Genomic DNA, 57,267 nt, shown 5'->3' on the forward strand with positions numbered 1-57,267 from the left:
GGATCGCGCGCCGATCGCTATGCGGCCGCCACCATATTCTCGGTCCGGTCCTCGACCATGGTCACGAACATGTGGGACTCTTCGCTGGCGCCGCCGATCTGAACCCGCCGTGCGGAGATCACGCGACGCCCGCGCGCGGGATTGTCGATGGTGTCGATGATCGGCTCGAGCTGCTGCTTCTGCCCGAGGAGCTGCTTATCGCGCCGCTCGATCAGTTCGGCCGCCTCCGCGGAGAACAACTCCCGCGCCGTCTTGCCGATGATCTCGCCGCGCGACATGCCGATCATCTTCTCGGCGGCCTTGTTGACGAAGACGTAGCGCAGATTGCGCGCATCCTTGGCGATGATGCCCTCGGCCACGTTCTCGATGATGGTGGCGAGGAAACGTTCCATCCGCTCGAGAATGCGCTCGCGCTGACGCTGCTCGGTGACGTCCTCCTGCACCGAAACCCAGCCGCCGCCGTCCATCGGACGCTCGTAGATCTTGATGGTGCGGCCGTCGTTCAAGGCGATCTCGTAGGCCGCCGGCTCGCGCCTCGCGATCCGGCCGAGAACGGCCGCGACATATTTCGCGACGTCGCCGCTGAACAGCCCGCTTCCGACCCGGTGCTGGAGGATCTCCTCGAGGCTCGATCCGGCCTGGATCGTCTCGGGCAGATTGTAGATCTGCCGGTAGTTGGCGTTCATCGCCACCACGTGGGCCTTGCCGTCGAGCATGATCAGGCCCTGCGGCATGCTGTTGATGGCGGCCGAAAGCTGCCACTTCTTGGCCTGGTACTTGTCGTTGAACTTGTCGCGCTCGGTCATCGCCGCGTCACGCGCTTGCGCGGTGCCGAGTTCGAGTTCCTGGAGCTCGAAGATACGCGCCACGGCGTCGCGGAAATTCTGCACGGCGCGCGCAAGATGCCCGATCTCGTCGTGACGGCCGAGATGCGGCACCTCGCTCTTGACGTCGCCTTGCGCGATGCGGTCGGTCGCCTGCGTGATATCGGCCAGCGCGCCGACCACCGAACCTCGCATGACGACGACGTTCAGTCCTGCGAGAATCAGCGCCGCGAGCCCGAGTGCAAACAGATAGGCCGCCGCGTAGCGGTTCTCATTGGCGAGCGCATCCGCCTCGCGGGCACGCTGCTGGTAGATGCGCTCGAGCACCTCGATATCGCTGTTGAGCTTGTTGCGCACTGTCCGGTTGGCGTCGTTGTCGCCCCATTCGCGCGCCGCGGCCGGACTGATCTCCAGACCACGCCGCACCAGCTCCCGGCGGAAATCGATGAACTGCACGATGCGCTGGCGGAACGTGGCGAGTTGTTCGGCATCGTCGTCGCCGACGGTCCGCTCCAGGCTCTTCACCGCCACCGCGAGCTCGCCGTTCCGGCGCACCAGCCCATCGGCGAACTGCTTCATCGCGCCGCGATCGGCGGACATATAGATGCCGCGCGACTCCATGACGATGGCGTAGATCAGCGCGTTGATGCGTCCGACATTGATTGCGGCCTCGGCGGAAGAGGCGTGCATGTGGCGATAGGTCGTCTGCAAGCGCACCGACTGGACCGACATCACCATGAGGAAGGTGGTGACGATCGCGAGGAAGGCGGCAATGCTGTAGACCTTCTCCGCGACCGTCAATGTGTCGGCGCCGCGCGCGAAGCGAACGAGCTTCCTCAAAAAATTGGTTCCGGCGGCGAGGCCGGATGCCGGTGCCGCAGCGCCCATGGCGCAGCTCTCCCTGGTTGAAAACACCCACGATACCGGCACGGCGCTAGCGGAGGCTTAAAGTTTCAACCGGTATTCTTACGGCATGGAACCGAAAGAGCGGGAGCGTGCCGCACACCGCAGGTGCGTCAACCGATCCGCTTCAGGCCCTTCTTGAAGCGCGGACCGTTGGCGACATAGAACCTGGCCGCGCTCCCCATTCGCTGCACCTGCGCGTCGTCGAGCGTGCGGATCACGCGCGCCGGCGAGCCGATGACCAGGGAGCGTTCGGGAAATTCCTTGCCCTCGGTGATGACGGAACCGGCTCCGACGATGCTGTTGCGGCCGATCTTCGCCCCGTTCATCACGATCGAGCCCATGCCGATCAGCGCGCCCTCCTCGATGGTGCAGCCGTGCAGGATGACATTGTGGCCGACCGTGCAGTTCCGGCCGATGTGAAGCGGAAAGCCGAGATCGGTGTGGCAGGTCGAGCCGTCCTGCACGTTGGCGCCCTCGCCGATTTCGATCCATTCATTGTCGCCGCGCAGCACCGCGCCGAACCAGACGCTCGCGCCCGGCTTCAGGCGCACGCGGCCGATCACGGTGGCGGTCTCGGCGATGAAATAATTGCCGTCGGCGGGAAGGTCGGGCGCCTGCCCGTCGAGCTCGTAGATCGCCATGGAGGTCTCCTGTCGCGTTGACCACTGGCATAGCCAAACGGCAGCCGCGACGCAAAGGCCCCGCGCCGGCAGCGCTCGATGCGCGGACGTCAGCCCAGAACGCCGGCCGCGCGCAGCGTCATCAGGAAGAAGGTGCCGCTCATCATGCTCCAGAACCCGGCGATGAGGGTCGCCATCATCACGAACTCGGCACGGCGGCTTTCCACGCGCATGCCGCGCAGCGTGTTGCGCATGATGATGAAGGGCGCGGCGAACACCAGGAACGGCACCGCAGCGAAGGTCTTCGGCGCCACGCCGTCCTGCAACAGGCCGAAGCCGGCGGGCCGCCGCGCCAGCGCCTGGTATCCGTTCACGAGCGCGCCAGCGAGCGCGAAGCCAATGCAGATCGAGAAGAAGGTGTTGAAAGCTTCAGGTGTCATCGGAACGGTCCGCCCTTACGCAACGCCGGAGCATTCCTGTGACAAATGGTGCCGGTTAACGCTACATTATCCTTAAGGGAAGGTTAACGCCGCCGTCCCTTCCACGCAGGGCCGCCCTCGCCCCCCCGCGGCCGGGAACGCTGCGCGAAATCGCCGCCCCATGGCATATTCGCCGCTGATTCGTCGGCCACCGGCCGACTTCCGGCTCTCCTTGCGCAAGCTCATGACGGTGTTTTCGGCAGCTCCCCACAGATCCCCCCGCACGCGCAGCTGGACGCATGCCGTCCCGATCGTGCTCGGCGGCATTGCTGCGGTCTGCGCGGTCGCGCTCGTCGCCTATCTGTTGTGGCCGACCTGGGGCACCCGCGGTGCGAACGCCCCGGACAAGCTGCCGGTGAGCGTGGGCGGCACGCTATTCAACCTGCCGGTGACTGCGATCCGCATGAAGATCCAGCGGCACTCCGGACCGCAGGAGCGCATCGATCTCGACTTCCTCTATCCGTCTCTCGAGCCGCCCGGCGCGCCGAAGCACGTCACCGCCGACACGGTGGAAGCGGCGGTGCAGTCGATCGACCGCATCTTCCTGTCGATCGCAGCCCATCACGATGCGCTCTCGCCCGAGCAGCGCACAGCCACGATCTATCCGCGCTATCTCGACCAGGCCGCAGCGACGCCCGTGGACGGCCTGACGATGCGGATGTTCCGCACTGAGACCCCTTACGGCAGCGAAGACTTCTATTCCGCTGCAAGCCCCGCGCTGGCCGCGCGCTGCACCCGCGATGCGGCCACCCCGGGCATGTGCCTGTCCGAGCGCCGCGTCGGCGGCGCCGACCTCACCTTCCGCTTTCCGCGCAGCTGGCTGTCGCAATGGCGCGATGCAGCGGAGGCGATGGACAGGCTGACGGCGCAGCTGCGCGGGCCGAAGGGGTAAGCGGGGCCTGTTCAGGCCAGGTCCGAAGTAAAAATTGCAAAAACAACCCCATGCACAGTAGCCAAGCGCCTGTGATTGTTCGTATTTTTCGAAGTCAAATTTTAGCGCTATGACGTCGTCATGAGGCAGTCGTGAAGCTGCTGTTCGTCATGAGAAGAGCGCGCCTGATCTTCGGTGCGTGTCCCGGACGCGCTGCAGCGTTCTTACGCTGCTGCGCAGAGCCGGGATCCAGAAGGCCCCGCGCTCCGCCGCTGCATGGGCCCCGGCTCTGCAGCGCACCGCCGAACCGGACGACGCTTCGCATCGCCGGGGAGGCGCTGCGCTGCGTCCGGGGCACGAAGCCGAACGGCCTGTGTAACTTTTATTCCTGATCGACGAGATCGTCTTCGAGGATCGCCATCTGGAACTGGAACGAGCGGTCGTCGTCCTCGTCGTCGACGAAGAGCACGCCGATGAATTCCTCGCCGATATAGACTTCGGCGGAATCGTCCTTCTTCGGCCGCGGCACGACGCGGATCTTGGGATTGCCGAATACGCGCTTCAGATACGCATCTAACTTTCTGACTTCTTTGACGTCCACGGCAAGTCTCCGATCGAAAATGGTCGGCGGGTTTTAGGACGAGACGCGACGAACCGCCAGCATGAATTGTCAAAGAATTCGGGGACCGAAAGGGCAGGAAATCCGGCCCTTTTCGCCTTCAAAGCCCCATCTCAGAGTCCCGTCTCAGAGTCCCATGGCGTTGATCATCTGATCCATGGTCCGCGACGGTTCGGCGCAGCCGGCCTCGCCGACGACCTTGGCAGGCACGCCCGCGACCGTGACGTTGTGCGGCACAGGCTTGACCACGACCGAGCCGGCGGCGATGCGCGCGCAATGGCCGATCTCGATGTTGCCGAGGATCTTTGCGCCCGCGCCGATCAGGACGCCGTGCCGGATCTTCGGATGACGATCCTCATTCTCCTTGCCGGTGCCGCCGAGCGTGACGCCGTGCAGGATCGAGACGTCGTCCTCGATCACCGCCGTCTCGCCGCAGACGAAGCCGGTGGCATGGTCGAGGAAGATGCCGCGGCCGATGCGCGCGGCAGGATTGATGTCGGTCTGGAACACCGCGGAGGCGCGGCTCTGGAGATAATACGAGAAATCCTTGCGGCCTCTCAGATAGAGCCAGTGCGCGAGGCGATGGGTCTGGATCGCGTGAAAGCCCTTGAAGTAGAGCAAGGGATCGATGAAGCGCGAGGTCGCGGGATCGCGGTCGTAGACGGCCACGAGATCGGCGCGGAAGGCGTTGCCAAGATCGGGATCGTCGCGCAGCGCGTCCATATAGGCCTGGCGCACCAAGTCGCCCGACAATGCGGAGTGATCGAGCCGCTCGGCGACGCGGTGGATCACCGAATCCTCAAGGCGGCTGTGATGCAGCACGGACGAATAGATGAAGGTCGCAAGCTCCGGCTCGCGACGGACGATGTCCTCCGCTTCGCCCCGGATCCGATCCCAGATCGGATCGAGCGATGCGAGCTTTCCTCCCGGATTGACCTGATGCACTGCCATGGATTTGCTCTTTGGGATTTGCTCTTTCGAGTGGGCTCGTTTTGCCCGCTCTATAGCATAGTTTAGGCGACGAAGTCCTGACCGGCTTGCCTGAGAGTGAACAGCGCCTTGCCCCGCGAAAGCATGCCAAGACGTTGAAACAAAAGATTTTTTTCGAAGCCCCCAAGCGGCGAGGTTGGCTCAAAGTGGTCAGAGTTTTGCCAAATTCAAGTCGGGCGGCGTCAAACTATTGGTGAATTCTCTCCCGACCGTTATTGCGAGCATGGTTCGGGGCGAGGACGGGGAGCAGATTTGAGCATCACCACCGATCAATTGCGCGCGCGCGCCGCTGATACGCTTTGGCTGCGTCTGGCGGCGGTGGCCCTGCCCCTCCTGATGATCGCGCCGGCGTTCTGGAACGGCTACCCGCTGTTGCAATGGGATACCGGCGGCTATCTGGCGCGCTGGTACGAGGGCTATCTCGTCCCCAGCCGCTCCACGGTGTTCGGCCTCTACCTGCACTATGGCGAGAGTTTTGGTTTCTGGATCAACCTCGCGGTCCAGTCGCTGGCGACGCTGTGGCTGTTGCAGCTCACCCTTCGCGTGCTCTCGATGATGCAGACTTTCCGCTTCGTCGCGATCAGCCTTGGCCTGATCCTGTCGACCGCACTGCCCTGGCTTGCGAGCATGCTGCTCACCGACATCTTCGCAGGGCTCTCGGTGCTGTCGCTGTTCCTCCTGGCCGTCGGCGCAAGCCGCACCTCGGCGCTCGAGAAAATCTCGTTGTTCGTCTTCACCGCCTTTGCCGCCGCAACCCACAGCGCCACGCTCGGCGTGCTGCTCGGCCTTTGCGTCGCGGGCTGGATCGCCCGGCCGTTTCTGAAGGAGCGCCTTCCGCTGGCGGGATTGGCGCAGGCCAGCCTCACCATCGTTGCAGGCGGCCTGATGCTGGTCTCGGCGAATTATGCGCTGTCCGGCAAGCTGGCCTGGACGCCCGGCGGTTACGGCGTCGCCTTCGGCCGCATGATGCAGGACGGCATCGTCGCGCGTTACCTCAACGACCATTGCCCGCGCGAGCGCTACAAGCTCTGTCCATATCGCAATGAGCTGCCGGCGAGCGCCGACGAGTTCCTGTGGGGCAAGAGCATGTTCAACACGCTCGGCCGCTTCGAAGGCATGAACGAGGAGATGGGTTACATCGTCGTGCAGTCGCTCAAGGATTATCCGGCCTGGCAGGCCGGCGCGGCGCTCCGGGCGATGGGCCAGCAATTGCTGCATGTCGCGACCGGCGAAGGCACCAATGGCTGGATCCCGCACACCCGCGGCATCATCGAGCGCTATATCCCCGGACAGGCCGCGCCGATGCGCGCGGCGCGGCAGCAGAATTGGGAGCTCGACTTCACCGCGATCAACTGGCTGCACGTGCCGGTGGCGCTGGCCTCAATGCTGGCGCTGCTCGCACTGCTCGGCAACGCGCTCGCAAGCCGCCGGCTCGACGATTTAACGCTGCTGGCGGCGACCGTGACGCTGGCCCTGCTCGGCAACGCCTTCATCTGCGCCGTCATCTCCGGCCCGCACGACCGCTACGGCGCGCGGATGGTGTGGGTCGCGACGTTCGTGGTGCTGATGGCGGTGGGGCGGAGGGTTGGGGAGGACGGCAAGGCGCGATGTGGTTGGAATGAAGAGTCATCGCGCTTGGTTTCGTCCGAGCAGAGAACGCTTTCATCGAAAAGCAACACCCGGAACTGACTTGGCGTTCAGCAGCCTATCCGCGTCGGCAAAGAACCAGAGTCCGATCGCACCCCTTGGCGGACTCCAGTCGCTCTCGAACGCCCCGCTTGCACGTCCGCTTGTGAGCCAAACCGGTCATTTCCCTAGACAGGCTGCCTCGCTGGGGGAATGATGGAGCTCTAGGCGAACTGGGGCCGCCGTCATGGACCTGGGAGGTTGGCTACGGAGGCTTGGCCTCGAACAATATGAGGCGGCATTCCGCGAGAATGAGATCGACGATACGGTCCTGCCGAACCTGACGGCGGAGGACTTGAAGGACCTTGGTGTCGGAATTGTCGGGCATCGCCGCAAGCTGCTCGACGCCATCGCCGCCTTGCGTGCTGAAGCGGGCGCACGGGCGCCCCTATCCGACGCTTCTTCGGCAACCTGTAAAATCGCCAAGGACACCGCCGAGCGCCGCCAAGTCACCGTGATGTTCTCGGACCTAGTCGGTTCGACGTCGCTCTCCGCACGTATGGACCCAGAGGACCTGCGCGAGATCATTTCGGCGTATCAAACGTGCATCGCCGATACGGTACGCCGCTTCGGGGGCTTCGTTGCGAAGTATATGGGCGACGGCGTGCTGATCTATTTCGGCTACCCGCAGGCTCACGAGGACGACGCTGAGCGAGCCGTTCGCGCAGGATTGGAAGCGATTGGCGCGGTTGGTGCGCTCGAGTTTTCAGTTCCGCTGCAAACCCGCATCGGTATCGCGACGGGCCTGGTCGTCGTCGGCGACTTGATCGGCACGGGATCGGCACAGGAGCAGGCGATCGTCGGCGAGACCCCAAATCTTGCTGCACGGCTTCAGAGCGTCGCCAAAGCGAACGCGGTGGTCATAGCTGAGAGCACGCGGAGACTGCTCGGGAACCTGTTCGATTTGGCGGACCTCGGATTGCAGGACCTCAAGGGCATCGATGCGCCGGCGCGAGCCTGGGCAGTGCTACAAGTGAGTTCGGTGGAAAGCCGTTTCGAGGCGTTCCACGGAAGTGGGCTGACCGAGCTAGTCGGACGGCAAGAAGAACTCGATTTGCTGCTACGGCGATGGCGGCGGGCGGCGAGCGGTGAAGGTCAGGTCGTACTGCTTGCTGGCGAGCCAGGTATCGGCAAGTCGCGATTGATAGCGGCGCTTCAGGAGCGACTTCAAATCGAGCTGCACACCAGCCTTAGGTACTTTTGCTCACCGCAGCGCGTCGACAGTGCGTTCTATCCGATCGTTACACAGCTGGAGCGCGCCGCCGGATTTTTGCGCGAACATACGCCGGAGGCGCAGCTTGACAAATTGGCGGCGCTGTTGGCGCCGGCCTCACCTCCGCAAGAGGATCAGGCCTTGCTGGCCGAGCTGCTATCGATCCCGTTCAAAGGCCGTTTTCTGCCTTTCCAGTTAACGCCTAGGGGCAGAAAGGAAAAAACTTTCGAGGCGCTGCTTCGGCAGCTCCATGGTCTAGCGCAGCAACGACCGGTGTTGATGCTCTTTGAGGACGTGCACTGGATCGATCCCAGCTCGCGCGAACTGCTCGACCTTGTAGTCGAGCGGGTCCAGCATCTACCGGTGTTGCTGGTTATTACATTCCGTCCCGAGTTCGAGCGCATCTGGGCCGGGCAGGCGCACGTCACAATGCTGTCCCTCAGCCGGCTCGACAGGCGCGAGGGCGCTGCGTTGGTTCAGCAGCTCATCGGCGAAGGGACGCTAACGAGTGATGTCGTTTCAGAGATTGTCGCGCGCACGGATGGGGTGCCGCTATTTCTCGAGGAGCTGACGAAGGCGGTGCTGGAGGCAGATGACCGCGGCGCCAAAACCGCACTCTCGCGTGTTTCAGCGACGGCGCTTGCAATTCCGGCCACTCTGCACGCCTCGCTGATGGCGCGCCTTGATCGGCTCGGATCACCCGTGAAAGAGGTGGCGCAGGTGAGTGCTGCCATCGGTCGAGAGTTCTCCTACGAACTATTACAGGCCGTAGCGGAGCGGAACTCAGCTGAACTGGATAAAGCGCTCCATCAACTGGTATCTGCCGAATTGATTTTCCGGCGCGGAATGCCACCAGACGCGGAATACAGCTTTAAGCACGCCTTAGTGCAGGATGCGGCCTATAGCACGTTGCTGCGCGGAGCCCGTCACAAGCTGCATGCACGGATTGGCAAAGCGCTCGAACAGCTCTTTCCTGAGCTTGGCAGCATCGAACCCGAGCTGTTGGCGCACCATTTCACGGAGGCCGGAGAGGCAGAGATCGCGATTTCATATTGGTTGAAGGCCGGGCGGCGTGCGGCGGGACGCTCCGCCGACGAGGAGGCCGTGCGTCATCTCAGACGGGGCCTGGAGATGTTAATGATGCTGCCGCATTCGACAGAGAAGGATCAGCAGGAACTCGAATTCCAGCTCGCCTTGGGCACGCCCTTGGCGGCTCAGCATGGCTATGGCAACCCACTCGTGGGGGCTGCACGCGATCGCGCGATCGCCTTGTGTGAAAAGTTAGGCGACACGGAGCACCTGTTGCCGAGCCTCTACGGGCAGTATGCCTATTGCATAGCGAGCGGCAGGATCCCGAAGGCACTTGAGTATTCGCAGCGCTGCCAATCGCTGGCCGCGCACACCGGTGACCGCGCGGCGCGACTGATCGCGCACCGCGCCATGGGCGCGTCGCTGCTTGAAATGGGCGAGTTCGAGGCCGCGAAAGCACAGCTGGAACAGATCCTTGCAATCGACAGGGTCGAAATGGACCAAGCTCTTTCGGTGCTTTACCTCGCGGATCCGCACTCGTCAGGTCTTGCCTATCTGGCACTGAGCCTATGGGCCTTGGGATACCCCGACCAGGCAGTCGCAGCACGCCAGAAGGCAATTAAACATGCTCTTGACGCAAACCACGCGAATACGAGCGGCATCGTTGGCATCTATGCTGGCGCACAGTTGTCGGTGTTGCTCGGCAAGATGGCCGACGTCAAGAACTACGTTGAAGACCTGAACGCACAACTTGGATCGCGCGTGCCGCTCTGGGCCATTAGTTGCGGTCAAATACTGAGCGGTTGGGCAATCGGGTGTGCAGAGCGGCTGGAAGACGGCATTGCTCTCATGAAACACGGACTACATGCCGCCGAACAACAGGTTCGGTTTCATTCTCCGCACTACTACTCACTCCTTGCGGTCCTGCAAGCACGCGCAGGAGATATGCAGGGTAGCCTGAGCGCGATCAGAAAAGCCACCGAGCTGATAGCCGACACAGGCGAATATCTCTGGCAGGCCGACGTGCTCAGAATTGAAGGCGAACTCCGATTGCTTTTCGGAGCATCCATGGAAGCGGAAGCAAGCCTTGTTCAAGCTCTCGAACTCGCCCGCAAGCAGCGGGGAAGATCGTTCGAGCTGCGCGTCGCTATGAGCATGGCGCGGCTCTGGCGCGATCGAGGCAAGCGAAACGAGGCTCGCGAGCTGCTCGCGCCGATCTACGACTGGTTCACCGAAGGCTTCGATACCCGCGATTTGAAGGAAGCGAAGGCCCTGCTCGAGGAACTCACGTGAAAGGCGAAGACCTGCGACTTCCGGTGATGGCCCCTTTGCCGACGTTCCAACCCACTTCGAGCTGAGGTCCGATAACCGCCCTTGGCGGGCTCCAGGATGCCGAAAGGCCGTCAAGCGGCTGGCGCCGGAATTCGGCCTGCTCCCAGGAACAAACTTTAATTGATTTAATTTATTTAATAGGATTTAATTTCCTTTACCCCTCCGGAGGACCTGCAATGCCAGACCAGGACGACGACCGGCGTGAGTTCTTGAAGACCTGCGGAAAGTTCGCCGCCGTGACGCCGCCGACCATCACCCTTTTGCTATCAACGTCCCTCACGTCCAACGCGATTGCACAGTCCGGCGGCAGGGCGGTCCACCACGACCATCATCACCATGGCAACAATGGCTGGGGCAACGGCGGCGGCGATGGCAGCCCCAACGGGAAGAGCGATAGAGGCCGCTGAGCCGACGTGCGACCTCCGGAAGGAGACACAATGCAGCCCAGGCGCCGCGACGTAGATTGGCACTTCGCCTCCATCATCGTCTCGCTGATATGGCTGGCGATCCTGGCTGCCGCGCTTGTAGCGGTGCTCCTCCGAGTGCAATCCTGAACGCCACAGGCCGAAGGGCCTCGCGAGAGCGAGGATCGCGGGTGCCGGAACCATAAATGGATTATTTTCCCGATCGCACGGAGGGACCGTGAGCCTGGGAGAGGCATCAGCTCGCATCCCATCGCCCGCGAACTGGTGCCTTTCCCACCGCACGTCGGTTTGAAGGTCCGCAGGTATGCGCCGCTACCTGGCCAGCAGCGTTGAACTTCAAGACCGCGCCGACCAGGCCTTCGCGCACGATGTAAGAGATCAGCGCTCCCTCTCCGGCCTGCTGCAAGTTGCCGAGCCTCGACGCGGGATATTGGATCATCCGATCGACCCAATACGCGCGACTATCTTCGGGCCCTGTCATGGTCTTCGTGCAACCGCAGCCGCAGACGATGACTGGTGTTCTCGCCAGGTTAGGACCCTATGCCGAGAGTCATAGCCCCCAACGGCAAGTGGAACGGTTGAACGGGTATCCTGTTTTCCCGGCGCCCATCCCCTAGGGCAACGCACTCGGCCCTAGCTTCATCACGCCCCAATGCCCGAAGCCGGCGCCTCCCGTGGGCCCTCAAGAGCGGCATTTGGAGCGGAAGGCGTTAATGAAGGAGTCTCGCGCGATCCTTTTGGCCCAACGGCTGAACGACCTCTCTTCCCGACTGTCAGAACTGGAAGATCTCCGCCTTCGAGTCGAAGAGGCGGAGCGACGCGCTCAGGCTGTGCATAGATTACAGTCGCCTCCCAAGACTTAACCGCGGGGCAATCTTACGTGCAAGCGTCCCTGGTTCGCGCCGACCTGAAGGGAGCGCACAGCCCCTTGGGATGGGACATTTCAGGATAGCTGGGCAACAACCGCATCGCCTCAGACATCGCCTCAGCCGCGGCGTGACAGGAAATCGAGCACGCCGTTCTTGTAGACCTTGTCGCCGACCGCGCGCATGTGGTCGCGGTTCGGAATGTCGAGCACTTCCGAGCCGGGGATGATCGCGCCGAGCGCGCTGGCGGAGCCCGCGACGTCGTCGGTCGAGCCGACCGCGATCAGCACGGGTACGCCGATCCGCGCAGCCTCGTTCCTGGTCATGAGATCTCGCGTGCCGCGCAGGCAGGCGGCAAGCGCACGGCGGTCGGAGCGGGTTTGGTCCGCAAACGCACGAAACGTGCGGCCGACGGGATCGGTGACGTCGTCGAGCCCAGGCGCCTCCAGCGCCTTCGCGACGTTCTCGCCGGGGCCGGTGCCCTCGATCAGGCCACCGATGCCGATGCCGCCGAGGATCGCCGAGCGCAGGCGTTGCGGCTCGTTGAGGGAGAGCCAGGCCGTCATGCGCCCGCCCATCGAATAGCCCATGATGTCGGCCTGCGGGATCGCGAGATGGTCCATCAGCGCGAGCACGTCGCCGGCCATGGTCGGGATCGAGTACTGCGCGGGCTCGTACAGCTTTGCACTTTCGCCATGGCCGCGATTGTCGAGCGCGATCACGCGGCGGCCGTTCTTGCGCAGCTCCGAGACCCAGGTCGGATAGACCCAGTTCACGTTCTTGCTCGAGGCAAAACCGTGCACCAGGATGATCGGATCGCCCTCGCCTTCATCGAGATAGGCAATTTCAACGGCGCCGTTGTGAAAGCTCGGCATCAGCAGTTCCGTGGTGTTGTGGGGAGTGATTGATCTTAGAGCACGATCCGGCAAAGCGTGCAGCGGTTTTCCGGCAACATCATGCTCAAACAATAGCCTGAAGCGCCGCGCGCCTCAGGCCGTGACGGCCGCGTTTGCCAGAGCAGCCTCGGCTGCGATCTGGGCACGGCGAAGCCGCCGCGCCCGCTTGCGATCGCACCAGGCCTGGGTGAGGCGCTCGGTGGTCGCCTTGATGGAGGAGAGAAGGCCGAACAGCGTTAGCGCCGCACTGAGCAGCCACAGCGCCAGATCGAACGCGCCGCCGATCAGCAGCAACGCGCCGCGGCCGAGCAGCTTCACGATCGCGCGCGTCTTGCCGCCTTGCGCTTCGGCAAGCCGCGCCGCTCGCGCGACGTCCTTGGGACCTTCGGCGATCCGCAGCGTATCCATCGCCCCGCGCGTGCCGGTCTTTTCGGCGACGCGCGTGACGTCCTTGCCGAGCCGGACCAGCGCACCGGCCTTCTCGGCCCGGAACGCGGCCTTGATGGCGCTGACGGTCTCGCCCGGCCGCAGCACCGAGCCTGATACCACCGCATTGCGCAACGCCGGCGTGTCGACGACGTCGCGCGCCGAACGGCCGGCCCAGACGGCGAGCCCCTCGCCGAGCCGCCCGACTTTGCGCGCATCCTTCACCAGCGTCAGTCCGGCGCGCACCGGCGCCGCGCCACCGACCGACACGTAAGTTGCCGCCGTCACCGCAAGGCCCGCGGCCGCAAGCCCGAGCACGAGACGATCGGTGTCCTCGCCCATGGCAAGATGCTTGCCCTCGCGCACCACGTCCCTGACGTCGCCGATCACGAAGAGGTCGCCGGCCACCGTCCCGGAGAGGCTTGCGACATCGTCGGCATTGCCGGTGACAAGGCCGGTGGCGAACCGTTTGGCGAAATGCGAGGTGGAGCTTTCGGCTTTGACCGCGTCATTGACGCGGCTCAGAAGGTCGTCGGGCAGCGCGATGTTGCGATCGCGCGCGAGCACGACGAAACTGTCGGCGAGATCGGCATCGCCGGCGGCGAGCGCGGCCTCGATGTTGTCCTGGACCAGGTGGTCGTTCTGCCGCAGCAATGCATCGAGCTTCAGCTCGGAGAGCACGGCCGGATCATCCTGGGCGGCGAGGATGGCGCCGGCCTCACGGGCATGCGGCGCTACCTGCGCGAGCAGAAAGCTGCACGCCGCGATACCGGTCAACGCTGTGCTGATTCGCAGCCACTTCATGTGGAAAACCCGGGCAGTCCCTTGGGCCGTTTGCGCCTGATGATTCGTCTTTCGTCGCAAATTCGCTCGTCCACAGACATAGTATGCCAAAATTGCGACACAACGTCCCCGACGAAAGAAGGGCTTCTCTCAGGCCTTAAGATTGTGTCGAATTTGCATGAGCAAATGAGCATGGGGCAATTGCGAACCTTTCGGTTCCGCTGGACTAGCAATCACCTGCACCCGCCAGTATGGTCCGCGGCGCCTTAAAGATGCCGCGTCAGTTCTTGATTGTGTCTGCCGCCATTGCCACTCCAGGATGAGTTACGATGTCCGACCATGTCGTCCCGCACTTCCATAACGATGCCGGTGTCCCCGTCATCGAGATCGGCTCGCAAGAGTTCATGTGCGTGGGCGCCAACCCTCCGTTCGACCATCCGCACGTCTTCCTCGACCTCGGCAACGACAACGAGATCATCTGCCCCTACTGCTCGACGCTGTACCGCTTCGCGGCCGACCTGAAGGCGGGCGAAGCCCGCCCGCCGGAATGCGTCCTGAAGGACAAGGTGGCCTGACCGCTTCCATCGGTCAGGGGTGGCGCTCTCCCGCACGATTGTCATCGCCGGTGCCGGCATCGGTGGACTGACGGCCGCGCTGGCGCTGGCGGCCCGCGGCTTCCGCATCGTCGTGCTGGAAAAGGCCGAGCGGCTCGAGGAAGTCGGCGCCGGCCTGCAACTCTCTCCCAATGCCAGCCGCGTGCTGGTCGAGCTTGGCCTTGCCGAGCGCCTCAAGCTGCGCGCCGTCACGCCGGAGGCGGTCTCGATCATGAGCGCGCGGGCCGGCGGCGAGCTGCTGCGCATGCCGCTCGGTGAAGCAGCTTCGCTGCGGGCCGGCGCCCCCTATTGGGTGGTGCACCGCGCCGACCTGCAATCCGCGCTGGCCGGTGCTGTTGCCGATCATCCCGATATCGACCTGAAGCTGGGCGCGACCTTCGAAGACGTCGCGCCGCATGCCAAGGGGCTCACGGTCGTCCATCGCAGCGGCACGATCCGCCGCAGCGATCTCGCCAGCGCGCTGATCGGCGCCGACGGGATCTGGTCGACGGTCCGCCAGCATCTGTTTCCCGAGGTGCAGCCGCGCTTCTCCGGGCTGATCGCCTGGCGCGGCACGCTGGATGCCACGCAGCTGCCGAAGGATTACACCGCGCGCCGGGTGCAGCTGTGGATGGGGCCGAATGCCCATCTCGTCGCCTATCCGATCGCGGGCGGACGCCAGATCAACGTGGTGGCGGTGCTGCCGGGCACCTGGAACAGGCCGGGCTGGAGCACGCCCGGCGATCCCCTCGAGGTGATGGACGCCTTTGCCGGCCCACGCTGGCCCGCCTCGGCGCGCATGATGCTCGCCACGGTCGACAGCTGGCGGAAATGGGCGCTGTTCGGCGTGCCCGACGGCTGCCCCTGGAGCAAAGGTCCGGTGGCGCTGCTCGGCGACGCCGTGCATGCGATGCTGCCTTTTGCAGCCCAGGGCGCCGGCATGGCGATCGAGGATGCCGCGGTGCTCGCCCGGCACCTGAGCCCTGAGGCCGCCGAGAGCACGGCGGGCGTCAGTGCGGCGCTGACGCAGTACGGCCGTGCCCGTCAGGCGCGGGTGCGGCGGGTGCAGCGGACCGCGCGGCAGCAGGGCCGCATCTATCATCTCAGCGGACCGCTTGCGGCCGCACGCGATCTTGCGATCCGCGCGCTCGGCCCGGACCGCATGCTGGCGCGGCAGGACTGGATCTACGGCTGGCGGCCCTGATGCGAAGCGCCGCCGGCGCCGCGCCTCAGCGGGCCGTTTTCCCGGATTTCGAAGCGGGCTTGGCAGTCGCCGCAGGCGACAATTGCGTGGCAGGCGGGGTCGCCTCCGGCGGCGTTTCCCGGCACTTGTTGCGGCGCCAGGCGTCCTCGGCCATTTGCGCCGACCCGCGTACGGCAACATAGTCGTTGCGATAGGCGAGCTCGGACACCACGGCGCCACCGGTCCCGGTCTCGGCCTTCTCCATCAGCCCCCGCAAATCGTCAGTGCGTTTGGCGAGCGACTTGCGCTCAGCCTCCAGCTGCTTGCAGTCGTACAATTCGTATTTGGCGGGATCGGCAAAGGCCGGCGCGACCGTCTCGCTCATGCCGGCGCAGCCGGACAGCGCGGCGCCGGTCGCAAGCAGCGCGAGGAGCGCGCCGAAGCCGCGCGGCGAAGTGGAAAACGAAGCAGCCATGCCGGATGAATAGTCCCCGTGGATTGAGAATGCCTAAAGCAACAACAGATGTCCGGATTGAGGCTTTGCCTTGTGCGCCCGGCTCGCTTAAGGAAGAACGTCCCCGGCTAACGCAAAGTCACCAATTCCAGACGCCCGGGGATGGACTTAAGTGTTTGATCTCGTTGGATCAAGCGGGCATGGCGGAATTGGTAGACGCAAGGGACTTAAAATCCCTCGGTGCGCAAGCGCTGTGCCGGTTCGACCCCGGCTGCCCGCACCACGAGATTTGATGCTCCCGCGCGGCCGCCGCCTCCGGAAAACAGGCTTGCAAGCCGCGACGCGCGCCGGGCCACTGGTCAACGCGGCCGGCCGCCCGCTTCAGCCAAACGATGATCGAACGTGTCCGGTGACGTCTCGATCTGCCCGAGAGCTTTGTTGCTCGGCTTCGGCATCTGAAGATCGCCCTCTTCCGAGTCCGAGCAGCCGCTTCGTCGAAAGCAGGCGACGATATCCGATCGATGATCGAGGCGGGATTTCAGCGCATCGGGCGCTCGTTGGAGCGCGTCACGTTCCTGTCGCAAGAGCCGTCAACTTTAAGGCGATTGTGCCTCACATGTCCTTGAGAAATGCGGCGCTCGCTGCTAACCCGGGCCAGAACAAGGCGCAGGCTCCATGGCTCAAACCTCCTTTCCCGCCCAGTCCACGACGGAAGGCCTGAAAGTCGGGGCCGATACGTATTCGAGCGCGATCGCCGACGCGCAGAACTACATGAACTGGGTCATCGACCAGTTCCGCCCCTACCTGAAAGGTGACATCGTCGAGGTCGGGTTCGGGCATGGGCTCTACAGCAGAGTGCTCGGAGAGCTTGGCGATTATTGCGGCGTGGACCACGACCGCGAAAGCGTCGAACGTGCCGCCAAGGCGATGCCCGATCGCAAGTTCGCCGTCTGCGACATTCTGGTCCGCGATCAGCTGAGTTCCCTGTTTCCCCAAGGCGTCGATGCGGTCTTCACCATCAACGTGCTCGAACATATCGAGGATGACGCCACGGCGGTTGCCAACCTGGTGCAGGTGCTCAAGCCCGGAGGCCATCTCCTGATCAGCGTTCCCGCCCTGATGCTGCTCTACAACGATCTCGATCGCCTGGCGGGACACTGCCGCCGCTACACCACGGCGCGCCTCGCCAAGCTGCTCGCCGATCAACCGGTCGAGCTGGTTCGGCTGAACTACTTCAATCCGATCGGCGGGCTTGGGTGGCTTGCCAATCGCCTGAAGCGACACCAGTCGCTGAACGATGCCGCCGTCAACGGGCAGATCGCCCTGTTCGACAAATATGCCGTGCCGCTGTCGCGGGCGCTCGATCCGCTCTCGCGAAGCTTCTTTGGGCAATCCGTCACCTGCATTGCACGCCGCTTATGATTTCAGTCGTCATTCCCGCGCTCAACGAGCGCAACGGCATCGTCGAAACCATTGATCGAGCCAAGGCGGCTCTCGACGGCGCTCAGCTCACTCCGTATGAGATCATCATCGTCGACGACGGTTCGGCCGACGGCACCGGCGAGCTCGCCGAACAGGCGGGTGCAAAGGTGCTCAGGCATCCTCACAACATCGGCTATGGCCGCTCGCTGAAGGACGGAATTCGCGCCGCATCCTACGACATGATCGTCATCAGCGATGCGGATGGCTCCTACCCGATGGAGGCGATCCCGGCCCTCGTCGCGCGCTTCAAGCAGGGTTTCGACATGGTCGTCGGCGCCAGGACCGGGCCCAACTACCGCGAGTCGAGGCTGAAGTCGCCGCTACGCGCCATCCTCAAGGCGATCGTCGAATTCACCGCAAACCGCGAGATCCCCGACATCAATTCCGGCCTGCGCGTGTTCGGCAGGCAGGTCGCGATCTCCTATTTCGAGCATGTCAGCGACCTCTTCAGCTTCACGACGTCGCTGACGCTCGCCTACATGATGAACGCGAAGTTCGTCGACTACATCGACATCGATTACAAGGAGCGCATCGGCCGCTCCAAGGTGAACCTGTTCCGCGACTCCATTCGGACCCTGCAATACGTCCTGGAGGCCTGCACCTACTACAATCCGCTGAAGATCTTCGTTCTGCTGGCGATGATGTGCATGGCGCTCGCGCTGGTCTCACTGATCGGCGGGATCATCCTGCAGCTCGTCAGCGCCTTCGTCCTCGGCGTCGGCGCGATCCTGCTCAGCATTCTCGTCGTCGCCATGGGACTGCTCGCGGTGCTGCTGAAGCAGATCATGAATCAGCGACCATGACCTCCCGCGGCAAGGGAACGCGATGTGCGGCATAGCGGGCATCTTTCATCGTGACGGCCGGCCCGCCGACGGCCGCGCGGTTGCGGCGATGTCGGCAGCACTGGTCCACCGCGGGCCGGACGGCGGGAGCACCTGGCTGGACGGCCCTGTCGGCCTCGCCCACCGCCGGCTCGCCATCCGCGATCTCTCCGATGCCGGTCGCCAGCCGATGCTCGATGCCTCGGAGCGCATCGTCGTCACCTACAACGGAGAGATCTACAACGATCACGAATTGCGCAGCGAGCTCGAGCGATCATTCGGCGTCCGCTTTCGCAGCACCTGCGACACCGAGATCCTTCCTTACGCCTATCTCGCCTGGGGTGAGGCGATGTTCGAACGCCTCGAGGGTTTTTTCGCGATCGGCCTGTGGGATCGGCAGGAGCGCCGCCTGATCCTGGCGCGCGACGGCATCGGGATCAAGCCGCTCTATTATTCCGAAAGCAGCAGCAGCGTCCTGTTCGCAAGCGAGATCAAGGGACTTACGGCGAGCGGAGACGTCGCCGCGCGGATCGACCCGGTGGCCCTGCATACCTATCTCGCCGCAGGCCATCCAGGAACGCGACAGAGCCTGTACCAGGACATCAAGCAGCTCCCGCCCGGCACGATGATCGGATTCACCGACCGCGAGCGGACCGAGCGACGGTTCTGGCGGCCGGTGCGCGCGCCCGTGATCCGCGACCTCGATGAAGCCGTTGTCCGGCTGCAATCGACGATCGAGACCGTGGTGAAGAGCCAGATGGTGAGCGACGTGCCGCTCGCCGTGCTGCAGAGCGGCGGCATCGACAGTTCGCTGATCAGCCTCACGCTCGGCCGGCTCGGTTTGAAGCCGCCGCTGTTCACGGCCGGCTTCACCGAGAAAAGCCATGACGAAACCGCGGTGGCGCAGCAGATCGCCACCGCCGCCGGCCTCTCGCTCAACGTCATCGACGGGGAAGCGGGCGAGGATGCCGAGGCGGCGCTGCGGGCGGTGGTCTATCATTTCGACGGCCAATGCGCCGACACGGGCGCGCTCGGCTTCTATCATCTGGCTGGCGCGGTCCGCCGGCATTCCACGGTGGTCCTGTCCGGCGACGGCGGCGACGAATTCTTCGCGGGATATGAAACCTATGCCGCGACCATGATGGCGGAGCGCGCGCGCCATTTCGTCCCGCGCGGCCTTGCCGGCCTGACCGGGCGCCTCGCCTATGCGTCGGTGCGCGGCAACGAGAAGCGGCTTCCGGCCGCGGCGCAACTCGCCCGCTTTGCACTCGGGTTGGGTGAAGCCGGCAACAGCCCTCATCTGCAATGGCGGCGGCTCGTTCCCCGCTTTCTCGCCGAGAGGATCTATGATCGCGCGATGGCCGATCTTGCATCGGCCGATCCGTTCGCGGAATACGCCGAATATTATTCGGAGCCGCATGACAATTTGCTGGATCGGGCGCTGATCGCTGACCAGCGCTTCCATCTGCAAAGCGTCCTCACCAAGGTCGATGCCATGAGCATGGCGCATGGTCTCGAAGTGCGCGTGCCGATCCTGGACCGACGGGTCATGGACCTCGCCGGCAGTCTCGATGTCTCGCTGCTCAATCCCTGGCCCAAGGGGGCGCCGAAATATGTGCTGCGCAAGCTCGCCGAGCGCCTGGGCATGCCGGGTGAGGCCGCATGGTCGCGCAAGCGCGGCTTCAACGTGCCGATCGCGCAACTGATGCGACGCGGTGGGCTGCGGCCGATCTGCGATCGGGTGCTCGGCCGCGAGGCTGACGTTTTTGCGCCCTTCCTGAAACCGGAGGCGATCCGGCTGCTATGGAATGCGCATCGCGAGGCCAGGAGCGACAATGCGTTCGCGCTGTGGCCGATCCTGACGCTGGGCATCTGGTTGACGGGGCTTGCGGCCCCCTCGCCGCGCCGAGCCTAGGGAGCAGGCGCATGCCGGACCTGAAGGACCAAACGATCAACGATTTCGGCGAGCAATGGACCGCATTCCGCGAAAATCCCGGCTATTACGGCTCGGCGGACCTGCTCGCCGATCTGTTCGGTCCGTTGCTTTCCCTCGACGAGGTCAAGGGCAAGCGGATCGCCGATATCGGGAGCGGCACGGGGCGCATCGTCAACATGCTGCTCGATGCCGGGGCGGATCGTGTCGTCGCGGTCGAACCGTCCGATGCCATGCTGGTCCTGAAGGACAACACGGCGGCGCGCGCGGAGCGCGTCGACTATCTGCAGGCGCCCGGCGACCGGTTGCCGCCCGATCTCGGGCTCGACTATGTGGTTTCGATGGGGGTGCTGCATCACATCCCCGAACCGGCGCCGGTGGTTCGCGCGGCCTATGATGCCTTGCGCCCCGGCGGGCGCTGCATCGTCTGGCTCTACGGCTACGAAGGCAACGAGACCTATCTGTCGCTCGCGATCCCGCTGCGCAAGCTCACCGTGCTGCTGCCGCACCGGCTGCTGGTGGTGCTGTCGCATGGTCTGGAATGGGCACTGACGGCCTATATCGGGCTGTGCCGGATATTGCCGCTACCGATGCGGTCCTACATGCGTTCGGTGCTGGCGAAGTTTCCGCGCAGCGTTCGCCGCTTGACCATCTACGACCAGCTCAATCCCGCCTACGCGAAATACTACACGCGCGCCGAAGCGGAGGCGCTGCTGTCGGATGGCGGATTCGGGGATGTCAGGCTCTACCACCGCCACGGCTATAGCTGGACCGTGTCCGGCACACGGCTCGCATGACGGGCGTCGAGCAGCAGCACCCAGAAGAACATCAGCGCGCTGAAGAGCAGGATGAAACTGTCCTCGAGGGGAGTCCCCGCAACGGAGATCAATGAGGGCATCAGGAGACCGACGGTGAGCGCGGCGGCGAGTGCCGTGGCCGGAAGATCGACCAGCAGGATCGCGGCATAGAGCGCGAGCTCGAAGAAGGCATATTCCTTCAGGCGCGGCGAGCTGAGATAGAGCGCAAACATGGCCAGCACCGTGATGCGCATCGCGACGTGGGGGTGATCCATCAGCCAGCGATCCAGTCGCGCGAGCAGCGAACCTCCCTCGTGCGCCGGCCGGCTCCCGATCAAGCGCAGGATGGACAGGGCGAACGGCACGAGCACCAATGCGGTCGCGGCGAATGCGTATGTTGCGAAGATCGCCGGCTTGCTATCGATCAGGCCCACATGGCCCATCAGATCCCGCGCCAGCAGCAGCAGGGACGGATTGCTCTCGAAGAGCTCGACGAGGTGCTGGTCCGGAATCTTTCCGGCCATCGCAAGCTGCCAGCTCGCGAACAGATCGGGGTATGCCAGCCGCGATATCAGGATCGGCAAGGCGAAGCTGAACACAGCCATCGCGATCAGCGTCAGCTTGCGGCCGCGCGGCAGCGGCAGGAAATAGAGCGCGCCCAGCACGGGAAAGAACACCAGCTTGAACGACATCACGAGACCGAGCAGCGCAGCGCCGGCCAGGCGCGACGGAAAGCTGCGGTCCTCCGACGGACCGGATGCGGGCAGAGAAAGCAGCAGCCTCAGCGCGATCGCGGTCAGCACGCCGCTCAGGATCGCGAAATTGCCGGACGCCTGCACCCATTCGAAACCGACGAATGCGCCGAGCGCGCAGAGCACCCTGAGCCCAACGTCGCGAGCGCTCGGGCGCGTTCGGCCGAGACCGGGCAAGAGGAGGCCGCAGAGCACGGCAAGGACGGGAAAGATAGTTTTGTAATGAGCGACCAGAATGCCGCCCGCGCAGAAGGGACGGAAGGCCTCCAGCGTCACCGGCAGGTAGGGATAAGAGAGCTTGGTGCCCCTCAGGTTCTTGACGAAGTAGGGATCGAGTCCGCCGGCATAGGCATCCACCGCCGCGCAATTGACGCGGGTGTCCCAGCCATATCTCACATCGAGCACGGCGTCGTGGGCGAGATTGCCGAACACCAAAAACGCGGTCAGTGCGATCAGGCAGGCAAGCCAGATGTTTCGCCTCGAAGCCATGTCGGCCGAGGGCTCCAACCATCGTGCTGTACCGGTGACATCAGACACAATCGGATACCTTGTCTGGCCTGGTTCTCTCGGCGCCAGCGCGGCGCCTCATTGATCGGCCGCCACAGTGGACAGGAGGCGTTTCCGTTTCATCCCGCCGGGCCGGCCTGCCTCGCCTGGCGCCGATCTTTAGGGAGGGATGGTGAATCACTGGTTTCCGGGCCATAGCAGGGGCTCGCGGGGGCTCCCTCACCAATTCTTGTCCGCCCCTCCCCCGCCTGCCAGCCATCCCGAAACATGGGTTGTGCAACGCAGCATGGCCGATGGATAAAGTCGCTCAATTTCAGAGGTGAGCTTCTTGTCTGACGTCAATGCCGACGATTGGGTGTCCTCGGGACACCGCCCGATGGGATTTCCAGAATTCGTCATCGTGATCGCGTCCATCATGGCGCTCAATCCGCTTGCGATGGACATGATGCTGCCCGCACTGCCCAATATCGGGGCAGCCTTCAACATTCCCGTCGCCAACCATCTCCAGCTGGTGCTGTCGACCTTCCTGATCGGTTTCGGCGCCGGTCAGTTCGTCATGGGCCCGCTGTCGGACCGTTTTGGCCGCCGCCCGGTGCTGCTCGGCGGCATGGCGGTCTATGCGGTGGCGAGCGTGCTGGCGGTCGCGGCGCCCTCGTTCGAGACGCTGCTGCTGGCGCGCGCGCTGCAGGGGCTCGGCACCTCGGCGACGCGCGTGATCGCGACCTCGATCGTGCGCGATTGCTATGTCGGCCGCCGCATGGCGAGCGTGATGTCGCTCGCCATGATGGTGTTCATCGCGGTGCCCGTGATCGCCCCCTCGTTCGGACAGGCGGTGCTGCTGGTGACGGCGTGGCGAGGCATCTTCGTGGTGCTGATGCTGTACGGCCTGCTCGCGCTCGCATGGTGCGTGCTGCGGCTGCCTGAAACCCTTCCCGAGTCCGAGCGCCGGTCGCTGGCGCCCGCCGACGTGCTCTCGGCATTCCGGCAGACCCTGACCAACCGCCAGACCATCGGCTATGCCACGGCCGCCGGCAGCGTCATCGGCGCGCTGTTTGCCTATGTCTTCTGCGCCCAGCAGGTCTTCACCGGCGTCTATCACCTCGGCCATTATTTCCCGCTCGCCTTCGCCGCGATTGCAGCCGGCACAGCCGTCGCCGGCTTCCTCAATGCGAGGCTGGTCGGGCGGCTCGGCATGCGCGTGATCTCGCATGGCGCGCTGACGCTCTACACCATCGTCGCCGCCGTGATGCTGCTGACGGAAATGCTCGGCGTCCTGCCGCTTGCCCTGTTCATGGTGCTCTCGGCCCTGATGATGTTCTCGTTCGGCATGATGGTTGCCAACTTCACCGCGCTCGCGATGGAGCCGCAGGGCCACATCGCGGGCACCGCCTCCTCGCTCTACGGCTCGATCACGACGCTGATCGGAATCGTGGTCGGCATGGCGATCGGACAGAGCTTCGACGGCACGCTGCTGCCGTTCTCGGTCGGCTTCTTCCTGTCGACGCTTGCTGCGCTCGCGATCGTGCTGGTGGTGGAAAAGGGCCGGCTGTTCAAGCCGCATCATCGCCCGATCGGTTAAGGAACTTCCCGGCGGCCTCTATGTTGTCGTGCAGCAATTTCGAAAGGCCGCTGCGATGGAACTGGAACACCGCGAAGATCACCGCGACGTCGAGCCACAAACGACGGAACGTTCGCAGTCAAGCCCCGGGCAGGCCGCGTTGACGACGCCTTTTGCGAGCGAAGGGCTGGAGCAGCTGCGCGACAGCCATTGCTGAGCGCGGCGTCTACTCGGTCGCTCGCCGGCTGGCGCTGAAATCATCCGCAGTGCTCTTGGGGATCATCCGCATTCCCCGGGGACGCGCCATCACAACGACCACTTCTCGCGTCAGACCGGGCCGCCCCCACAGGGTGGCCCGCACGGTGAACTCACGCCTGACGAAGTGTCCGGTCTGCGAGGACGCCCACGCCATCCATCGATTGCAAGACTCCTGGTCGCGGAAACACAGCGCGGCCCAGCCCCGGTCGAGCGGCGTTTTGCGCGGCAAGCCCAACGTCTGATCGTACTCGAAGGGCCCCGCATTACGCGGATGGTCCGGGCTGTAGAACGCGGTGGCAAAGACCAGCGAACCATCACCACTCACGGCGCTCAGCGGCACGCCAGTCAGCTCGCGCCACTCGCGCGTCAATTCACTGGCCGCCTGGGCGTAGAGATTCCGGCCCTCCTCATAACCGTGATCGTTGCGATAGACGGCATGGATCGGCGCGGCGATCAGGACGGCCGCGAGCGCGACGCCGGCCACGATCACGGTGAGGTTGACCGTGTAGAAGCGCTCGATCGGGTAGCTTGTGCCGCAGACCACGAGAACGGTGAACAGGAACAGTCCCTGCAACGCCCACAGCGACGGCAGATCGGTGCCCATCACGAGCGACGTCGCCACCGGCAGCACGATCGTGCCCATCGTGACGTAGAGCAAGAGCCGCAGGCCCGGGCTCATTGCCGCGAAGTCCGCCGGAAACTGCTTCAAGCGCGTTCCAGCGACGAGCACCCAGAACACGGCCGAGATGCTCATCGCCGCCGCCAGCCCCAACAGAAAGTTTCTCGCCTCGCCGAGTGAGGTCGCAGCGTTGCCGCCTGCGTGCGCCAGCGCGTAGGTGAAAGTCGACGCGCCCGTCGTCGCGAGCCAATAGATGTGGGGTGACAGCGCCGCAAGCCCGACGACGACCGAGATCCAGGGCGAAGCGGAGGTGAAATAAGCGCGCCGCGCCGGGTGCGCCAGCGCGGCAAACGCGAAGCTCGTGACGAGAAAGATCGAATAATATTTGCCGACCATCGCCAGCGCCGTCGTGCATCCCATGGCGACCGCCCACAGCGGGGCGCGCGTCTCGAAGGCGCGCAGGAAGCACCAGGTCGCCAGCGGCCAGACCGCCAGCAGCACCGAATTGGCGTTGAAGCGCTGGGCGTGGAATTGATAGACCGGCGTCAGCATCAGGAGCAAAAGCACCAGGATACGCTTATGCCCGGTCACGAATTGCCGCGCGATCCGGTCGACGAAGATCAGCGCAAGCCCGGCATTGACCATCGCCATCAACTGCAACGACCAGTCGCTGAGCGGGAAGACAGAGGTCCAGCTAGCGGCAATCCAGCCGGTCAAGGGCGGATGCTTGTGATAGCCCCAGGCGAAATGCTGCCCCAGCGTCCAGGCCTCGAGCGTATCGGGGTGCAGGCCGCCGCCGGCATAGGCGATCACCAGATAGAGCGTCCAGACCGCGACGAAGCAGCCAATGAGAAGCGGCACGGCCCATCCCGCCTCGACGCCGTCGAGCCAATGCAGGAAAGGCCGCCGCCAACGCGCCGGCGCGCGATCGGACCGTTCGGCCGTCGCCTGGAATGCAAAATCGATCGGCACGGGAATCAAACTGAGGAAGGGAAAGTGATGCGTAAGGACGGCACATCTATTTCAGGATTGAAACAAATAGCAATGATTGGAAACTGGAAAGGTTAAAAGCCCCACCGTTTCAAGCTGACGTGAGGCTGACAAATGGCAGCGGCGCCGCTGATGACAGCGGCGCCGCGTGGTGAAGACAGCGAAGGGCTGCGTGAATCCGCCTCCCCTTACTCCGACTTGTCGACGTTCCAGAACAGCGGGGTCGCCGGGCCGTCGAGCACGCCGGTCAGCGATTTGCGCCAGCCGCTCGGCAGCAGATACTGCCCGAGCGGGATGTAGATCACCTGCTCATAGGCTTCCTTCTGAATGTCGGCGGCGATCTTCTTCTGCTCGTCGATCGAGGGCGCGCGGACGAAGGCGTCCTTGAGCTGCTCGATCTTGGGGTCTTCCGCCCAGCCGAACCAGCCGCCCTTCTTGCCCTGGCCGCCGATCGAGAGATTGGCGATCGGGTTGGAGACGTCGGCCGCGACCCAGTTGGTGAAGAACATGTTCCAGCCACCCTCCTTCGGCGGCTTCTGGCTGGCACGGCGGCTCACCACCGTCTGCCAATCGGTCGCTTGCAGGTCGACCTTGAAGCCGGCTTCGCGCAGCAGCTGAGCCGCAACGATCGGCTGCGCCTTGAGCGTGGTGACATCGCCGGGCGCCATGACCACGACCGGGGTGCCGTCGTAGCCGGACTCGGCGAGCGCCTTCTTGGCTTCCGCCATGCCGTTGCCCTTGATCAGGGTTTCGGCGCCGACATCGGTCGCGAACGGCGTGTCGCACACGAAGAACGCGCCGCAGATCTTCTGGTATTTGGCGTTGCCGACCAGCGCGTCGAGAACGTCCTTCTGGTTCATCGCCAGAAGAGCGGCACGTCGCACCTTCACGTTGTCGAACGGCGGATAGAGGAAGTTCATCCGGCCGAGCGTCTGAAAGCCGAACTTGTTCGAGACCTCGATGGTGATCTCCTTGTTCGCCTCCAGCACCGGCAACATGTCGTAGGGCAGGTTCTCCATGAAGTCGATGTCGCCCGACTGCAGCGCGTTCACTGCGGTCTGCGAATCCGGCATGGTGATCCATTCGACGCGGTCGACCTTCGCCACCTTGCCGCCGGAGGTCCAGCTCGCCGGCTCCTTGCGCGGCAAATAGTCGGTGTTCTTGACGTAGACCGCCTTCACGCCGGGCTGGAATTCCGACGCCACGAACTTGAACGGGCCCGAGCCGATCTGCTCGGGGATCTGCTTGTCCGGCGGCGTCTCGGCGAGGCGCTTCGGCATCATGAAGGCGACGCGCGAGGACGGCTTGCCGATGGAATCGAGCACGAGGCCGTAGGGCTCCTTCAGCTTCAGCGTGATGGTCTTGGCGTCGGTCGCCTCGATGCTCGCGGTGAAGTCCAGGAGCTTCTGGCCCATGCCGTCGACCGCGCCCCAGCGCTTCAGCGAAGCGACGCAATCTTCCGCCGTTACCGGTGCGCCGTCATGCCACTTCAGGCCGTCGCGCAGCGTGAAGGTGTAGGTGAGCTTGTCGTCGGAGATCTTCCAGTCCGCCATCTGCGGCTGGATCTTGAAGCTCGAATCGGGGGCCACCAGCGTGTCGTAGACCATGTAGCCATGGTCACGCGTGATGTAGGCCGTGGTGAAGATCGGATCGATGATGCGCAGATCCGAATGCATCACCGCCGTAATGGTCTTGCCGGCTGCAAGCACTGGCGAGGCAAGCGCCGTCGAAAGCGCGACGACGGACAGCGCAAGTTTGGAGGCAAACGCGCGAGGCCCCCGGCGCATGAAGTGGAACATAAAAAGTTTCTCCTGACGTGAAACTGTTCAAAGGCAGGTTATTGGTTAAGCATGCGGCTCGTTCCTTGGGCGAACTAACCTCATGCAATGCCTTTATCTTTCGAGACTTGCAGACAGTGCCGAGCGCGTCAATCCGGTTTCGCTGCAGGCCCTGGCGGCGCAGGCACGGGCTCCACAAGGATCGGTTTGGCTCTACAACACTCTCCACTCGTCTCGCCTCGCGGCGATGCAATGCGCGTTCCATCTTTCGAAGCTTGAGAGACATTGAGATGAATCCAGCCAATCTTCCTTTCGATTCCGAGGCGATGCTCCAGGGTCTGCGCGGCTGGGTCGAATGCGAAAGCCCGACCTGGGACGCTGGTGCCGTAAACCGCATGCTCGATATCGCAGCGCGGGATATGGCGATCATGGGTGCGACGATCGAGCGCATCGCCGGCCGGCAGGGCTTCGGCGGCGTGATCCGCGCGCGCTTTCCGCATCCAAGGCAAGGCGAGCCCGGCATCCTGATCGCCGGCCACATGGATACCGTCCACCCGGTCGGCACCATCGAGAAGCTGAAATGGCGGCGCGAGGGCAACAGGTGCTACGGCCCCGGCATCTACGACATGAAGGGCGGCAACTACCTCTCGCTGGAAGCGATCCGGGAGCTGGCGCGCGCATCCTTCACCACGCCGCTGCCGATCACCGTGCTGTTCACGCCGGACGAGGAAGTCGGCACACCCTCGACGCGCGACATCATCGAGGCGGAAGCCGCGCGCAACAAATATGTGCTGGTGCCCGAGCCCGGCCGCGCCGACAACGGCGTCACCACCGGACGTTACGCCATCGCACGCTTCAATCTCGAGGCGACCGGCCGGCCGAGCCATGCCGGCGCGACGCTGTCGGCGGGACGCTCGGCGATCCGCGAGATGGCGCGGCAGATCCTCGCCATCGACGCCATGACGACGGAGGACTGCACCTTCTCGGTCGGCGTCGTGCATGGCGGGCAATGGGTCAATTGCGTCGCCACGACCGCCACCGGCGAAGCGCTCTCGATGGCCAAGCGGCAGGCAGATCTCGACCGCGGGGTCGAGCGGATGCTGGCGCTGTCGGGCACGGCCAACGACGTCGCCTTCAAGGTCACGCGCGGCGTGACGCGGCCGGTGTGGGAGCCGGATGCCGGCACCATGGCGCTGTATGAGAAGGCGCGCGGCATCGCCAAGTCGCTCGGCGCCGAACTGCCGCATGCGAGTTCCGGCGGCGGCTCCGACGGCAACTTCACCGGTGCGATGGGCATCCCGACGCTCGACGGCCTGGGCGTGCGTGGTGGCAATGGCCACACGCTAGAGGAGTATATCGAGGTCGAGAGCCTGGTCGAACGCGGCCGCTTGATGGCGGGGCTGCTGGCGACGCTAGACTGATCAGACTGGGCGGGCGCGCAAAACGCCTGTGCGCCCGGCACGCCATATTTCGTCCGGCGGGCACGCTCTGCTTGGCCGCGCACGAAGAGGTGCCCCAAAATACTGGCCGCACTGCAAAACCTGTGGCCCTGATGGCACGGGAATTGCTGAAATGTTAGGCTGGTGGCAGAACAGGCTATGACCGCTGCCGCCGATTAACTCTAATCTGACGGATCCAACTTGCTCGGATATCTCCTTCGCCGAATCTTCGCCGCAGTGCCCGTGATGGGCGTCGTCGCGCTGTTCGTCTTCCTCCTGCTCCGCCTCACCCCCGGCGATCCCGCCGCGATCCTCGCCGGCGACAACGCGACGCCGGAACGGCTCGAGCGCATCCGCACCTCGCTCGGCCTCAACGAGCCCTTGATCGTGCAGTTCATCACCTGGGTGAACAAGCTGCTGCACGGCGATCTCGGGACTTCGCTGATCTCCAATCTGCCCGTCATGAAGATGATCGGCCAGCGCGTCGAGCCGTCGATCTCGATCGCGCTGTCGACCATCGTTCTCGCGGTCATCGTCGCTGTTCCCTTGGGGGTGATCGCGGCGTGGAAGCACGGCACATGGATCGACCGCTTCGTGATGGGGCTGTCGGTGCTGGGCTTCTCGGTGCCGGTGTTCGTGGTCGGCTACATCCTGATCCAGGTCTTCGCGATCGAGCTGCGCTGGGTTCCGGTGCAGGGCTTCAAGAGCATCAGCGCCGGCTTCGGGCCGTTCTTCGAGCGCATGATCCTGCCGACCTGCGCGCTCTCCTTCATCTACATCGCGCTGATCGCACGCATGACGCGCGCGGCGATGCTCGACGTGCTGGGCGAGGACTATGTCCGCACCGCGCGCGCCAAGGGCATCAACGAGGTCGCCGTGATGATGCGCCACGCGCTGCGCAACGCCGCCGTGCCCGTCATCACCGTGATCGGCACCGGCTTTGCGCTTCTGATTTCGGGCGTCGTCGTCACCGAGAGCGTGTTCAACATCCCCGGCATCGGCCGCCTCACCGTGGATGCGGTGCTGGCGCGCGATTATCCCGTGATCCAGGCGATGATCCTGCTGACGTCGCTGATCTATGTCGTCGTCAATCTTCTCATCGACGTCGCCTACACCCTGCTCGATCCCCGGATCCGGTACTGAGGCAAGGACAAGAACATAATGTCGGTCGATACCCTTCCCCAGTCCTCTATTCCGATCACGTCGCCGCTGAGGCCGCGTTTCGGCTTCCTCACCTCGACGCCCATCATCGCCACCGCAACGGTCCTGCTCGCGCTGATCATCCTGATCTCGATCCTCGCGCCGCTGATCGCGCCGCATGATCCGATCCAGCTCGCGCCGTCGCAGCGGCTCAAGCCGTCGTCCGCGCAATTCCTGCTCGGCACCGACGCCTATGGCCGTGACCTGGCGTCGCGCGTCCTCTATGGCGGCCGTATCTCGCTGCTGATCGGCATCGGTTCGGCGATCCTGTCGATCGTCATCGGGCTCGCGATCGGTCTCGTCTCCGGCTTCTTCAAGCTGGTCGATGCCGTGCTGATGCGGGTCATGGACGGCCTGATGGCGATGCCGAGCATCCTGCTCGCGATCGCCGTGGTGTCGCTGTCCGGTGCCAGCCTCTGGACCGTGCTGATCGCGATCACCATCCCGGAGATTCCGCGCGTGGCGCGCCTGGTCCGCTCGGTCGTGCTGTCGGCGCGTGAGGAGCCTTATGTCGAGGCGGCGATCTCGGTCGGCTCGTCCTTGCCGAAGATCATGTGGCGGCATCTGATGCCGAACACGGTCGCCCCGCTGATCGTCCAGGGCACCTATATCTGCGCGAGCGCCATCCTCACCGAGGCCATCCTCTCCTTCCTCGGCGCCGGCATCTCGCCGGAGACGCCGACCTGGGGCAACATCATGGCCGAGGGCCGCCAGTACTTCCAGATCAAGCCGTCGCTGATCTTCTGGCCGGGCCTTTTGCTCTCGATCGCCATCCTCAGCATCAATTTGATCGGCGACGCCGCCCGCGACGCGCTCGATCCGCGCATGAAGCAGCGGGAAGGCAAGTGATGACCGATCAAGTGATGACCAACACCGTCCTCGACATCAACAACCTCGTCGTGTCCGTCGGCAAGAAGCCGGGCGGACCAAAGATCATCGACGGCATCTCGATCCAGGTCCGCGAGCGCGAGACGCTGTGCCTCGTCGGCGAAAGCGGCTCGGGCAAGTCGGTGACCTCGCTCACCACGATGGGCCTGCTGCCGAAGGGCACGCTGGTTCCGACCGGCGGCAGCGTCAAGCTGGTCGGCGAGGAGATCCTGACCGCGACAGACCGCCGCCTGCGGCAACTGCGTGCAACGCAGATGGCGATGATCTTCCAGGAGCCGATGACCGCGCTCAATCCGGTGGTGCCGGTCGGCCGCCAGATCGACGAGGTGCTGCGCGCGCACACCAAGCTCGATGCCAGGGCGCGCAAGAAGCGCATTCTCGACATGATGGAGCAGGTCCACCTGCCCCAGGTCGAGCGCATCTTCGCCTCCTATCCGCACCGCCTTTCCGGCGGCCAGCGCCAGCGCATCATGATCGCGATGGCACTGGTGCTGGAGCCGAAGCTGCTGATCGCCGACGAGCCGACCACCGCGCTCGACGTCACCACGCAGAAGCAGATCTTGTCCCTGATCAGAGAGCTCCAGCGCGATCACGGCACCGCGGTGCTGTTCATCACCCATGACATGGGCGTGGTCGCCGAGATCGCCGACCGCGTCGCGGTGATGCGGCAGGGCCGCCTGGTCGAGACCGGCCCGCTCGAGACCGTGCTACGCAATCCGACCATGGAATATACCCGCAACCTGCTCTCGGCGGTACCGAGCCTGGTGCCGCGCGCGGCGCGGCCCGAGACCAAGGAGCCCGTGGTGCTCGAGGCCAACGAGCTCAGCAAGGTCTACAAGGAGCGCGCGTTCTTCGGCAAGGGACGCGAGGTCGTCGCCGCCGACAAGGTGACGCTGACGCTGCGCAAGGGCCGCACGCTCGGCATCGTCGGCGAGAGCGGCTCCGGCAAGTCGACGGTGGCGCGCTGCATCGTCCGCCTGATCGATCCGACCTCCGGCGGCGTGCGCCTTGCCGGCCGCGAGATCGCCGACATCTCGCGTCGCCTGCTGCAGCCGCACCGGCAGAAGATCCAGATCGTGTTCCAGGATCCTTACCGCTCGCTCAACCCGCGCGTCACCGTCGGCGAGAGCATTGCCGAAGGCCCGATCAATTACGGCGTGGCGCATCCCGATGCGATGAAGCGCGCCCGCGAATTGCTCGAGCTGGTCGGCCTGCCCGCCGATGCGGTGTCGCGCTATCCGCACCAGTTCTCGGGCGGACAGCGCCAGCGTATCGCCATCGCCCGCGCGCTCGCGCTCGATCCGGACGTGCTGGTCGCGGACGAGGCCGTCTCGGCGCTCGACGTCTCCGTGCAGGCACAGGTGCTGGAACTCTTCGACGAGATCCAGAAGCGGCTCGGCATCGCCATCCTGTTCATCACCCACGATTTGCGTGTCGCAGCACAGATCTGCGACGAGGTCGTGGTGATGCAGCACGGCCGCGTCGTCGAGCAGGGCCCGGCCGCCGAAGTGCTGACGCATCCGAAGGAGGCCTACACCAGGGCGCTGCTGGACGCGGCGCCGGGGCGCGACTGGGATTTTGCGAACTTCCGGCCGGTGTCGGAGGGCGTGGCGGCCACGGCATAGCGACACTCGCCGCTGCCATTCCGGGGCATCGCGAAGCGATGAGCTACGGTGCGCAATTGCGCACCTGAGAATCCATCGCGCCTCAGAGTCTGTCGTCGGATGGATTCCGGGCTCGCGCCCAAGCGGGCGCGCCCCGGAATGACGGCGGAGCAGCATTCCCAAAACAGCTTGAGGCCATGCGCGGCGCGATTGCTTCCTGCCTTGCCCTCGCCTCTGGGCCAAGGCTAACGTCGCGCACCTTTCCAACGCTGGACCAGAATTAATGACACGCATCGCCGTCGGCGGCTTCCTGCACGAGACCAACACCTTCGCCCCAACCAAGGCGACCTTCGCCGACTTCCAGCATGGCGGCGGCTGGCCGGCGATGACTGAAGGCGCCGACGTTCTCAAGGTGATGCGGCGCATCAATGTCGGCCTTGCCGGCTTCGCCGACAGCGCAGAGGCCAATGGCTGGGAACTCGTTCCGACGATCGCCTGCGGTGCGAGCCCCTCCGCGCATGTCACCAGGGACGCCTTCGAGCGTATCGTGAAGGTGATGGTCGACGGCATCGCAGCCGCCGGCCCGCTCGATGCGGTCTATCTCGACCTGCACGGCGCCATGGTGACCGAGCATCTCGACGACGGCGAAGGCGAGATCCTGGCGCGCGTGCGCCGCGTCATCGGCAAGGACGTTCCGCTGGTCACCAGCCTCGATTTGCACGCCAACGTCACGCCCGAGATGATGGAACATGCGGACGCGCTGATCGCCTACCGCACCTATCCGCATGTCGACATGGCTGAAACCGGCCGCGCCTCTGCAAGGCATCTCGCACTGCTGCTGAAGTCCCAGCAGCGCTTCGCAAAGGCGTTCCGGCAATTGCCGTTCCTGATCCCGATCAGCTGGCAATGCACCAACGACCAGCCGACCAAAGGCATCTACGAACAGCTCGCCGCGCTGGAGGGCGATGCGGTTCCGACGCTGTCTTTCGCGCCGGGCTTTCCCGCCGCCGATTTCCGCGATTGCGGCCCCAGCGTGTTCGCCTATGGCAGGACGCAAGCGGACGCTGATCGCGCGGCCGATGCGATCGTGAAGCTGATCGAAAGCCACGAGGACGATTTCGACGGCAAGATCTGGTCGCCCGACGACGGCGTGCGCCACGCCATGGAACTTTCGAAGAGCGCGAGCAAGCCGATCATCATTGCCGACACCCAGGACAATCCCGGCGCCGGCGGCGATTCCGACACCACAGGCATGCTGCGCGCGCTGGTGCGCAACAGAGCGAGCGCCGCGACTGGCGCGATCTACGATCCCGTCTCGGCCAAGGCCGCGCATGACGCCGGCGTCGGTGCCACCGTGACGCTGTCGCTCGGCGGCAAATCCGGCATCCCCGGCGACGAGCCCTATCGCGAGACCTTCGTGGTCGAGAAGCTCTCCGACGGCCGCTTCATCGCACCCGGCCCTTACTATGGCGGCCGCGAGATGGAGATGGGCCCCTCCGCAGCCTTGCGCATCGGCGACGTCCGCGTCGTCGTCTCCTCGCACAAGGCGCAGCTCGCCGACCAGGCGATGTACCGCTATGTCGGCATCGAGCCGACCGAACAGAAGATTCTGGTCAACAAGAGCTCGGTGCATTTCCGCGCCGATTTCGAGCCGATCGCGGAGAAGCTGATGATCTGCGCCGCGCCCGGCGCGATGCCGGCCGACACCGCCACCCTGCCCTGGACGCGCCTGCGGCCGGGTATCCGCATCAAGCCGAACGGCCCCGCTTTCACACCCTCCTCACGCTAACCGGACAGAACACATGCCCACCATCGACCGCATCGACGGCTATGCCGACGAACTCACCGCTATCAGGCGCGACCTCCACGCCCATCCCGAGATCGGCTTCGAGGAAGTGCGCACCTCCGGCATCGTCGCGGACAAGCTGAAGAGCTGGGGCATCGAGGTGCATCGCGGTCTCGGCGGCACCGGCGTGATCGGCGTCATCAAGGGCAAGGGTTCGGGCAGCAAGCGCATCGGGCTGCGTGCCGACATGGACGCGCTGCCGATGGAAGAGAATACCAATCTGAAGTGGAGCTCGAAAATCCCCGGCCGCTTCCACGGCTGCGGCCATGACGGCCACACCACGATGCTGCTCGGCACCGCGCGCTATCTCGCCGAGACCAGAAACTTCGACGGCACCGTCCATCTGATCTTCCAGCCGGCCGAGGAAGGCCTCGGCGGCGCCCGCGCGATGATCAAGGACGGTCTGTTCGAGAAGTTTCCGTGCGACGAGCTCTATGGCCTGCACAACGCGCCCGACCTCAACCACGGCGAGATCGCGATCCTGCCGGGCCCGGCGATGGCCAGCGCCGATTTCTTCGACCTGCGCATTACCGGCTACGGCGCGCATGGCGCGATGCCTGAGCGCTCCAAGGACGCGGTGATCATCGCAACCACGCTGGCGCAGGCGATCCAGACCATCGTCAGCCGCAACGTCGAGCCGCTGCAGGCCGCGGTGGTGTCGATCACCCAGATCCACGCGGGCTCCGCCTATAACGTCATTCCCGGCGACGCGCATCTTTGCGGCACCATCCGCACCTTCTCGAAGGAAGTTCGCACCCTGATCAGCGAACGCATCCGCACGATCTGCGCCGGCATCGCAAGCGCCTATAGTTGCGTGATCGACGTCGACATCCGCGACACCTTCGGCGTGCTGGTCAACCAGGTCGAGCAGTCCAAGGTGGTCGAGGACGTTGCGCGCACCATCGTCGACCCCTCCAACGTGATCACGCGCGCCCAGCCGAAGATGGGCAGCGAGGATTTCGCCGACATGCTGGAGACCATTCCCGGCGCCTATTTCTGGGTCGGCCATGACGGTTCGGTGCCCGTGCACAATCCCGGCTTCGTGCTCGACGACAAGATCCTGCCGATCGGCGCCAGCATGTTCGCCCGGATCATCGAAACGCGCATGCCGGTGGGCTAGCGATGCATAAAAAGAGCGTCGAAGAGGCGGTCACCTCGCTGCACGATCTGTCCGCGGTCGATCTGATCGCGGGCTATCGCGCCAAGCAATTCTCGCCGAGCGAGGTGCTGGAGGATTTGCTCACGCACGTCGCTGCGTGGGAGCCGCATCTGAAGGCGCTCTATGCGTTCGATCCCGACAGCGCGCGCGAGGCCGCAAAGGCCTCGACCGCGCGCTGGACCGGCGGCGAGCCATCCGGCGCGCTAGACGGCGTGCCGGTCACCGTGAAAGACAACATCGCGACCAAAGGCGTGCCGGTGCCGCTGGGCGCCGCCAGCGTCAAGCTCGTGCCGGCCGAGAAGGACGCCCCGCCCGCCGCGCGGCTGCGCGAGGCCGGCGCGGTCATCTTCGCCAAGACCACCATGCCCGATTACGGCATGCTGTCGTCCGGGCTCTCCAGTTTCCACGCACTCGCGCGTAATCCCTGGGACCTCTCCAAGAATCCCGGCGGGTCCAGCGCGGGCGCAGGCGCGGCGGCCGCGGCCGGCTACGGTCCGCTACATCTCGGCACCGATATCGGCGGCTCGGTCCGCCTACCCGCGGGCTGGTGCGGCCTCGTTGGGCTGAAGCCGAGTTTTGGCCGCGTGCCGATCGACCCGACCTATGTCGGCCGCGTCGCCGGCCCGATGACCCGCACGGTCGACGATTGCGCGCTGATGATGAGCGTGATCGCAAAGCCCGACCGGCGCGACGGCATGAGCCTGCCCGCCGAGCCGCTCAACTGGAAGGGGCTGGAAAAATCTCCGCGCAAGCTGCGCATCGGCTTGATGCTCGATGCCGGCGTCGGCCTGCCAGCAGAAAGGTCCGTCCGCGACGTTGCCGTGAAAGCCGCAAAGGCGTTCGAATCTGCTGGCGCCGTCGTCACCGAGGTCAACGGCATTTTGACCCGCGAGATGCTCGACGGCCTCGACAATTTCTGGCGCGCGCGGATGTGGGACGATCTGTCAAAACTGACGCCGGCCGAACAGGCGAAGGTGCTGCCCTATATCTTCAAATGGGGCGAGTCCGGCGCCAAGCTCTCGGGTGTCGATGTCATCCGCGGCTTCAACCAGACCATGGCGATCCGCGCAGCGGCGTCGAAGCTGTTCTGCGAGCTCGATTACGTGATCTCGCCAACCGCGCCGAACGTGAACTATCCGGCCGACTGGGCCTCGCCGACCAACGATCCCATGAGGCCGTTCGAGCATATCGCCTATACCGTGCCGTGGAATATGTCGGAGAACCCGGCGGTCTCAATCAACGGCGGCTTCGACGCCAAGGGCTTTCCCATCGGCGTGCAGATCGTCGGCCGCCGATTCGACGACATCGGCGTGCTCGGCATGGCCAAGGCTTTTGAGGGCCTGCGCGGCCAGCAGCGGCCCTGGCCGAAGCCGCCGGCTAACTAATCGCACCGTCGTCATTCCGGGTTGCGCCCTCTTGGCGCAAGCCCGGAATCCATTCATCGGCACTACTGATGCCGAGAGATGGATTCCGGGCTCGCGCTTCGCGCGCCCCGGAATGACGTGGTAGAGAGACCGATAAAGAAACAAGGAAGGAAACCACCATGGCGTATGAGACGATCAAATACGAGGTCGCCGAGCAGATTCTCACCATCACGCTGAACCGGCCCGACAAGCTCAACGCCTTCAACGCGCAGATGCAGGCAGAGCTGATCGACGCGTTCGACGCCGCCGACAAGGACGACAACGTCCGCGCCATCATCGTCACCGGCGCCGGCCGCGGCTTTTGCGCGGGCGCCGATCTTTCCTCCGGTGCAGATACCTTCGACCGCGACGCGCGGCGCGGACCCGTCAAACGCTCCGCCGACGGCAAGGTCGATTACAGCGATCCGCAGGTGCGCGACGGCGGCGGCCAGGTGACCTTGCGCATCTTCAAGTGCCTCAAGCCCGTCATTGCCGCCGTGAACGGTCCCGCGGTCGGCATCGGCGTCACCATGCAGCTCGCGATGGACATCCGCATCGCCTCCGACGCCGCGCGTTTCGGCTTCGTGTTCTCTCAGCGCGGCATCGTGCCGGAGGCGGCCTCGAGCTGGTTCCTGCCGCGCATCGTCGGCATCTCGCAGGCGCTGGAATGGTGCTATTCGGGCCGCGTGTTCCCGGCCCAGGAAGCGCTCGCGGGTCGTCTCGTCAGCAAGGTCGTTGCCCCCGATGATCTCCTGCCGACCGCCCGCGCGCTCGCCAAGGAATTCGCGGCGAAGACCGCACCGGTGTCGGTCGCGCTGATCCGCCAGATGATGTGGCGCATGATGGGCGCCGACGATCCGATGGAGGCCCACAAGGTCGACAGCCGCGGCATCTACGCCCGCGGCCGTTCAGACGACGTCAAGGAAGGCGTGGTGTCGTTCCTGGAAAAGCGCCCCGCTCAGTTCAAGAACAAGGTGTCCAGCGATATGCCGGACTATTTCCCATGGTGGACGGAACGGGATTACAAATAGCGAAGCTACGCCGCCTTGACGGCGCGGATGAAGGTCTCGACGAACTGACGCATGTTTTCCGACTGACGCGTCAGTTCCTCGGAGGCGTCGAAGACTTCGCCTGCCGCGGCACTGGACTCGCTCGAACCGACTTTGACACCCTGGATGCTCTGTGAGATTTCGCCGGTCCCTCGCGCGGCCTCCTGAACATTGCGGGCGATTTCCCGCGTGGCGGCATCCTGCTGAACCACCGCAGCGGCGATCGACGAGGTGATTTCGTTGATCTCCTCGATCGTCGCCGTGATGCCGTGGATCGCGCTCACGGCCTGTCCGGAGGTCGTCTGAATGGCGGCTATCTGATCGCGAATATCATCGGTCGCCTTCGACGTCTGCTCCGCAAGGCTCTTCACCTCGCCCGCCACGACGGCAAATCCCCTGCCCGCCTGTCCCGCACGCGCCGCCTCGATCGCCGCGTTCAACGCCAGGAGATTCGTCTGTCTCGCGATCTCGTTGATCAGCTTGAGCACATCGCCGACCGTTTCCGTCGCCGACGAGAGACCCTGCACGGTCGCGTTGGTACGCCGGCCTTCGGCGACGGCCTTCTCCGCAACCTGCGCCGACTGTGTCGCGCGGCGTCCGATCTCGGCGACTGAACTGGACAATTCCTCGGTCGCCGCAGCGACGGTCTGCATGTTCGCCGACGCAACCTCGGTCACGCCTGCCACACTCGCCGCCTCGTCGCTGGTCTGACCGGCGGACCGGCTCATCCTGGCCGCGGTCGCCTCCAGCTGGGACGATGCGGATATGACGGTCTCGATCACCTCGGCGACGTCGATGTCAAAGCGATCGGAGAGCTCGTCGATGCGCGTCGCGCGAGCGGCCCGTTGCGCAGCCGCCTCGCGTTCTCTCGCGTTCAACTCGACACTCCGGACCAGGCTGTCCTTGAAGAACTGGACCGCGCACGCCATCGCTCCGATCTCGTCCGTACGGTCGGTCCCGTCGACCTGCTGGTCGAGCTTGCCGTCGGCAAGATGCGCCATGGTGCCGGCGAGCTGACCGATCGGCATGGTGATGCCGCGCGCCATCATCGCCGCGGTCACCATGCTGGTCAGCAGGGCGAGCAGAGACAGCGCGGTGACGAGACCGAGGCTCAGAGTGGCTTCGGACTTCTTCTTCGCCATCAGGCCGGTAAGCTCCGTCACGAGCCCGTCCTCGATCTTCTTCAGCAGATCGATTCGAACCGTCGCAGCCTCGAACCAGGACTTGCTGTCGAGCGAACCAAACTCGCCCGCGAGCCCGCCCCGCTCAACCACCTTGCGCATGCCCTCGAACTTGTCGATCGCGGGCCCCGACAATTCCGAGCTGAACAGATCCTTCGCCCGGGACGAAGCGACCGCGCGGAAGGAGGCAAGAAAGCTGTCCTGCGCGGCCGCGAGGCCGATCGCCCTGACATAGGCCTGTGGCTCGAAACGTCCGGCAGCGATCGCGCCGGCGACGGTCGCACGTTCCAGTCCGGCACGTTCCTTGGCTTCCACCAGGTTGGCATGCGCGGCAATCGCCCGCGAGATCTCGTCGTCCGTTGCAAGCTTGGAAATTCCTGATGTCACCGTGATCAAGCGGCCCACGATGTCCGTCAGGGCACCCGCCGCGGCGGCCGGAGCAATCGTCTGCCGATCGATCTGTTCGCGCAGCGAATCCAGACGCCCAAGGCTCTCAGCTGCCGCCTGGCTTGCAGAGCTGAGCCGGCCGCTTCCTTCTCGCGCAAGATCCGCCAGTGCACCAAGTGCTGTTGCTCGTCCCGCGTCGGTGCGGCCACGCTGCTGCTGGAGCTCGGCCCCCAATTGTGCGCCCTTGCTGCTCAGAAAGGTCAGGGACAGTCCGCGTTCGCGCTGGAGCTCGTGGACCAGGCTGCTCAACTTGCCGACCCCATCCACGACTGGCTGCATGTCCCCCATTTCCGAACGCACGGTCCATTTGGCGGAAATATCGTACAGGGCGAGCGCAGCGAGCGTCGCAAGAGGCAGCAGTGCCGCCAGAGCGATGCGATGAATTATTCTTATATTCCTGAACATCATTCGAGTTCGCGATTTTCGTACTCGTGATAGGATCAGACTGGTAAAGAAAACTCCTTATACGAGTGAGAAAAAGATAGGCGGTAACTGCTCACCAGTGCGGCACCGTCGATCAGTCCATCATCAGCGCCACACGCCCGATCGCCTTGCGGTCGATCAAGAGCCGCATTGCCTTCGCATAATCTTGCAGCGGCAGACGGTGTGAGACGTTGGGGCGCAGCTTGCCCTCCTCTGCCCATTGCAGCAGCGCCTTCAGGCGCACCTGCCCGAGCGCAGGGTTCTTTCGTACCGCTTCGCCGGCGCGCACGCCGAGCACGCTGGCGCCCTTGATCAGCAGGAGGTTGGTCCTGGCCGAGCCGATGCCGCCGGTGAAGCCGATCACCAGCAGTCGCGCGCCCCAAGCGATGCAGCGCATCGAATCTTCAAAAACCTGGCCGCCGACGGGATCGAACACAACATCCGCGCCGCGACCATCGGTGACGCGCTTGACGGCGTCGCGAAATGGCTCGCGGTCATAGCGGATGAGATGATCGGCGCCGCGCGCCTTGGCGATGGCAAGCTTCTCGTCGCTGGATGCGGTTGCGATCACGGTCGCGCCCAGCATCTTGCCGATCTCGACGGCGGCCAATCCCGTGCCGCCGCCGGCGCCATGCACCAGCAGCACCTCCCCCGGCTCAATCCGGCCGCGATCGATCAGTGCGTGATAGGCCGTGCCATGACCGGCAAGATAAGTCGCAGCCTCGGCGTAGTCGAACGTCGACGGCATCGGGGTGAGCTGCGACGGCGTCACGATGGCTTCGTCGGTGAATGCGCCGTGCCGCATCTTCACGATGACCTTGTCGCCAACGGCAACGCCCCCCGCCTCCGCGCCCACTTCGGTCACATCGCCGGCCGCTTCCATGCCGGGCGTGAACGGCAGCTCCGGCTTGAGCTGATATTGGCCGGCGGCCATCAACACATCAGGGAAATTCAGGCCGGCGGCCCGGATTGCGACCCGTACCTCGCCCGGCTTCAGGGCGTGCGGCGGAAACTCTTCCAGCCGCAATGTTTCGGGCGTGCCGAGCGCGCGGCAGACGACGGCGCGCACCATCAGGCCGCGCTCGCCTTGCTGCGCTTGAGCGCCTCGCGGATCAGCGGCAGGCGGTCGTTGCCGAAATACATGTCGGTCTTGTTCACGAAGATCGTCGGCGAGCCGAAGCCGCCGCGGGCAACGACCTCCTCCGTATTCGCCTTGAGCTGATCCTTGATCCCCTGCTCCGAAATGCCTGCGAAGAATTTTGCCTCGTCGACGCCGACCTTCTTGCAGATCTCCGCCAGCACCGCGTCCTGCGAGATGTCCTTGTCGTCCCCCCAATAGGCCTCGAACAATGCGGTCGCGAACGGCACCATGTCCGCGGCCAACCAGACGCAGCCGCGCATCGCCTTGACGCTGTTCACCGGGAACACGGTCGGCGGCATCTTGATCGCGAGGCCTGCGGAGCGCGCCCAGTCCTGAAGGTCCTTCTTCATATAGCGCGCCTTGAGCGGCACCGGCGTCTCGCGCTGGGCGTAGACGCTCGGATTGACCGTATTGAAGATGCCGCCGACCAGGATCGGCCGCCAGACGATCTCGGCGCCCAGCTCCCTGGCGAGCGGCTGGATGTTGTGGAAGGCGAGATAGGTCCAGGGGCTGGAGCAGTCGAAGAAGAATTCGATCATAGCGTTTCCTTTGCTCTCGTCATTCCGGGGCGCGCCCTCTTGGGCGGGAGCCCGGAATCCATTTCGCTCCTGGCTCTGCGGCCCGATGGATTCTCGGGTGCGCAATTGCGCACCATAGCTCGCGACTTGGTCGCACCCCGGAATGACGGCGTGGCCGTCACTTCCTTCCCAGCACTTCCTTAGCCCTTTGGCCAAACATGATCTTGCGTGATTCCTCGTCGAAGGGCTCTTTGACGAATTTTCCGATCGCAAGCCCCGCCTGCACCTGCGGCCTTGCGCGGACCTCGGCATACCAGCGTTTGACGTTCGGGAAGTCATCGAGCGTAAAGCCCTGCGCCTTGTGGGTCATGGTCCAGGGGAAGCAGGCGATGTCGGCGATGGAATAACCGCCGGCGACATAGGCGCCGGTCTTCTCCAGCTGCCGGTCGAGCACGCCGTAGAGCCGGGCGGCCTCGTCGCGGTAGCGCTCGATCGCATAGGGGATCTTCTCCGCCGCATAGAGCGCAAAATGCCCGTGCTGGCCGAGCATCGGCCCAAGGCCGGCCATCTGCCACATCACCCACTGGATGGTGGCGGAGCGGCCGCGCAAGTCAGCGGGCAAGAAACGACCGGTCTTTTCCGCGAGATAAATCAGAATTGCGCCGGTCTCGAACACCGAGAACGGCCCGCCGCCGTCGGCGGGGGCGTGATCGACGATCGCAGGGATGCGGTTGTTCGGGGAGATCGCCAGAAACTCGGGGCTGAACTGCTCGCCGGCGCGGATGTTGACGGGCTTCACGGTATAGGGAAGCCCGAGCTCCTCCAGCATGATCGAGATCTTCCAGCCGTTCGGCGTCGGCGCGTAATAGAGGTCGATCATGACCTATCCCTTGGTATTTCCCATCGCCGCCGCTGGAATAGAGAGCGACTTTTGTTGTTCTGTACCTTGACGTTAGGACATGGCAGGAAGGGGCGCAACACAACCTGCCGGAGGGCCGCCATGCTGTTTCCAACCACGATCGCCGGCTCCCTGCCGAAGCCGGAATGGCTTGCCGAACCCAACATGCTCTGGGCGCCCTGGAAGTCGCAGGGCGACGAGTTGCTCCGCGCCAAGCGCGACGCGACACTGATCTGGCTGAAGATCCAGGAGGACGCCGGAATCGACATCCTCACCGAGGGCGAGCAGGCCCGCCAGCATTTCGTGCACGGTTTTCTGGAGAAGATCGAAGGCATCGACTTCGCGCACAAGGTCGAGATGGGCATCCGCAAGGACCGCTACAAGGCGATGGTGCCGCAGGTGGTGGCGCCGCTCCGCCTCAAGGATCGCGTGCACGCCTTCGAGGCGCGCGTGGCGCGCACGCACACGAAGAGGAAGCTGAAGTTCACTCTGCCCGGCCCGATGACCATCATCGACACCATTGCCGATCGCTACTATGGCGATCGCGTCAAGATGGCGTTTGCCTTCGCCGAGCTGCTCAACGAGGAAGCCAAGGCCTTGCAGGCCGATGGCGTCGATCTCGTGCAGTTCGACGAACCCGCCTTCAACGTCTACATGGACGAGGTCAACGATTGGGGCATCAAGGCGCTGGAGCGCGCTGCGCAAGGCCTGACCTGCGCCACCGCCGTGCACATCTGCTACGGCTACGGCATCAAGGCCAACACCGATTGGAAGGAAACGCTCGGCGCGCAATGGCGGCAGTATGAGCAGATCTTTCCGGCGATCGACGCCAGCCCGATCCAGCAGGTCGCGATCGAATGCCGCAATTCGAAAGTGCCGCTCGACCTGCTGGCGCTGCTCAAGAACAAGATCGTGCAGGCCGGCGTGATCGACGTTGCGAGCGACACGGTGGAGACTGCGGAGGATGTCGTGAAGGTGATCGACGCGGTGTCGAAATTCGTGCCCAAGAGCAACATCATCGCCACCACCAATTGCGGCATGGCACCGATGCGGCGCGAGATCGCCGAAGCCAAGCTGATGGCGCTCGGCGCAGGCGCCGCGCTGGCGCGGGAGAAGCTGGGGTGATGGCTGGGATCCGCGGGCCGCTCTGCTAATCCAGAGCCGTCGGATGCAGTGCCGGTTGATAACCGGCTCGCAGCGCATGCAGTGTGGACGGGGGCGTCAGCAGCATTGGGCTGTCCAGCTCGTGCTCGGCGCGGGCATAGCCCGCTGGCGACCACTGCAGCGCCCTGCCCTGCACCACCAGAAAGCTCTCCTCGCCCTGCTGCACCATCGCGCCATCGGGCAATTCTGCCGCCGGCACCGGCAGGGCGTGCAGGCGCTTGCGACCATGATCCAGGCGCTCCAGGTGCAGCTGGGCGTCCATCGCCTTCGCACTCACCTTGCTGACGCCATTCCCCGTCTCCCACGCCGCGCGGAAGCGGTTGGCATCCTCGCGCCGGCAGAAGAAGCAGGGACGATGACCCGCGGCAAAGGCGGTGGCCTCGTCGAGAAAGAACAGCTCGGTCCAGCTCCGCCGCGCCATCACCGGCCGGCGCCAGCCGCGGAATTCACACAGGCATGTAATCCACGCCGGCGACGACCAGCGCTTGTTCAGCAGCGTCTTCGTTGCGGGATCATGGATGATGCCGCGATTGCCGGTGAAGAGGCCGCGATGCGGGGTAGCGATGATGTCGCCGAGCGGTGTGACGCGGTTTTGGAGCGGGCGAGTGGCGAATGGGGAATTGCGAATTGGGGATTCACTACTCGCCATTCGCCCCTCGCCATTCCCACTTGGTCACGCCGCGCCGTCGCGCAGCGGCGGGTGGTAGGACAGCGCGGTGTCCCAGGGGAAGAAGATCCAGGTATCCTGCGAGACTTCCGTGATGAAGGTGTCGACCAGCGGGCGGCCCTTCGGCTTGGCATAGACGGTGGCAAAATGCGCATCGGGCAGCATCTCGCGCACCAGCTTGCCGGTCTTGCCGGTGTCGACGAGGTCGTCGACGATCAATAGCCCCTTGCCGGTGCCACCACCAAGCTTCATGGCCTGGTCCGAAATGCCTTTGAGGACCTGGAGGTCCCCCTGCTTGTCGTGGTCGTAGCTGGCGACGCAGACCGTATCGATGATGCGCACGCCAAGCTCGCGCGCCACGATCGCGGCCGGCACCAGGCCGCCGCGGGTGATCGCGATGACGGCGTGGAACGGGCCGACCTCGTTGAGCCGCCAGGTCAGCGCCCGGCAGTCGCGATGGAACTGGTCCCACGAGACCGGGAAGGCCCTGCCCGCCCGCTCCTGTGCACTGAGTTCCGGTGCTTCACCAGCCATTGTCGTCTCCTGCTTCGCCTGCCGGCAACATGCCTGCTAACGAGTGATGTTCAATCCCGCCAGCATGTCCTTCACCGCGGCCATGGCTGCCGCGAGCTTGTCCGCATCGCGCGAGCGCACCACGAGGTTCGTATTCGGCTTCTGCTCTTCGTCCATGAAGGGGTAGCTGCCGATGATGGTGTCGGGATGGGCGGCAGCGATCGCGCGCAAGGGGCTGCCGATGTCGCCTTCCCGCGCATTGGCGCGGACCGATTCGGAGAGCATGCGCACGCCCGATTTCAGCTTGGGCGAGACGATGTCCATCATCGCCTGCATGATCGAGGGCACGCCGGCCATGACGATGACATTGCCGATCTTGAAGCCGGGCGCGAGGATGGTTGCGCTCTGGATCAGCTCGGCACCATCGGGGATGCGGGCCATGCGCAAGCGGGCCTCGTTGAGGTCCTGCTCGCTCCAACGCTCCTTGAAACGGGCGACCACCTCCGGGTGGTGGTCGATGCCGACGCCGAACGCCTTGGCGACGCTGTCGGCGGTGATGTCGTCATGGGTCGGCCCGATGCCGCCGGTGGTGAAGACGTAGGTGTAGCGATGCCGCAGTGCATCCAAGGCAGCGATGATGTCGGGCTCGTCGTCGGAGACGACCCGGACCTCCTTCAAATCGATGCCGATATTGGTCAGGTATTCGGCGATGAAGCCGATGTTCTTGTCCTTGGTCCGGCCGGACAGGATTTCGTCCCCAATGACCAGAATGCCCGCCGTGACGATCTCGCTCATAACTTAAGTCCCTCACCTGTGGCGCCGACTTTGCCGAGGTAACGCGTTGAAGTCACGCGGTTTTGCTGTCGAAATAAGCAGTCCTCAGCCATTTTTTCAGGCATGCTCGCGGCCATGCCCGCCAAATGCTGTCAGTCCATGCATATCGCGCTGGCCCGGCCCTTGCTACCACCTCAGAGTCATGCACTCTTGCTGCATGGCCAGGACGTTGCGGCTTCACCAGGGCCTGGCGACCTGTCCAATGGCGCAACGCCTTGCGGAGACAAGTCGGGATCTATGGCAGTCGCGTTTGATGAAATGAATATTCCCGGCGGGGACCTTCGCCCCGCCTATCAGGAGCTGGCGCGCTGGCTCAAGGAGACGCCTCCCGAGGCGCTTGAATATCGCCGCCAGGAAGCCGAGCTCCTGTTCCGCCGCATCGGCATCACCTTCGCGGTCTATGGCGAGGCCGAGTCCACCGAGCGCCTGATTCCCTTCGACGTGATCCCGCGGATCATGTCGGGCAAGGAATGGGCACTGCTGGAGAAGGGCCTGAAGCAGCGCGTGCGCGCGCTCAACATGTTCCTGCGCGACATCTATCATGGCCGCGACATCCTGCGCGCCGAGATCGTGCCCGACGATCTGATCTTCCAGAACCCGGTCTTCCGGCCCGAGATGAACGGCCAGCAGGTGCCACACGACGTCTATGTGCACATCGCCGGCATCGACATCGTCCGGGTCGATGCCAACGACTTCATCGTGCTGGAGGACAATGCGCGGACGCCATCCGGCGTGTCCTACATGCTGGAAAACCGCGAGATCATGATGCGGTTGTTTCCGGATCTGTTCGCCCGCCACAAGGTGGCGCCGGTCGAGCGCTATCCGGACGAGCTGCTCTCGGCGCTCCGCTCCGTCGCGCCGCTCAGCGCCTCGGGCGAGCCGACCGTCGCCCTGCTCACCCCAGGCGTCTACAACTCGGCCTATTACGAGCACTCCTTCCTCGCCGACAAGCTCGGCATCGAGCTGGTCGAGGGCCGCGATCTCATCGTCAAGAACAACGAAGTGTTCATGCGGACGACGGAAGGGCTGAAGCGGGTCGACGTGATCTATCGCCGCGTCGACGATGACTTCCTCGATCCCCTCACCTTCCGTCCCGATTCCGCGCTCGGCGTGCCCGGGCTGATGTCGGCCTATGCGGCCGGCAACATCACGCTCGCCAACGCCGTCGGCACAGGGATTGCCGACGACAAGGCGATCTACTCGTACATGCCGGATATCGTGAAATTCTATCTCGGCGAGGAGCCGATCCTGAAGAACGTGCCGACATGGCGCTGCCGCGAGCCGAAGGACCTCGCCTATGTGCTGGATCATCTGAGCGAGCTCGTTGTCAAGGAGGTGCACGGCTCCGGCGGCTACGGCATGCTGATCGGGCCTGCCGCGACGAAAGCGACAATCGAAGCGTTCCGCGAGAAGCTCAAGCGCGAGCCGGAAGGTTTCATCGCGCAGCCGACGCTGGCGCTGTCGACCTGCCCGACCTGCACGGCGTCAGGCCTTGCCCCGCGCCATGTCGATTTGCGGCCCTTCGTGCTCACCGGCAGCAAGAGCACCACCATCGTGCCGGGCGGCCTGACACGTGTTGCGCTGAAGGAAGGCTCCCTGGTGGTGAATTCGAGCCAGGGCGGCGGCACCAAAGACACCTGGATCCTGGACGAGTAGTCAGATGCTGTCGCGTACCGCCGAAAACCTCTACTGGCTCGCCCGCTACGTCGAACGGGCCGAATATCTCGCGCGCACCATCGATGCGACCTTGCGCGTCACCGCGCTTCCCGCCGCCTATGTCGGCAAGACCAATGAATGGGACTCGGCGCTGCTCACCGCCGGCGTCGCCGCCAGCTTCTATCAGACCTACGAGGAAGCCAACGAGCACAACGTCGTCGACTACCTCTCGTTCTCCGTGGACAATCCATCCTCGATCAGGAACTGCATCGAGGCGGCGCGACTGAACTCGCGCTCGGTGCGCACCGCGCTGACCAGCGAGATGTGGGACACCATCAACTCGGCCTGGATCGAGCTTCAGGCGGTCTGGAGCAAGGGCACCTCGACGCGCGAGGACCTCGCCAAGTTCCTGCGTTTCGTGCAGGAGACCTCGCTGCGCTTCGACGGCTCGGCCTACCGGACCATGCTGCGCAACGACGCCTACTGGTTCTCTCGCCTCGGCCTGCATCTGGAGCGCGCCGACAACACCGCGCGCATTCTCGACGTGAAGTATCACGTGCTGCTGCCGGAAGAGGAGCACGTCGGCGGCCCGCTCGACTTCTATCAGTGGAGCTCGATCCTGCGTTCGGTGTCGGCGCTGACGGCCTATCACTGGGTCTACCGCGAGACGCTGAAACCGTGGCTGGTCGCGGACCTGCTCATCCTCAACGGCACGCTGCCGCGCTCGCTGGCAAGCTGCTACGAGAATCTCGTGCGCAATCTCGACCAGATCGGCGTCGCCTATGGCCGCCAGGGCCCGGCCCAGCGCCACGCCCGCGGCATCCGCAACCGGCTGGAACACAGCAACATGAACGACATCTTCCAGCATGGCGTGCATGAATTCATTCAGGAATTTATCACCGACAATTCCAGGCTGGGCGAAATCATCACGAAGCAGTATCTGATCTGATGTCACCCGGCTGACGACACGGTCCACCATGCGCCTGCGAATCCTGCACACCACGACCTATCGCTACGAGCCGGCGGCCACCAGCGTGATCCAGATCCTGCGCATGACGCCCGGCAGCCATGACGGGCAGTATGTGGCGGAATGGCAGATCGACGTCTCGACGGACACCAAGCTCGACACCCATGAAGACGCCTTCGGCAACGTCACCCATGTGCTGTCCTGCGGTCCCGTCGGCGACATCAAGATCACCGCCGAAGGCCTGATCGAGACCCACGACACCGGCGGCGTGCTGCGCGGTACCGACGAGCGCTTTCCGGCCGGCATGTTCTTGCGCGCCACCGACCTCACCTCCGTCAATCCGGCGATGATGGCGGTCGCGCGCCAGTTGCGCAGCGAGGCCGAGAGCGACACGCTCGGCTTCCTGCATACGCTGATGACCGAGATCGGCGATCACATGACCTTCGACGAGGACCCGACCAACAGTGGAACCTCGGCGGCGGAGGCGTTCACGCTCAAGCGCGGGGTCTGCCAGGACTACGCGCACATCTTCATTGCCTGCGCCCGCACCGGCGGCGTGCCGGCACGCTTCGTCTCCGGCCACTTCCTGCGCTCCGACGGCACGGTGCATCAGGAGGCCGGCCATGCCTGGGCTGAAGCCTACGTTCCCGATCTCGGCTGGGTCGGATTCGATCCCGCCAACAGCATCTGCGCCACCGACGCCCATGTCCGCGTCGCGATCGGGCTCGACTATCTCGGCGCAGCCCCGGTGCGTGGCACCCGCTATGGCGGAGGCACGGAGACGCTGACGGTGGCCGTCAAGGTCGACCAGGCGGGCCGCGGCGGGCAGTCCCAATCGCAGTGGCAGAGCTAGGCGCCGCCGCCCGACACGTGTGCCGTGCTACACTGGCGGGATCAGACCTGTCCCCGCGAGGTACTCATGGCCACCGTAAAACTGCTTTCGGACGATGAACTCTCCAGCGAGGCGCGCGCCGTCTTCGACGATATCCGCAAGGTGCGGAAGTCGGACTTCGTCAACAATTTCTGGCGCGCGCTGGCGCATGATCCGAAGACGCTGCGGCGGACGTGGGAGAGCATCAAGGAGGTGATGGCTCCCGGCGCGCTCGATCCCAAGGTCAAGGAAATGCTCTACGTGGCGGTGTCGATTGCGCATGGCTGCAGCTACTGCATTCACTCGCACACCGCCGCCGCGCGGGCCAAGGGCATGACCGAGGCTGAATATGCCGAGATGCTCGCCATCGTCGGCATGGCCGCGGAAACCAACCGGCTGGTCACGGCGCTCGGCGTGCCCGTCGACGAGGCGTTTCTCGTAGGCGCCGCCGACTGAGGCCGGCGGACGCGTCCTGGAACGACGACTCGCCCCGGGAATCGGGGGTTGGAGCGGCTGCCGAAATTGGCTAGTAATTCCGCGCAAACGCGTTCGGGGACTGGAAATGACCTATTGCTGCGGAATCCTGGTTCGGGACGGTCTGGTGATGATCGCCGACACCCGCACCAATGCCGGCCTCGACAACGTCTCGACCTTCCGCAAGCTGCACATCTTCTCGAAGCCCGGCGAGCGCATCATGGCGATCGCCAGCGCCGGCAACCTCGCCATCAGCCAGTCGGTGCTGTCCACGCTGACCGAAGGCCTGGAGGACCCCAACACGGGTGAGGTCGAGACGCTGATGAACGCGCCGACCATGTTCCAGGCCGCCCAGCGCATCGGCCGGGCGATCCGCGCGGTGCATGCGACCGAAGGCCCGGCGCTGAGATCCGAGGACGTCTCGTTCGACGTCTCGTTCCTGTTCGGAGGCCAGATCAAGGGCGCACGCATGCGCCTGTTCATGGTCTACACCGCCGGCAATTTCATCGAGTGCACCACCGATACGCCGTACTTGCAGATCGGCGAGCACAAATACGGCAAGCCCGTGCTCGACCGCGCCATGCATTACGACGTCGAACTCTACGAGGCGCTGAAGACCGGCCTGATCTCCATGGATTCGACCATGCGCTCCAATCTCGGCGTCGGGCTGCCGATCGACGTGCTGGTGGTGCGCGCCGATGCCTGCGAGGCCGATCTCAACCATCGCATCGAGGCGGGCGAGCCCTATTTCCACGATCTCCGCTCGCGCTGGTCCGCGGCGCTGCGCGCGGCGCACCAGAACATTCCGCGGCCGCCCTACAAGAACGAAAAAGAACCCAAAACCTGACAGCATGAGAAAAGGCAGGAAACAATGAGTGAAGCAAAGAAGATCGCAGTGGTGACGGGCGCCGGCACCGGTGTCGGGCGCGCAGCGTCGCTGGCATTGATGAACACCGGCTTCACCGTGGTGCTGGTCGGCCGCCGGCTCGACATGCTCGAGGAGACGGCAAAGCTCGGCCTCGCCGGCAAAAGCCTGTGCGTCACCGCCGACATGACCAAGCCCGACTCGATCGCGGCACTGTTTGACAAGGTGAAGGCGACCTACGGCCGCCTCGACGTGCTCTTCAACAATGCCGGCATGGGCGCCCCCGCCGTCAACTTCGAGGACCTCGGCCTCGAGCAGTGGCAGGCGGTGGTGAACACCAACCTCACCGGCCCGTTCCTGTGCACCCAGCACGCCTTCCGCATCATGAAGGACCAGAGCCCGCGCGGCGGTCGCATCATCAACAACGGCTCGATCTCGGCCCACGCGCCGCGGCCGTTCTCGGCGGCCTACACCTCGACCAAGCACGCCATCACCGGCCTGACCAAGGCCTCTAACCTCGACGGCCGCATGTATGACATCGCGGTTGGCCAGGTCGACATCGGCAATGCCGCGACCCCGATGACTGATCGCATGGTCAACGGCCCCGGCGTGCTCCAGCCCGACGGCACCACCAAGCACGAGCCGCGCATGGACGCCAAGGCGGTCGGCGATGCCGTGGCCTACATGGCCGGCCTGCCGCTCGATGCCAACGTGCTGACCATGACCGTCATGGCGACCAAGATGCCGTTCGTGGGGCGGGGCTGAACTCAAAACTGCGAAAACAACCCCATGCACAGTAGGGATCTCTTTGATTCCTCTGTGCTTTGTCCGAGGCTTTCGGGGGGCATCCAGTCCCGTGCCCCGGACGCTGCGCGGCATGCAATGACGCGCTGTTGAGCCGGGGCCCGGCCTCCGGGATCTCGTGCTTGGCCTCCTGGGTCCCGGCTCTGCGCGCAACGCTGACGCGTTGCGGCTTGTCCGGGACACGAGGCTTTCCCTACTCCAAGCTCTCCACCTGCCGCAGGCTCGGAAACAGCTTCATCCACAAAAGCGCCACTGCGACGGTGGCGACGCCGCCGAGCACGGCGGCCGGCATGGCGCCGAGCAGTGCGGCGGCCACTCCGCTTTCGAACTGGCCGAGCTGGTTCGAGGCGTTGATGAAGAGGAAGTTGACCGCGCCGACCCGTCCGCGCATCTCGTCGGGCGTGGACAGCTGCACCAGCGAGAAGCGGATCACGACGCTGATCGTATCGGCCGCACCGAGCACGGCGAGCGACAGCACCGACAGCCACATCCAGGACGACAGCGCGAATACGATAGTGGCGAGACCGAACACGATCACGGCCTGGAACATGCGCAGGCCCACATGCCGCGAGATGGCGTGACGCGCCAGCACCATGGTCATCAAGAGCGCGCCGACGGCGGGCGCAGCGCGCAAGATCCCGAGTCCCATTGGGCCGGTCTGGAGGATGTCGCGGGCATAGATCGGCAACAGCGCGGTGACGCCACCGAACAGCACGGCGAACAGATCGAGCGAGATGGTGCCGAGGATCGCCGGATTGCTGCGGATGAAGCGGACGCCGGCGAAGATATTGTCCGAGTCCGTCCCCTGCTTCGCGATGGCCTGCGGGCGCGGCCGGATGAAGCCGGTCAGGATCATCCCAAGAATCCAGAACAGCAGCATCATGCCGTAGGCGAGATGCGGTGCGACCGCATAGGCGAAGCCGCCGAGCGCCGGGCCGGTGATGGTCGCGACCTGCGCCGCGCCGCTGGAGACGGCGGTGGCACGCTGAAGCGAGCCCTGCGGCGCGATCAGCGGCAGCAGCGCCGCCGTGGTCGGGCTCTCGAACGCGCCGGCAATGCCGAGCACGAAGGTCGCGATGAAGATCTGGACTTCGCCGACCGCGCCGAGATAGGTGATGATTGCGAGATAGAGCGCGGTCGCCGCTTCAACGAGCTGGCAGAGCTGGACCACCCGCTTGCGCTCATAGCGATCGGCGGCGTGGCCGGCAACGAAGACCAGGAGCGCCGTGGGCAGGAACTGCACCAAGCCGACCATGCCGAGGTCGAAGGCGGAGCCGGTGAGATCGTAGATCTGCCAGCCGATCGCGACCGCCGCGATCTGGCTGGAAAAGCGCGACAGGCTGCGCGAGAGCAGGAAGAACAGGAACGCGCGATGGGCGAGAAGCGCGCGGGCGCTGACCGGCGGATGGCCGGAGTTTGGCTGCTCTGGCATCGCCTTTTGGGTCACCCTCGGACCGCTCTCCCCCTCACTGTCGAAGGCCCCCGCGTGGCCGAGGTGGCCCGGCTTGTCAACAGTGGGGCGCTTCTGGCGGCTCCCGGCATTGCCTTTGCAGCGCCGGCACGGCCATAATCATTGGGGGTTTGGGGACATCATGCTGCGCTTGCAATCGGCACTCGGCATTTTCGCATTGCTGTTGATCGCCTTCGCATTGGCGGAGAATCGGCGCGCCGTGTCGCTGCGGCAGGCGGCGATCGGCCTCGTCGCCACCTTCGTCACCGCGATCGTGCTCCTGAAGCTGCCGGTCGTCGCGCACGCCTTCGGCACCATCAACGATGCGGTCGGTGCGATCTCGGCTGCATCGCGCGCCGGCTCCGCCTTCGTGTTCGGCTATGTCGGCGGCGGCGCCCTGCCCTTCGACCTCAAAGTGCCTGGCGCCGATTTCATCCTGGCGTTCCAGGCGCTACCGATCGTGCTGGTGATGAGCGTGCTGACGACGCTGCTGTTCTATTGGCGCGTGCTGCCGCCGATCGTGCGCGGCATGGCCTGGCTGCTGGAGCGGACGCTCGGCGTCGGCGGCGCGGTGGGCCTGTCGACCGCCGCCAACATCTTCCTCGGCATGGTCGAGGCGCCGCTGTTCGTGCGGCCCTATCTGAAGCAGATGACCCGCAGCGAATTGTTCCTGGTGATGACCGGCGGCATGGCGGGCATCGCCGGCACCGTGCTGGTGCTCTATGCGACGCTGCTTGCTCCCCACATTCCCGATGCCGCCGCGCACTTCGTCATCGCCTCCGTGCTGGGCGCGCCGGCCGCGATCCTCGTCAGCCTGATCATGGTGCCTGAAACCTCCAACACGCGTACCGGCGGCACGCTCGAAGATCCGGAGATGGAAGTCTCCAGCACGATGGATGCGATCGTGAAAGGCACCAGCGCGGGGATCGAGCTGCTGATCAACATCGTCGCCATGCTGCTGGTACTGGTGGCGCTGGTCTATCTCGTCAACGCCATGCTCGGCCTGCTGCCGAATGTTGGCGGCGCCGCGATCTCGTTACAGCGCCTGCTCGGCATCGCGATGGCGCCGGTGTGCTGGCTAATGGGACTGCCATGGGGCCAGGCGGTGACGGCCGGTAGCCTGATGGGCACCAAGACCGTGCTCAACGAATTGATCGCCTATGTCGACTTCGCGAAGCTGCCGGGCGACGCACTCGACCCGCGCTCGCGACTGATCATGCTCTACGCAATGTGCGGCTTCGCCAACTTCGCCAGCCTCGGCATCATGATCGGCGGCTTGGGCGTGATGGCGCCGGAGCGGCGCGAGGAGATCAACGCGCTGGGATTGAAGTCGATCGTGTCGGGGACACTGACGACGTGCTTGATGGGCGCGGTGGTGGGGGTCATCACGTGACCCGTGGTGATGCCGTAGCCTGGTCAACTGCACAATTTCGACTTCTGCAAGATGCGGCGCACCTCGGCCAGCTTGGCACGGCAGGGCTCGGCCGCCATGGCCTTCGCCTCGCTGGTTCGTCCCTGCGCCCATAGCAACACCGCCATCAAGCCCTGCGCCCCGGAGCGCACCGGCCCACCCGCCACATCTGATGCTGCGAGCGACAGAGCAGTTCGCGCTTCCGTCTCGGCGGCACTGAGGTTCGCTTGCTCCAGGAAGAAGACCGCACGGAACACATGAGCCCGCGCGTCCTTCGGGTAGCGGGTGACGAGATCGAACGACCGGCTGACCATCTCGTCAGCCTTCGCCGGCACTTCCGATGCGCGGATATAGTGCACGGCATCGGCCATGTATGACGAATAATGAACGGCGGCGAAGCCGGCGCAGATCAGAGATCCGAGGGATGCTGCAAGCAACGTCATGCCGGCACTCCGCGGCAGGCTGTCATAGGACCAGAAGGCGAGCCACGGCGTGATCGCAAGCGCGGCGCCGGCCACCGCACCGCCTGCATGGGCATAATAATTGACGTTGCCCGAGGCGCCGAAGGCCAGCGGCAGCAATGCGGGCACGCCGAAGAAGAGCGACGTCTTCAATCGCGATATGGTTTGATCGGCGTCCGCTTCGGGCTCGAAACTCGCGACGAACAGCGCGGCAATGAGCCCTGTAATGGCGCCGGACGCGCCGACTCCCACCGTGCCGGGGCCATTGCCCAGCAGAGAGCCGACCTCGCCCGCCACTGCACTGGCGACGAAGATCAGCGCAAACCAGCCACGGCCGATCAGAGACTCCAGCCTGACGCCGACGATGAACAACCCGATGCAGTTGCTGACGAGGTGCCACCCGCTGCCGTGCAGCAGCGGCGCAAGGCCAATCCTCCACCACTCTCCTCGTCCGACAACGAGATCGTAGCCGGAGGCGCCCTGAGCGATCAGCGAGCGGACGTCGAGGTCGCCGTCCCTCGCAACGTCGATGGCCAGACTGCGTTGCAGAGCGAAGATCAAAAGCAGACCGAAAATCAGGCCAATGGTGAGGAAAGGGATATCGGCCAGAAGCCTGTTATCGCCAAAAAGCGTCCCTTCACTGGGCAAGGGCCGAGCGGGGTCACGCACGATCTCCCGCACGGTCGGCGCGGCGACGGGTTGAAACGACGCTCTTGACGGCGGCGCCGTAACGCCGCGTCGGCCAAAAGTGTTGGTCGCCATGAAAGCACTCCCGCGTTTTCACATCCTTGAGTTGCCGCGAGAGGTATTTTCGATTGGTTAGCGCCCGCCCTGCGGGTCAGCTGAAACCATCCGGCTGGTAATTGCCCGGTTTCGCAGATCGCGTGCTTTTTAGCGATCGTGACGGGAACGCTGACGACGTGCTTGATGGGCGGTGGTGGGGGCTGGAGTCGCGACGGTCCTGCAGCCCGGATGCAGCGCAGCACATCCGGGCTACGAACCGACAAAGGAGAGAGATCGGCCTACGCCTTCAACTCCACTGTCCTGAACTCCGCCGGCAGGATCACCTCCAGCAGTTCGACGTCGTCCGAATAATCCAGGATCATGTGCTTGATCTTCGGCGGCTGGGTCCAGGCGCTGCCTTCTTTCATCAGCGTCTCGCCCTGCCCGTCCATATAGGTCTTCACCCAGCCCTTGAGCACGTAGACCATCTGGAAATCGACGTCGTGAAAATGCAATTTTGACACCTCGGCCGGATCGCAAGGACCTTGCAGCCGGATCACGTGCGCTTGCGCGAGGCCGTGGCTTGCGGCGGCGATGCCGAGGTCGCGGTATTTCGCGTAAGCGCGCAGGCCATCGGCCTTGAAGTCTTCCTCGCGGTGATGGCTGATCGCGATGCGCTGCTTGGGGCGTGCGGGCTTCTTCGGCACGGCAGTGCGGGCCTTTGCCTTGACCGCCTTGCGTGCCGAGGATCGCGCCGCCGGCTTGGCGCCGCTCCGCTTCTTCACCGCGGTCTTCGTTGCGGGTCTCGATGCCTTTTGCTTGGCCATTGTCTGCCTCCCTGATCTGAGCCGCACCCGCCGGACGGGGACAACCCGAGGGCAGATTATCCAGTCCTGGATCGGGCGGCAATTGCCGGGCGCAAGGCCGGCAGCCCGATCACCCACTCGGTCGTAGCTTGTCCCAAGCTGTCGTGGCGAGCGGCCATCGTCTCGTATTCGTTCTCTCGCTGAATTAATCTCGAAGAGAGATTCTGGGGGAATGAACTCATGGGCAACAGCGTAGGTCAGCGTGCATTTCAAAATGCCCGGCTTCAGAAACGGCAAAAGGCCGAAGTGCTGCCGCTGCTCGGGCACGCGCTGCAGCTGCACAAGATGGGGCTTCTCCCCGAGGCCCACGCTGCCTATCGTCAAGTCCTGCAGTTCGCGCCCAACCAATTCATGGCGCTGCACATGCTCGGCGCCTTGGAGTCCGATGCCAAGAACTTTCAGCAAGCCGAAATCCTGCTGAGCCAAGCGGTCGCCTTGGATCCGCGATCTGCCGATGCTCATATGAGCCTGGGCATCGCGCTCAACGGGCTGCGGCGTCACGACGAGGCCTGCGCGAGCTATCGAAAGGCCCTCGCCTTGCGGCCCAACCACGCCGCAACCCTCTCCAATCTCGGTAACGCGAGCGTAGCCCTCGATCTTCACGAGGACGCGCTCCACAGCTACGACAAGGCGATCGCACTCAACGCAAGCCTTG

General features: G+C 64.6%; 50 protein-coding genes and 1 tRNA gene (1 of these 51 cut by a window edge). 30 read left to right on the forward strand and 21 right to left on the reverse strand.

The window, feature by feature from the left end; translation table 11 throughout:
• Positions 1–17: 17 nt before the first annotated feature.
• The 3 genes from AABA86_RS08150 to AABA86_RS08160 all read right to left on the reverse strand — a co-directional run bounded on the left by AABA86_RS08150 (position 18) and on the right by AABA86_RS08160 (position 2,790).
• Positions 18–1,712: a PAS-domain containing protein gene (locus AABA86_RS08150; RefSeq protein ID WP_338306402.1), complete on the reverse strand. Its 1,695-nt coding sequence runs from the start codon at positions 1,710–1,712 to the stop codon at positions 18–20.
• 128 nt (positions 1,713–1,840) lie between these two features.
• Positions 1,841–2,371, reverse strand: coding sequence for a gamma carbonic anhydrase family protein (locus tag AABA86_RS08155; RefSeq protein WP_338306403.1), 531 nt, complete (start codon positions 2,369–2,371; stop codon positions 1,841–1,843).
• An 89-nt stretch (positions 2,372–2,460) separates the two neighbouring features.
• A complete protein-coding gene (locus tag AABA86_RS08160) occupies positions 2,461–2,790 on the reverse strand; it encodes a DUF6949 family protein (protein ID WP_028141155.1) in 330 nt (109 codons plus the stop codon).
• Positions 2,791–3,013: 223 nt separating this feature from the next.
• Here AABA86_RS08160 and AABA86_RS08165 point away from each other — a divergent pair, with 223 nt between their 5' ends.
• Positions 3,014–3,721, forward strand: coding sequence for a hypothetical protein (locus tag AABA86_RS08165; protein WP_212251812.1), 708 nt, complete (start codon positions 3,014–3,016; stop codon positions 3,719–3,721).
• A gap of 361 nt (positions 3,722–4,082) precedes the next feature.
• Here the strand turns inward: AABA86_RS08165 and AABA86_RS08170 are convergent, their stop codons facing one another.
• Together AABA86_RS08170 and cysE are read right to left on the reverse strand one after the other, a co-directional pair.
• Positions 4,083–4,301, reverse strand: coding sequence for a DUF3126 family protein (locus AABA86_RS08170; RefSeq protein ID WP_007602550.1), 219 nt, complete (start codon positions 4,299–4,301; stop codon positions 4,083–4,085).
• A 144-nt stretch (positions 4,302–4,445) separates the two neighbouring features.
• Positions 4,446–5,270, reverse strand: coding sequence for a serine O-acetyltransferase (cysE, locus tag AABA86_RS08175; protein WP_028141161.1), 825 nt, complete (start codon positions 5,268–5,270; stop codon positions 4,446–4,448).
• 291 nt (positions 5,271–5,561) lie between these two features.
• Between cysE and AABA86_RS08180 the strand changes: the two genes are divergently transcribed.
• From AABA86_RS08180 to AABA86_RS08190, 3 genes are all read left to right on the forward strand, one after another.
• Positions 5,562–6,998 carry a hypothetical protein gene (locus AABA86_RS08180; protein WP_338306404.1) on the forward strand — a complete coding sequence of 479 codons (1,437 nt, stop codon included), beginning with the start codon at positions 5,562–5,564 and terminating at the stop codon, positions 6,996–6,998.
• Between the two features lie 184 nt (positions 6,999–7,182).
• Positions 7,183–10,530, forward strand: coding sequence for an adenylate/guanylate cyclase domain-containing protein (locus AABA86_RS08185; RefSeq protein WP_338306405.1), 3,348 nt, complete (start codon positions 7,183–7,185; stop codon positions 10,528–10,530).
• Between the two features lie 215 nt (positions 10,531–10,745).
• On the forward strand, positions 10,746–10,976 hold the full coding sequence (locus AABA86_RS08190) for a hypothetical protein (protein WP_338306406.1): 231 nt from the start codon (positions 10,746–10,748) through the stop codon (positions 10,974–10,976).
• Positions 10,977–11,979: 1,003 nt separating this feature from the next.
• On the opposite strand, the gene AABA86_RS08195 is transcribed toward AABA86_RS08190, so the two are convergent.
• Positions 11,980–12,735, reverse strand: a complete 756-nt coding sequence (locus AABA86_RS08195; RefSeq protein WP_338306407.1) for an alpha/beta fold hydrolase — start codon at positions 12,733–12,735, stop codon at positions 11,980–11,982.
• Positions 12,736–12,849: 114 nt separating this feature from the next.
• On the reverse strand, positions 12,850–13,986 hold the full coding sequence (locus AABA86_RS08200) for a hypothetical protein (RefSeq protein ID WP_212251553.1): 1,137 nt from the start codon (positions 13,984–13,986) through the stop codon (positions 12,850–12,852).
• A 308-nt stretch (positions 13,987–14,294) separates the two neighbouring features.
• On the opposite strand from AABA86_RS08200, the gene AABA86_RS08205 reads away from it, so the two are divergent.
• On the forward strand, positions 14,295–14,540 hold the full coding sequence (locus AABA86_RS08205) for a zinc-finger domain-containing protein (protein WP_007602543.1): 246 nt from the start codon (positions 14,295–14,297) through the stop codon (positions 14,538–14,540).
• Between the two features lie 19 nt (positions 14,541–14,559).
• A complete protein-coding gene (locus AABA86_RS08210) occupies positions 14,560–15,762 on the forward strand; it encodes an FAD-dependent monooxygenase (RefSeq protein ID WP_338306408.1) in 1,203 nt (400 codons plus the stop codon).
• 25 nt (positions 15,763–15,787) lie between these two features.
• Here the strand turns inward: AABA86_RS08210 and AABA86_RS08215 are convergent, their stop codons facing one another.
• A complete protein-coding gene (locus AABA86_RS08215) occupies positions 15,788–16,216 on the reverse strand; it encodes a twin-arginine translocation pathway signal (protein WP_212251556.1) in 429 nt (142 codons plus the stop codon).
• Positions 16,217–16,389: 173 nt separating this feature from the next.
• On the opposite strand from AABA86_RS08215, the gene AABA86_RS08220 reads away from it, so the two are divergent.
• The 5 genes from AABA86_RS08220 (at position 16,390) to AABA86_RS08240 (ending at position 21,228) form a co-directional block, all read left to right on the forward strand.
• Positions 16,390–16,478, forward strand: a tRNA-Leu gene (locus AABA86_RS08220).
• A gap of 392 nt (positions 16,479–16,870) precedes the next feature.
• A complete protein-coding gene (locus tag AABA86_RS08225; protein ID WP_212251558.1) occupies positions 16,871–17,617 on the forward strand; it encodes a class I SAM-dependent methyltransferase in 747 nt (248 codons plus the stop codon).
• Complete coding sequence (locus tag AABA86_RS08230; RefSeq protein WP_212251560.1) at positions 17,614–18,480, forward strand: glycosyltransferase family 2 protein; 867 nt, start codon at positions 17,614–17,616, stop codon at positions 18,478–18,480. The genes AABA86_RS08225 and AABA86_RS08230 overlap by 4 nt, the downstream gene beginning before the upstream one ends.
• A 22-nt stretch (positions 18,481–18,502) precedes the next feature.
• Positions 18,503–20,413 (forward strand): asparagine synthase (glutamine-hydrolyzing), encoded by a 1,911-nt coding sequence (gene asnB, locus AABA86_RS08235; protein ID WP_212251562.1) that lies wholly within the window; start codon positions 18,503–18,505, stop codon positions 20,411–20,413.
• 11 nt (positions 20,414–20,424) lie between these two features.
• On the forward strand, positions 20,425–21,228 hold the full coding sequence (locus tag AABA86_RS08240) for a class I SAM-dependent methyltransferase (protein ID WP_338306409.1): 804 nt from the start codon (positions 20,425–20,427) through the stop codon (positions 21,226–21,228).
• Here the strand turns inward: AABA86_RS08240 and AABA86_RS08245 are convergent.
• Positions 21,192–22,469, reverse strand: a complete 1,278-nt coding sequence (locus tag AABA86_RS08245) for a hypothetical protein (protein ID WP_338306410.1) — start codon at positions 22,467–22,469, stop codon at positions 21,192–21,194. The genes AABA86_RS08240 and AABA86_RS08245 overlap by 37 nt on opposite strands.
• Positions 22,470–22,815: 346 nt before the next feature.
• On the opposite strand from AABA86_RS08245, the gene AABA86_RS08250 reads away from it, so the two are divergent.
• Together AABA86_RS08250 and AABA86_RS08255 are read left to right on the forward strand one after the other, a co-directional pair.
• On the forward strand, positions 22,816–24,066 hold the full coding sequence (locus AABA86_RS08250) for a multidrug effflux MFS transporter (RefSeq protein ID WP_338306411.1): 1,251 nt from the start codon (positions 22,816–22,818) through the stop codon (positions 24,064–24,066).
• Between the two features lie 55 nt (positions 24,067–24,121).
• On the forward strand, positions 24,122–24,262 hold the full coding sequence (locus AABA86_RS08255; RefSeq protein ID WP_212251570.1) for a hypothetical protein: 141 nt from the start codon (positions 24,122–24,124) through the stop codon (positions 24,260–24,262).
• A 9-nt stretch (positions 24,263–24,271) separates the two neighbouring features.
• Here AABA86_RS08255 and AABA86_RS08260 read toward each other — a convergent pair whose 3' ends face one another.
• Together AABA86_RS08260 and AABA86_RS08265 are read right to left on the reverse strand one after the other, a co-directional pair.
• Positions 24,272–25,903, reverse strand: coding sequence for a glycosyltransferase family 39 protein (locus AABA86_RS08260; protein ID WP_445083451.1), 1,632 nt, complete (start codon positions 25,901–25,903; stop codon positions 24,272–24,274).
• A gap of 197 nt (positions 25,904–26,100) precedes the next feature.
• Positions 26,101–27,711, reverse strand: coding sequence for an ABC transporter substrate-binding protein (locus AABA86_RS08265; RefSeq protein WP_338306413.1), 1,611 nt, complete (start codon positions 27,709–27,711; stop codon positions 26,101–26,103).
• Between the two features lie 269 nt (positions 27,712–27,980).
• Between AABA86_RS08265 and AABA86_RS08270 the strand changes: the two genes are divergently transcribed.
• The 8 genes from AABA86_RS08270 (at position 27,981) to AABA86_RS08305 (ending at position 38,260) form a co-directional block, all read left to right on the forward strand.
• Complete coding sequence (locus AABA86_RS08270) at positions 27,981–29,111, forward strand: M20/M25/M40 family metallo-hydrolase (RefSeq protein ID WP_338306414.1); 1,131 nt, start codon at positions 27,981–27,983, stop codon at positions 29,109–29,111.
• Positions 29,112–29,330: 219 nt separating this feature from the next.
• Complete coding sequence (locus tag AABA86_RS08275) at positions 29,331–30,272, forward strand: ABC transporter permease (protein ID WP_212251578.1); 942 nt, start codon at positions 29,331–29,333, stop codon at positions 30,270–30,272.
• 18 nt (positions 30,273–30,290) lie between these two features.
• Positions 30,291–31,178 carry an ABC transporter permease gene (locus AABA86_RS08280; protein ID WP_212251580.1) on the forward strand — a complete coding sequence of 296 codons (888 nt, stop codon included), beginning with the start codon at positions 30,291–30,293 and terminating at the stop codon, positions 31,176–31,178.
• 14 nt (positions 31,179–31,192) lie between these two features.
• The gene (locus tag AABA86_RS08285) at positions 31,193–32,842 is read left to right on the forward strand and encodes an ABC transporter ATP-binding protein (protein ID WP_212251814.1); all 1,650 of its coding nucleotides are present in this window, start codon (positions 31,193–31,195) and stop codon (positions 32,840–32,842) included.
• A gap of 262 nt (positions 32,843–33,104) precedes the next feature.
• Positions 33,105–34,610 (forward strand): M81 family metallopeptidase, encoded by a 1,506-nt coding sequence (locus tag AABA86_RS08290; RefSeq protein WP_338306415.1) that lies wholly within the window; start codon positions 33,105–33,107, stop codon positions 34,608–34,610.
• Positions 34,611–34,623: 13 nt separating this feature from the next.
• Complete coding sequence (locus AABA86_RS08295; RefSeq protein WP_338306416.1) at positions 34,624–35,787, forward strand: M20 aminoacylase family protein; 1,164 nt, start codon at positions 34,624–34,626, stop codon at positions 35,785–35,787.
• Positions 35,788–35,789: 2 nt separating this feature from the next.
• Positions 35,790–37,211 (forward strand): amidase, encoded by a 1,422-nt coding sequence (locus AABA86_RS08300; protein ID WP_338306417.1) that lies wholly within the window; start codon positions 35,790–35,792, stop codon positions 37,209–37,211.
• 158 nt (positions 37,212–37,369) lie between these two features.
• Positions 37,370–38,260 (forward strand): crotonase/enoyl-CoA hydratase family protein, encoded by an 891-nt coding sequence (locus tag AABA86_RS08305; RefSeq protein WP_338306418.1) that lies wholly within the window; start codon positions 37,370–37,372, stop codon positions 38,258–38,260.
• A 5-nt stretch (positions 38,261–38,265) separates the two neighbouring features.
• On the opposite strand, the gene AABA86_RS08310 is transcribed toward AABA86_RS08305, so the two are convergent.
• From AABA86_RS08310 to AABA86_RS08325, 4 genes are all read right to left on the reverse strand, one after another.
• The gene (locus AABA86_RS08310) at positions 38,266–40,185 is read right to left on the reverse strand and encodes a methyl-accepting chemotaxis protein (RefSeq protein WP_338306419.1); all 1,920 of its coding nucleotides are present in this window, start codon (positions 40,183–40,185) and stop codon (positions 38,266–38,268) included.
• 238 nt (positions 40,186–40,423) lie between these two features.
• Entirely contained in the window at positions 40,424–41,401 is a 978-nt protein-coding gene (locus tag AABA86_RS08315) for an NADPH:quinone oxidoreductase family protein (RefSeq protein WP_338306420.1), read from the reverse strand.
• A complete protein-coding gene (locus AABA86_RS08320; RefSeq protein WP_212251594.1) occupies positions 41,401–42,009 on the reverse strand; it encodes a 2-hydroxychromene-2-carboxylate isomerase in 609 nt (202 codons plus the stop codon). Before AABA86_RS08320 ends, AABA86_RS08315 begins: the two co-directional genes overlap by 1 nt.
• Positions 42,010–42,166: 157 nt before the next feature.
• Positions 42,167–42,868, reverse strand: coding sequence for a glutathione S-transferase N-terminal domain-containing protein (locus AABA86_RS08325; protein ID WP_212251596.1), 702 nt, complete (start codon positions 42,866–42,868; stop codon positions 42,167–42,169).
• Positions 42,869–42,988: 120 nt separating this feature from the next.
• Here AABA86_RS08325 and AABA86_RS08330 point away from each other — a divergent pair, with 120 nt between their 5' ends.
• Complete coding sequence (locus AABA86_RS08330; protein WP_338306421.1) at positions 42,989–44,011, forward strand: methionine synthase; 1,023 nt, start codon at positions 42,989–42,991, stop codon at positions 44,009–44,011.
• A gap of 25 nt (positions 44,012–44,036) precedes the next feature.
• Here the strand turns inward: AABA86_RS08330 and AABA86_RS08335 are convergent, their stop codons facing one another.
• From AABA86_RS08335 to AABA86_RS08345, 3 genes are read right to left on the reverse strand one after another with little or no spacing between them, the layout of a single operon-like run.
• A complete protein-coding gene (locus AABA86_RS08335; RefSeq protein ID WP_338306422.1) occupies positions 44,037–44,699 on the reverse strand; it encodes a hypothetical protein in 663 nt (220 codons plus the stop codon).
• 24 nt (positions 44,700–44,723) lie between these two features.
• Positions 44,724–45,251, reverse strand: coding sequence for a xanthine phosphoribosyltransferase (gene gpt, locus AABA86_RS08340; protein WP_338306423.1), 528 nt, complete (start codon positions 45,249–45,251; stop codon positions 44,724–44,726).
• A 36-nt stretch (positions 45,252–45,287) separates the two neighbouring features.
• Entirely contained in the window at positions 45,288–46,025 is a 738-nt protein-coding gene (locus AABA86_RS08345) for a competence/damage-inducible protein A (RefSeq protein WP_212251602.1), read from the reverse strand.
• Between the two features lie 276 nt (positions 46,026–46,301).
• Here AABA86_RS08345 and AABA86_RS08350 point away from each other — a divergent pair, with 276 nt between their 5' ends.
• The 6 genes from AABA86_RS08350 to AABA86_RS08375 all read left to right on the forward strand — a co-directional run bounded on the left by AABA86_RS08350 (position 46,302) and on the right by AABA86_RS08375 (position 51,662).
• Positions 46,302–47,720 (forward strand): circularly permuted type 2 ATP-grasp protein, encoded by a 1,419-nt coding sequence (locus AABA86_RS08350; protein WP_028141190.1) that lies wholly within the window; start codon positions 46,302–46,304, stop codon positions 47,718–47,720.
• Positions 47,721–47,724: 4 nt separating this feature from the next.
• Complete coding sequence (locus tag AABA86_RS08355; protein WP_338306424.1) at positions 47,725–48,669, forward strand: alpha-E domain-containing protein; 945 nt, start codon at positions 47,725–47,727, stop codon at positions 48,667–48,669.
• A 28-nt stretch (positions 48,670–48,697) separates the two neighbouring features.
• Entirely contained in the window at positions 48,698–49,540 is an 843-nt protein-coding gene (locus AABA86_RS08360; RefSeq protein ID WP_338306425.1) for a transglutaminase family protein, read from the forward strand.
• Positions 49,541–49,606: 66 nt separating this feature from the next.
• Complete coding sequence (locus tag AABA86_RS08365; RefSeq protein WP_212251608.1) at positions 49,607–50,014, forward strand: carboxymuconolactone decarboxylase family protein; 408 nt, start codon at positions 49,607–49,609, stop codon at positions 50,012–50,014.
• A gap of 106 nt (positions 50,015–50,120) precedes the next feature.
• Positions 50,121–50,879 carry a proteasome-type protease gene (locus AABA86_RS08370; protein ID WP_091966256.1) on the forward strand — a complete coding sequence of 253 codons (759 nt, stop codon included), beginning with the start codon at positions 50,121–50,123 and terminating at the stop codon, positions 50,877–50,879.
• A 24-nt stretch (positions 50,880–50,903) separates the two neighbouring features.
• Entirely contained in the window at positions 50,904–51,662 is a 759-nt protein-coding gene (locus AABA86_RS08375; protein ID WP_338306426.1) for an SDR family oxidoreductase, read from the forward strand.
• 232 nt (positions 51,663–51,894) lie between these two features.
• On the opposite strand, the gene AABA86_RS08380 is transcribed toward AABA86_RS08375, so the two are convergent.
• Positions 51,895–53,133, reverse strand: a complete 1,239-nt coding sequence (locus AABA86_RS08380) for an MFS transporter (protein WP_212251610.1) — start codon at positions 53,131–53,133, stop codon at positions 51,895–51,897.
• A 160-nt stretch (positions 53,134–53,293) separates the two neighbouring features.
• Here AABA86_RS08380 and AABA86_RS08385 point away from each other — a divergent pair, with 160 nt between their 5' ends.
• A complete protein-coding gene (locus AABA86_RS08385; RefSeq protein ID WP_338306427.1) occupies positions 53,294–54,544 on the forward strand; it encodes a NupC/NupG family nucleoside CNT transporter in 1,251 nt (416 codons plus the stop codon).
• A gap of 23 nt (positions 54,545–54,567) precedes the next feature.
• Here AABA86_RS08385 and AABA86_RS08390 read toward each other — a convergent pair whose 3' ends face one another.
• Both AABA86_RS08390 and AABA86_RS08395 read right to left on the reverse strand, forming a co-directional pair.
• Positions 54,568–55,785: a rhomboid family intramembrane serine protease gene (locus AABA86_RS08390; protein WP_338306428.1), complete on the reverse strand. Its 1,218-nt coding sequence runs from the start codon at positions 55,783–55,785 to the stop codon at positions 54,568–54,570.
• A 260-nt stretch (positions 55,786–56,045) separates the two neighbouring features.
• On the reverse strand, positions 56,046–56,573 hold the full coding sequence (locus AABA86_RS08395; protein ID WP_338306429.1) for a cupin domain-containing protein: 528 nt from the start codon (positions 56,571–56,573) through the stop codon (positions 56,046–56,048).
• A 219-nt stretch (positions 56,574–56,792) separates the two neighbouring features.
• Here AABA86_RS08395 and AABA86_RS08400 point away from each other — a divergent pair, with 219 nt between their 5' ends.
• Positions 56,793–57,267: the start of an O-linked N-acetylglucosamine transferase, SPINDLY family protein gene (locus AABA86_RS08400; RefSeq protein WP_338306430.1), read on the forward strand. It continues 1,655 nt past the right edge of the window; the window shows 475 of its 2,130 coding nt (coding positions 1–475); its start codon is at positions 56,793–56,795; the stop codon falls past the right edge of the window.

Origin of the sequence: Bradyrhizobium sp. TM233 (genome assembly GCF_036247965.1) — a bacterium.
GTDB classification, from domain to species: domain Bacteria; phylum Pseudomonadota; class Alphaproteobacteria; order Rhizobiales; family Xanthobacteraceae; genus Bradyrhizobium; species Bradyrhizobium ottawaense.

What these genes read in the sequence shown, in the direction of transcription:
- AABA86_RS08150 (WP_338306402.1), bottom strand. Translation starts at nt 1,712, where the DNA reads ATGGGCGCTGCGGCACCGGCATCCGGCCTCGCCGCCGGAACCAATTTT.
- AABA86_RS08155 (WP_338306403.1), bottom strand. Translation starts at nt 2,371, where the DNA reads ATGGCGATCTACGAGCTCGACGGGCAGGCGCCCGACCTTCCCGCCGAC.
- AABA86_RS08160 (WP_028141155.1), bottom strand. Translation starts at nt 2,790, where the DNA reads ATGACACCTGAAGCTTTCAACACCTTCTTCTCGATCTGCATTGGCTTC.
- AABA86_RS08165 (WP_212251812.1), top strand. Translation starts at nt 3,014, where the DNA reads ATGACGGTGTTTTCGGCAGCTCCCCACAGATCCCCCCGCACGCGCAGC.
- cysE (WP_028141161.1), bottom strand. Translation starts at nt 5,270, where the DNA reads ATGGCAGTGCATCAGGTCAATCCGGGAGGAAAGCTCGCATCGCTCGAT.
- AABA86_RS08185 (WP_338306405.1), top strand. Translation starts at nt 7,183, where the DNA reads ATGGACCTGGGAGGTTGGCTACGGAGGCTTGGCCTCGAACAATATGAG.
- AABA86_RS08190 (WP_338306406.1), top strand. Translation starts at nt 10,746, where the DNA reads ATGCCAGACCAGGACGACGACCGGCGTGAGTTCTTGAAGACCTGCGGA.
- AABA86_RS08195 (WP_338306407.1), bottom strand. Translation starts at nt 12,735, where the DNA reads ATGCCGAGCTTTCACAACGGCGCCGTTGAAATTGCCTATCTCGATGAA.
- AABA86_RS08200 (WP_212251553.1), bottom strand. Translation starts at nt 13,986, where the DNA reads ATGAAGTGGCTGCGAATCAGCACAGCGTTGACCGGTATCGCGGCGTGC.
- AABA86_RS08205 (WP_007602543.1), top strand. Translation starts at nt 14,295, where the DNA reads ATGTCCGACCATGTCGTCCCGCACTTCCATAACGATGCCGGTGTCCCC.
- AABA86_RS08215 (WP_212251556.1), bottom strand. Translation starts at nt 16,216, where the DNA reads ATGGCTGCTTCGTTTTCCACTTCGCCGCGCGGCTTCGGCGCGCTCCTC.
- AABA86_RS08225 (WP_212251558.1), top strand. Translation starts at nt 16,871, where the DNA reads ATGGCTCAAACCTCCTTTCCCGCCCAGTCCACGACGGAAGGCCTGAAA.
- AABA86_RS08230 (WP_212251560.1), top strand. Translation starts at nt 17,614, where the DNA reads ATGATTTCAGTCGTCATTCCCGCGCTCAACGAGCGCAACGGCATCGTC.
- asnB (WP_212251562.1), top strand. Translation starts at nt 18,503, where the DNA reads ATGTGCGGCATAGCGGGCATCTTTCATCGTGACGGCCGGCCCGCCGAC.
- AABA86_RS08240 (WP_338306409.1), top strand. Translation starts at nt 20,425, where the DNA reads ATGCCGGACCTGAAGGACCAAACGATCAACGATTTCGGCGAGCAATGG.
- AABA86_RS08245 (WP_338306410.1), bottom strand. Translation starts at nt 22,469, where the DNA reads ATGGCTTCGAGGCGAAACATCTGGCTTGCCTGCCTGATCGCACTGACC.
- AABA86_RS08255 (WP_212251570.1), top strand. Translation starts at nt 24,122, where the DNA reads ATGGAACTGGAACACCGCGAAGATCACCGCGACGTCGAGCCACAAACG.
- AABA86_RS08265 (WP_338306413.1), bottom strand. Translation starts at nt 27,711, where the DNA reads ATGTTCCACTTCATGCGCCGGGGGCCTCGCGCGTTTGCCTCCAAACTT.
- AABA86_RS08270 (WP_338306414.1), top strand. Translation starts at nt 27,981, where the DNA reads ATGAATCCAGCCAATCTTCCTTTCGATTCCGAGGCGATGCTCCAGGGT.
- AABA86_RS08280 (WP_212251580.1), top strand. Translation starts at nt 30,291, where the DNA reads ATGTCGGTCGATACCCTTCCCCAGTCCTCTATTCCGATCACGTCGCCG.
- AABA86_RS08285 (WP_212251814.1), top strand. Translation starts at nt 31,193, where the DNA reads ATGACCAACACCGTCCTCGACATCAACAACCTCGTCGTGTCCGTCGGC.
- AABA86_RS08290 (WP_338306415.1), top strand. Translation starts at nt 33,105, where the DNA reads ATGACACGCATCGCCGTCGGCGGCTTCCTGCACGAGACCAACACCTTC.
- AABA86_RS08295 (WP_338306416.1), top strand. Translation starts at nt 34,624, where the DNA reads ATGCCCACCATCGACCGCATCGACGGCTATGCCGACGAACTCACCGCT.
- AABA86_RS08300 (WP_338306417.1), top strand. Translation starts at nt 35,790, where the DNA reads ATGCATAAAAAGAGCGTCGAAGAGGCGGTCACCTCGCTGCACGATCTG.
- AABA86_RS08305 (WP_338306418.1), top strand. Translation starts at nt 37,370, where the DNA reads ATGGCGTATGAGACGATCAAATACGAGGTCGCCGAGCAGATTCTCACC.
- AABA86_RS08310 (WP_338306419.1), bottom strand. Translation starts at nt 40,185, where the DNA reads ATGCAGCCAGTCGTGGATGGGGTCGGCAAGTTGAGCAGCCTGGTCCAC.
- AABA86_RS08315 (WP_338306420.1), bottom strand. Translation starts at nt 41,401, where the DNA reads ATGGTGCGCGCCGTCGTCTGCCGCGCGCTCGGCACGCCCGAAACATTG.
- AABA86_RS08320 (WP_212251594.1), bottom strand. Translation starts at nt 42,009, where the DNA reads ATGATCGAATTCTTCTTCGACTGCTCCAGCCCCTGGACCTATCTCGCC.
- AABA86_RS08325 (WP_212251596.1), bottom strand. Translation starts at nt 42,868, where the DNA reads ATGATCGACCTCTATTACGCGCCGACGCCGAACGGCTGGAAGATCTCG.
- AABA86_RS08330 (WP_338306421.1), top strand. Translation starts at nt 42,989, where the DNA reads ATGCTGTTTCCAACCACGATCGCCGGCTCCCTGCCGAAGCCGGAATGG.
- AABA86_RS08335 (WP_338306422.1), bottom strand. Translation starts at nt 44,699, where the DNA reads ATGGCGAGTAGTGAATCCCCAATTCGCAATTCCCCATTCGCCACTCGC.
- gpt (WP_338306423.1), bottom strand. Translation starts at nt 45,251, where the DNA reads ATGGCTGGTGAAGCACCGGAACTCAGTGCACAGGAGCGGGCGGGCAGG.
- AABA86_RS08345 (WP_212251602.1), bottom strand. Translation starts at nt 46,025, where the DNA reads ATGAGCGAGATCGTCACGGCGGGCATTCTGGTCATTGGGGACGAAATC.
- AABA86_RS08350 (WP_028141190.1), top strand. Translation starts at nt 46,302, where the DNA reads ATGGCAGTCGCGTTTGATGAAATGAATATTCCCGGCGGGGACCTTCGC.
- AABA86_RS08355 (WP_338306424.1), top strand. Translation starts at nt 47,725, where the DNA reads ATGCTGTCGCGTACCGCCGAAAACCTCTACTGGCTCGCCCGCTACGTC.
- AABA86_RS08360 (WP_338306425.1), top strand. Translation starts at nt 48,698, where the DNA reads ATGCGCCTGCGAATCCTGCACACCACGACCTATCGCTACGAGCCGGCG.
- AABA86_RS08365 (WP_212251608.1), top strand. Translation starts at nt 49,607, where the DNA reads ATGGCCACCGTAAAACTGCTTTCGGACGATGAACTCTCCAGCGAGGCG.
- AABA86_RS08370 (WP_091966256.1), top strand. Translation starts at nt 50,121, where the DNA reads ATGACCTATTGCTGCGGAATCCTGGTTCGGGACGGTCTGGTGATGATC.
- AABA86_RS08375 (WP_338306426.1), top strand. Translation starts at nt 50,904, where the DNA reads ATGAGTGAAGCAAAGAAGATCGCAGTGGTGACGGGCGCCGGCACCGGT.
- AABA86_RS08380 (WP_212251610.1), bottom strand. Translation starts at nt 53,133, where the DNA reads ATGCCAGAGCAGCCAAACTCCGGCCATCCGCCGGTCAGCGCCCGCGCG.
- AABA86_RS08385 (WP_338306427.1), top strand. Translation starts at nt 53,294, where the DNA reads ATGCTGCGCTTGCAATCGGCACTCGGCATTTTCGCATTGCTGTTGATC.
- AABA86_RS08390 (WP_338306428.1), bottom strand. Translation starts at nt 55,785, where the DNA reads ATGGCGACCAACACTTTTGGCCGACGCGGCGTTACGGCGCCGCCGTCA.
- AABA86_RS08395 (WP_338306429.1), bottom strand. Translation starts at nt 56,573, where the DNA reads ATGGCCAAGCAAAAGGCATCGAGACCCGCAACGAAGACCGCGGTGAAG.